Genomic DNA, 56,896 nt, shown 5'->3' with positions numbered 1-56,896 from the left:
GCCGCGCTGGCCACCACGGCCTTTGCCGTCCAGGCTGAGTCCAAGCCCGCCAAGCAGACCAAGCCGGCAGCAGTCTCCGCACCGACGGCCGAGGACATCGTCGCCGCGCGCCAGGCCGCCATGGTCATGTCGGTCGGCGCGACCAGCGCGATGCGGTCGGCCGCGGCCAATGGCACGCCGGTCAAGAACCTGGCCTTTGTCGCCAGCGGCGTCGCCAAGTGGGGCGCTACCCTGCCCGCGATGTTCGCCCCCAGCACGGCCAAGGTGCCGAGCCGCGCCAAGGCCGAGATCTGGACCGACCAGGCCGGCTTCGCCGCCAAGGCCAAGGATTTCGCTGATGCAACTGCGGCCTTGGCCGCTGCCGCCAAGGCCGATGACAAAGAGGCCTTCACCGCCGCCCTTGCCAGCACCCAAGCAGCGTGCAAGGGCTGCCACGACACTTTCCAGGCACCTCCGCCCGCCGCCAAAGCCGGCTGAGCGGGGCGCCAGACCGAACCGACAGGAGCCGACATGACCAATTTCAACGACCGCGAGCGCGCCGAAGAGGCCAAGTTTGCGATGGACGAGGACACCCAGTTCCGCGTGACCGCGCGGCGCAACCGCCTGCTTGGCCAGTGGGCGGCTGAGCAGATGGGCCTCTCTGCCGTTGAAGCCGAAGCCTATGCCAAGGCCGTGGTCCAGGCCGACTTCGAGGAAGCCGGCGACGAAGACGTGATCCGCAAGCTGCTGGGCGATCTGACCAGCGCTGGCGTCGACGTGTCGGAAGGCGATATCCGCGCCGCGCTCGACGCCAAGATGGTCGAAGCCCGCCGCGCGCTGATGGGTTGAGGCGCGGCCCATGCCGATGCCTGCTGCAGAGATCGAGGCGATCATCCGCGCCGCCCTGCCCGATGCGCAGATCACGCTGACGGACCTGGCCGGTGACAACGATCACTGGGCGGCCCACGTCGTCTCGGCCGCGTTCATTGGCAAGCCGCGCGTCGCCCAGCACAAGCTGGTCTATGCCGCTTTCGGTGGCCGCATGGGCGGCGAACTTCACGCCTTGCAACTGACCACTGCCGTTCCCAACTGAGGGAACGAGGAGCTTACACCATGTCCGATACCAATGCCCGCCTCGCTGAAATCGTCAATTCCAACGATGTCGTGCTGTTCATGAAGGGCACGCCGCTGTTCCCGCAGTGCGGCTTTTCGAGCCGCGCCGTGGCGATCCTGGAACGCCTCGGCGTCCCGTTCGAGGGCGTCGACGTGCTGCAGGACATGGAAATCCGCCAGGGCATCAAGGCCTTTTCGGACTGGCCGACGATCCCGCAGCTTTACGTGAAGGGCGAATTCGTTGGCGGCAGCGACATCATGATGGAAATGTACGAAGCTGGCGAACTGCAGCAGCTGGTGGCCGACGCCGGGATCGCCCCGGCGGCCTGACCAATCAGGCGGCGCTGGCCCGGCGCTGGTCTGGCAGGGCGCGGTTGATCGTGCTGACCGGTTGCGGCCGGCCCAGCAAGTGCCCCTGGAATTGGCGGCAGCCCGCCTTGACCAGGTGATCCCACTGCGCCTCGGTTTCCACCCCTTCCGCCACCACAACCATATCAAGCCCGCGCGCCAGATTGACGATCGCCTCGATCAGCGCCTCCGAACCGCGCCCGGCCCCAAGCGCGGCGACGAACGAGCAATCGATCTTGATCTTGTCGACCGAGAAGCGCTGCAGCACGTTGAGGCTGGAAAAGCCGGTGCCGAAATCGTCGAGCGCGATGGCAAATCCCATCCGCTTGAGCGCATCGATGTTGTTGACGGTTTCCTGGTCATCGCCGAGCAGCGCGGTCTCGGTCACTTCGATCTCGTAGCCGCGCGGATTGGCCCCGGCAGCAGCCATGATCCGCATGACCTGGGCGGCAAACCCGCGGGCGCGCAGCTGGACCGCCGAAACGTTGACCGCCACGGTCACCCCGCGCCAATCCCGGGTCTCCTCGAAGACCTGCCGCAGCACCTGTTCACCCAGCGCCAGGATCAGCCCGCTGTCTTCAGCGAGCGGCACAAAGACGCTGGGCGAAATGGCACCGCGCGTCGGGTGGTTCCAGCGCAGCAGCGCCTCATAGCCCTTGAGGTTGCGGCGGCGGTCAAAGTGCGGCTGATAGACCATGCCGAACTGATCCGTGCCAATCGCCTCGCGCAGTTCGACTTCCAACTGAAGACGATGACGCAGCGCTTGGTCCATGTCGGGGCTGAAGCGGCTCACCCGGCGACCGCCGCTTTCCTTTGAGCGATAGAGCGCCACATCGGCCCAGCGCAGGGCCTCGCTCGGCTCGACCCCTGGCTCTTCGATAAAGGCCAGGCCGATCGAACAGGCGACCTCGATCTTGCCATATTCGCTGACCACCCGTTCGGACACCGCCCGGATGATCCGGCGTCCCAGCACCAGTGCGGCGGCCTCGTCGCTGGTTTCGAGCAGGACAACGAATTCATCGCCGCCCAATCGGGCCACGCAGGTCGCCTCGCTGCAAGCCTGGCGAAGCCGTTCGGCCATGGCTTCCAGCAGTGCATCGCCAGCATTGTGGCCCAGCGTATCGTTGACTTCCTTGAACCGGTCGAGGTCAACGCAGAGGACCGCCAGGGCGGTCTCGGGGCCCTCGACCCGGCGGAGCGACTGGCCAAGCCGCTCGAACAGGTAGGCACGGTTGGGCAGCCGGGTCAGGCTGTCATGGAACGCGGCATGCTTGGCGCGGGCTTCGCTGGCGATCAGGTCCGTGGCAATCGCCGAGCCACGCTGGATCACGCGCCACGCCAGCGCCGCCAGCAGCGCCAGCAGCAGGAACAGCGGCGCGGCAAGCTGCACCAGCAGCATGGTACCGGGCCGCCGCGGGGTCCAGGTCAGGGCAGCAATCGGTATGCCGGCGCGGTTCGCCAGCAGCAGCTGGCCATCGGCGGACGCCACGGCCTCGGGCGAGCGTACCACCAGATCTTCCAGCAGGTAGCGATCGGCAAACGCCTTTAGCATCGCGTGATCGATCGGCTTGGCCGCGATCACGATCGGCGCGCGCGCCTGCTTGGGCAGATGCTCGCCGAAATCGGGTTGGACCAGCGTTGCCGATACCATGTAGGGCTGCCCTCCGATCAGCGCGATCCGGTTGGCCTGGATCGAAGGGATGACGATATTGTTCTTGCCCGGTCGCTTGCCAGGTTTGGGGCGGGCGCGTTCCTGGGCCCGCACTTCGGGCAGCAGGCTCTCAGCCGCAGCGCGGAACGGGATGTAATCCGTCAACGCGGCCCGCTCGCCGTGGGTTGAAGCATAGACAACGCGATCATCCGGACCCAGCACATAAGCGTGACTGAAGCCATGGAAGACGTGAAGGTAGTTCCCGATGTTGAAATCGGCCCAGTTGGGATCGAACCGGTTGTCGAGGTTGGCAACCGCGCCATCCCATTCGACCTGGGTGGCAACCACCCGGTTGAGCTCGGCAATGACCACGGCAAGACCGTTCTCGACCATGTGTTCTTCACGTTCGGTCGCGGCGCGATCGAAGCGTTGGATCAGGAACACCGAGAGCAGCACCAGCAGACCGAGCGCACCCGCCGCCAGCCCGGCCATCGGGCCGAACAGCCAGGATCGTGGCTTCGCCTCGTAATCGGCGTTCATTTGCGACAAGGGCCGGCTCCAGACGCGCCGCGGCCCGGGTTCGGACCACGCACCGGCGCAGGCGTAGCCGCAAAAGGTCAAACAAGTTTTACGATAGGGTTATGGGCTTGTTTACCATGCCCAAAACCACAAGGTGCGATCGCGTAGCCGCTGCTTGGGAGTGCTTGTTCTCAGGGAGGCGGGGCCGCGGAGACCGGTGCGGCCCCGCCTCATTTGAGACTGCTTTGGGGGTATTCGATACTATGCAGCCAGCGTGCCAGTTTTGCCCATTGGCGGATTTCCTGGCCAGACGATGGTCAGTGAAAGGTTAACGACCCAAAGCTGTGTAAAGTTTGCCGACAAAACCCGGCCTGATACAAAAGCGGCTTGGCAAAGCGGCAAGGGGCAGGCACCTTTGCCAGCGATGAGCCTGGACCTTGAATATGACGAGAGCGGGGAAGACCCGCCCGCCACCCCCGCTGCCACTCTGGTGATCTTCCGCCGCGATGTTGCCGGCGGGGCGCCGCAGATCCTGATGGTCGAACGTTCGGCAACGATGAAATTTGCCGGCGGGGCGGCGGTGTTTCCCGGCGGCCGCGTCGATGATGCCGACCGCGAACTGGCCGCGGCGCTGGGCGCCGGCGACGAGGAAGCGGTGCACGAAATCGCCGCCCGGATCGCCGCCGTGCGCGAGACACTGGAAGAGACCGGCCTGGTCGTCGGCATCCGTCAGCGTCCCTCGCTGGAAGAAGCGCGGCGCGCGCGCGCGATCCTGCTGGCCGAAGGCACCCTGGCCCCAACTCTGGCGGCCATGGGCTGGGAACTGGATCTTGATGGGCTGGTGCCCTTTGCCCGCTGGCGGCCCAAGCACCGCCACATGCGGGTCTATGACACCCGCTTTTACCTGGCGGACCTGGGTACCGGCGCGGTCGACCTGCTGGTCGATGCCACCGAGAACACCCGCCTGTTCTGGACCGGCGCGGCCGAGGCGCTGGAGCATGCCGATGCCGGACGGATCAGCGTGATCTTCCCGACCCGCCGCAATCTGGAACGGCTGGCCCAGTTCGGCAGCTTTGACGAGGCCGTTGCCCATGTCGAACAGTTCCCCAGCCAGATGATTACGCCCTTCGTGACCGAAGAGGATGGGCAGAAGTGGCTGCGGATCCCGGCCGATGCCGGCTATCCCGTGACCGGCGAAGTGCTCGATAGCGCTGCGCGCGGTTAAGCGAACGCCGCAATAAAAAGCCCCCGCGCCGAGGGTGGCACGGGGGCAAAGTTGCCGGCGGAAAGGCTCGCGCCGGTGGGTCGCAGGCCTCTTCTAAGGGTTTCGTCACAGCACGGGCGTGATGCAGATCACGCCGCGGCAGATTTTACTCGCCGCTTGGGTTTGGCGCTGGTGTGGGCGAAGCGGCCTGCCGATCAATCGCAGCCGCTTTCTGCTCCAAGGTCTTCTGCGTCTTGGCATAGCGCTCGTCAAAGCTGGGCTCGCGCTGGCAGGCAACAAGCGACATGCAGGCGAGGAGCAGGATGGCACGCATCAGTAGCGCTTCTTGTACCGCAAATTGAGATTGGTGGAACCACTGCCGCCCGCCTGGCTCAGCACGGACAGGGTCTTGCTCAGCCCCACTTCGATCTGCGTCGCGGTATAGCCGCGCGCATCGGTGATGACCTCAAGATAGATGTTGTTCGAGATATAGCGTCCGGCCGCGATCGCGGTGCCGCGCCCCGCCGCCTCGTCGGGTGCTAGGATCCTTAGTCGGGATACGCCAGTCGCCGCGCGTAGCTTGCCCAGCGGATTGAACCCGCCGCTGCCGGTCGCCCGCAAGCTGTTGAGCGAGGCGGCCAGCTGTACGGCCTGGAGCGGCGAGAGCTGACCAACCGAATTGCCGAACAGGATCCGGCTGAGGATTTCATCGGCCGGCAAGGCGGGGCTGGAGCTGAAGCTGATCTGCGGATTGAGCGCCTTGCCGCTGACGTTGATGGCAACGGCAATATCGTCGATGTCCTCGCTGGCAGACAGCACGACCTGCGGGTTGCTAAGCGGCCCGCCAGTGAACAGCAGCCGCCCTTCCTCAAGGTCAAACTGCCGGCCGGCAAAGCCGATATTGCCGCGCACCAGGTCAATGTCGCCAGTCACCAGCGGCGCCGCACTGGTCCCGCCCACACGCAGGTCGGCGCTCCATTCGCTGTCGAGGCCCATGCCGGTGACGAACAGCTTGTTCGGCGCGGTGAGCTGGATGTCGAACCGCAGGCTGCGCAGCAGGCTTCCGGTAGGCGGGGCGGGTTCGTTGCCGGTCACGCGCGGAATGCCGCGCGGCGGCTTGAAGCGGACGCCGGTCAGCTCGGGCACTTCGGCGGCGCCCTGCCGGACCAGTTCGTAGCGTGTCTCGGGCAGGTAGAGCTTGCCCGACAGCAGAGCTGTCTCCCCTGCGCTCTTGCGTAGCCGCAATTGCCCGGTCGCCGCCGTCGACAGCGCGTCGCTGCGCGCCAACCGCGCGTTATCGAGATCGAAGGACAGGTCCATCGGATAGCCGCTCTCCGCAGCGAGGCTGAGATAGCCCTGCCCGCTGATGCGGCCATTTCCGGCCTTGGCATCAAGTCTGGTAAACTCGATCCGGTCCCCGTTCAGGCGCCCGGCGATCGCAAGGTTGGTCAGCCGGGTGCCATAGGTCTGATTGTCATAGGTCAGGCTATCGCCGCGCACGACCCCCGCCAGCTGTGGATTGCGCAGGCGGCCGGAAAAGTCCGCCCCGACCGCGATCGGGCCGGACAGGCTTTGGTCGGGCTGGCCGACGAAGGACCACAGCGTATCGGCCGGGCCATTGTAACGGATCCCCCCGCTAAGGCTGCCGCCGCCCAGCCGTTCGGACCAGGTGCCCGCGCCAGCCGGGGTCAGCGCGGCGTTCATCCGGCCGATGATCGTGCCCCGCTCGCGCATCACTGCGCGCAGATCGGCGCGGGTTGCGTTGAGCTCGCCGGCCAGGTTCATGTCGACTGGTTGGCTGACCGAAGCGGCGGTGCTGCGGGAAAAGCCCGTGATGGTCAGCCGTGCCTCGGCCTGCGGGAAAGCGCCCGGCGAAGCCTGTTCGAAATCGAGGCTGCCGGTCGCCTTGCCGCCAATGCCATAGCCAGGGAAGAAAGCGTTGATGATGCCGACATCGAGCCGGTCCATCCGGCTCTCGACGCGCAGGCCCGTGCCGTATCTGCCGGCGAGGCGGACCGAACCCTGGCCAAATTCGAACCGCGTTGGCAGCAGTTCATAGCCGTTTGCCCCCGGCACGATCCGGGCCGGGCTGGCCGTGCTGAAGGCGATCCCGCGCACCCGCCCTTGCAGCGAGGCGCGCCACAGCTCCGGCTCGAGCAGGGCATTGCCGGCGACGCGGAACGGCACGCCGCTGACCCCTTCGGCCAGGAACTTCGCCTGACCGCGGCCGCCGCGATAGGTGATCTGGCCGCGAGCAGCCGCGAGGTCGAGGTTGCGCAGCCGCATCTGTGCGACTTGCACATCGGCCGTCACCTCTGGCCGGTCATAAAGCACCACCCGCGCATCGACGATCCCGCGCCCGATCGAAAGCCGCGCCGGACCCGGCAGGACGGTATCCTGGGCCCGCGCCTTGATCACCGCTTCCTGGAAGCGGCCGACCGCGCCAAGCTGGACCGTGCCGGTAAGACCCTGGCCTTCCGCTGTCAGGAGGCCGGCATAGGGCCCGGTGGCGGTCTGCTCGATCCGTCCGGCAAAGCCGATCCCGGCCAGGTCACCGCGGTTGATCTGGAAAGCCGTCCGCCCGCCGCGGATCAGGCTGACATCGGCACTGAGCGGGCCAAGGTCGGTGTCCCCCTTCGCGTTGAAACGGAAGGCACCGTCATTGCCGACAATCTCTGCGCGGACATTGGCCAGGCCGATGCCCATGCCGGGACTTCCGGCCAGCAATACGGCTCGCGGCCGGAGCAGCGTTCCGGTCAGCTCCAGCGCCAACGGCCCGTAACGGGTCGAGCGGCCCTGCGCCCGCAACGTCAGCGCTCCGCCGGGGACGTAGCTGCCCTGTCCCTCGGAGACCTGGAGCAGCGGCGCAGCGACCCGCAGCCGGCTGAACCGCACCACCCCGTCCGGGCCATAGGTAATCTGGCTTGATCCCGCTGCCTGACCGCCCAGGAATTCCTGCACCGCCGGGTTGACCAGGCTGATCGAGCGCGCCCGGACCGTGCCGGTCAGCGCAAAGCCGCCGCCCACCCGCTTGAGATCGGCCGTGGTGGTGACCGCAAAGGTGCCGACGCTATCGACCCTGTAATTGTTGATCCGCCCCTCAAAGGCGCCGGTGTAGAAGCCCCGCCCGATGTCGGCGAGGACGATTGCCTTGGCATCGATCCGGTCAGAGCGGAGCTTCAGATTGTCCGACAGCAGGCGGGTGCCATCCAGCGCCAGGTCGCCTTCGATCCGGACGTTGGCCAGTGTGCCGCCGGCCACACCGTCCATCCCGACAATCCGCGCGATCCTTGCCGAAACAGGGATCATCACCTGATCGGACCGGACTTGTGCTTTACCGCTCGCGTCGAGCCCCTCAAAGACCACGTCATTCATTGCCAATGCTGCAGCAGTCAGCCGGTACTGCACCTCGGGCCGCGCAAATGCGCCATCGAGGGTCAGGTCGGCCCGCAGTGCGCGGCCAGACAGGTTCGGCGCCAGTGCAGCCGGGCGCAGCAGCAGCACTTCCAGCTTGAGCGCATCGAATTGGTTATCCCCCAGATCAACCACCCCGCTCGGCACGATCGAGAGCTGGTCAGAGCGCAGCGTCCCGCTGAGTGCCGCGCGGCGCCGATCGAGCTTGGCGGTCAGGTCCAGTTGCGTCGTGGCATCAAGCAGCACCCCCGGCACTCCGCCAAGCAGCCGCCCCAGCTCCGCCGGTCCATTGGCCGAAAGCGTCCCTTGCCTCGCCGCCAGTTGCAGGCGCGCAGTTTCCTTGCCGGCATAGGCTGCTGCCAGACTGCCATCCCACCTGGCCCAGTCACCCTTGCCATCCAGCCTGAGCGACAACGGTCCCTCGATCCGGGCCAGTGCCGCGATTGCCCCGCCCTTCGGTGCATCCACCGCCAGCTTCAGTGCGAGCCGGTTCTTTTCTGGCACGGCATCGAGCACCAGATCGATTCGATCCCCCGCCTGCCCGCCGGGCGCCGCCAGGGTCAGCGCCTGGGCGGTGATTTGCGCCCGCCGATCGGCGATCCTGGCCGCGCCGGACAGCCGCAGATCGCGCCGCTCGCCCGAAACGGCGGGTTCGGATATCAGCCGGTCGATCTGCAAGCGGCCAATGTCGATATCGAGGTCGGGCAAGAGCGGCGCATCCGGGTTGATCACCTTGAATGCCGGAACGCGCTGCAACAGCACTGTCGGTGCCGTCGCCGAACGGATATCGACATGGTTCAACAGGTAAGCAAAGGGCTGCCAGTCCAGTTCCACCCGCGGTGCGCGCAGGAAGGGGCCCTTGCTGTCATAGGCGACGAGATCGATCAGCCGGGTCTCGCCATAGAGCGAACCCTCGATTCGCCCGACCTCGATCCGCAAGCCATTGGCGAAGGTCATGCCCGAAAGCTGCCGCGCCACAAGGCCGCGCCCCGGACCGGTGTTGAGCCCCGCCACTAGCAGGCCGATCAGCACGACCAGCCCCAGCAGCGCCCAGGCGATCCAGCGGCCGATGGGCCGGCGGTGCGGCGGCGCGGCTTCCTCATCCGGGGGCACGGCTTCGTCCATCAGAACGCCTGCCCGATCGAGACATAGACGTTGATCTTGCTTTCACCGGGCCGCCGCCGCAGCGGGGTCGCCACATCCAGCCGCATCGGCCCGAAGTTGGTATAGATCCGCGCCCCGATGCCTACTCCGACCCGGAGATCCGAGAAATCGGGCAGGGCCTTGGTATAGGCCTGCCCGATATCGACAAACCCGGCGACGCCATAGTCGCCGAAGCGATAGCGCACTTCCAGGGCGGCCTCGTTCAGGCTGCGCCCACCGGTCGGGTCATTGTTGATATCGCGCGGGCCCAGCTGCTGGTAGCCAAAGCCCCGGACCGAGCCGCCGCCCCCGGCATAGAGCCGCCGCGATGGCGCGATCTGGTCCAGCTCCGCCCCCTGGATCGAGGCGACGCGAACCCGGCCTGCCACCACGATGTTATCCGCCACCTGGTAATAGCCCGACCCGTCCAGCCGGATCCGCGCATAGGGCGTGAACCCGCTCCGCAGCGCGCCCTCGGGCTCGACCAGCGCGGTCAGGCGGAAGCCTTTGGTGGGATCGAGCAGGCTATCGGTCATGTCCCAGCCGACCTGGCCAGTCAGCCCGGCGATGCCATAGGTGCGCCGTTCCCGCACCGCGCGCCGGGGATCGAAGGCGCTTTCGTTGGTGCCGATCAGCTGCACACCATAGGCATAGGTCAGCCGCTTCTGCCAGATTGGCGTCGAGTCATAGCTGACCCGTGCCGCCAGCCGGCCGGTATAAGCTGAATAGGCCTCGGTCGCGGCATGGTGCAGTTCGCTGGCCAGCTCAAACGTCCGGTCGCGGCGTCCGGCGTTGGAACGGCGGAAGGTTACCCCTGCCCCCTGTTCCTGCGTGCCGGCTAGCCCGCTGACGATCAGCGCCCCTTCGGGCTTGAACAGGTTGCGGTGAGTCCAGCTTCCTTCGACCCGGAAGCCCTCGCCCGTACCAAAGCCGGCGGTCGCGGCGATCACGCGGGGTGGGCCGGCTTCCTGTTTGACGACCAGGTCAACCTGCTCGGTGCCGTCAGGGCCCGGCTGGCCGGTGCGGGTCGGCTCGACCGCGATGGCACGGAACAGGCCTGTGGCGATCAGCGCCTGGCGCAGGTCATCGACCATCCGGCTATCGTAAAGCTGGCCTTGCTTGAACCGGGCGAGCGTGCGGACATGATCGGCGCCAAAGGCTTCCTTCCCCTCGCTGCGGATCGCGCCATAAGTCCCGCGCGGACCGACCGTTACGGGCAAGGTATAGGCGGCCGCACCGGTGTCCTGATCGAGCAAGACATCGCGCTGGCCCAGTTCGGCGAAGGGATAGCCGTTCTCGGGCAGCGCCAGCGCCACTTTGGCTTCGGCCGCCAGCACCTTTTCCGTGATCACCGGTTCTGCCACCGCGAGATCGAGATTGCTGCGGATCAGGTCCGGCGGCAGGGTTGGTTCCGCTTCTACCGTGATGCTCGAGAAGGCAAAACGCTTACCCGGCGTCACGTCCAAAGCGACCACCAGCGGGCCCTTGTCATCCGGCCGGTCGATCCGCGGCCGGACCTGCGCATCGAACCAGCCACCGGCAGCCAGGAGCTTCTTCAGCAGCAACACGTCCTCGCCGGCGCGGCTGGAAATCTGTGTGGTGTTCCGCGCATTGCCCTTGCGGCGCAGCTGCGAAAGCCGTTGGAAATCGCCGAGCAGGTCGGTGTCGCTGGCAAGGTCTGCTTCGGCCAGGCCGTTCACTTCAACCCTGTAGGCAACTTCCGCATCGTCGGGTGCTGTCGCCTCGCCGGCAAAGACCACTGGTTCGGCCCGAAAAGTTTCGAGCGGCGGCAAGGGCGCGGCCAGTTCCACATCCTCGATCGCCGTGGCGGGAGCGGGTGCAAGCGGCGCTTCGGTTACCGGCTTGCTGACCTTACGCTCGAACTCTTCGATCGATTCAAGCTTGCGGCCAAGTTCGGGATCATCTTCGGCGCTGACCGGCGGAACCGCCTTTTCGAACTCCTGATCAGTAATGATCGGCTCATCATCCGGCGGCTGTTGATCTTGCGCCAGGGCGGGTGCCGTGGCGAGACCGGCCAGAGCAAGCGCAACGACTGCGCGGACCACCCTGCCTTGCCTGCCCGTCACCCTGCGCATCCGTCACCCTTAACGTGGCCGGGCGCCGCATAACACCCCCTCACCACCGGCAAAAGCCAGGCGGGATAACAACGCTGGAGGCTGTTCCGTTCCTGTCACCCGCAATTGGGCTGGCGAGGCGACCATCGGGTGAGAATGGCCGCCCTGTGCCGGCGCCGCGTCAGGCCGGCTTTCTGGCGTACCAGCCGAAACTGGCGATCACGGCATAGCAAGCGGCCGGCAGGATGAAGGCCAGCGCCAGACTGCCGGTGGCATCGGCGATCATGCCGGTCAGCAGCGGGATCACTGCCCCGCCGAAGATCGCGACGTTGATGATGCCCGAGCCGTCTGCCGCGCGCGGGCCCAGCTTTTCGCAGGCCAGCGTGAAGATCGTCGGGAACATGATCGCATTCATCAGACCGATCGCCAGCAGGCTGTAGCCCGAGGTCGTACCGGTGGTGTGGGTCGAGAAGGCAAGCAGGACGATTGCGCCGACCGCAACGGCAGCCAGTACCTTGCCCGGGCTGATGACGCGCAGCACGGCTGAGCCGACGAACCGGCCAACCATCGCCCCGCCCCAATAGAGGCCGATCAGCTTGCCCGCAGCCTGTTCCTGCAGCCCCATCACATGGCTCTGCATCAGGTAATTGACGATCAGCGAGCCAATCGACACTTCGGCCCCGACATAGAGGAAGATGCACAGCGCCCCGAAGCCGAAGCGCTTGCGCTTCAGCAGGTCGAGCCCGGCAAGGCCTGAGCTTTCCTCGTGCTTCTCACCCTTCAGCGCATTGCGGAACAGCCAGACCGCGCCGGCCACCACCGCAAGAGCAGCGGCAATACCGAGGTAGCCGTGGACGATCGCCTGGCTCTCAGCGGTCCGATAGGCATCAAGCTCCACGCCCGAGAGCTGGTCGGCCGTGACCGTCGCCAGGCTGCCGAGGATCAGGATCGAGCCAAAATAGGGAAAGACAGTCGTGCCGACCGAATTGAACGCCTGGGCAAAGGTCAGCCGGCTGTGGACCGTCTCGGGCTTGCCGAGCAGCGAAATCAGCGGATTGGCAACGACCTGGACGATCACCACGCCGCTTGCCAGCACGAACAGCGCCAGGAGAAACAGCGCATATGTCGCGGTCTGGCTGGCCGGGATGAACAGCAGGCACCCCGCCATCATCGTGACAAGGCCGGCCACGGCGCCGCGCATGTAGCCGATCCTCTTGATCAGCCGCGCGCCGGGGATGCCGATCACGGCATAGGCGGTGAAGAAGCAGAACTGCACCAGCATCGCCTGGGTGTAGTTGAGCGTGAACAGCTCCTTCAGCTTCGGGATGATCACGTCGTTGAGCGAGGTGATCCCGCCGAAGATGAAGAACAGGCCCATCACGAACAGCTGCAGCTGCGGTGCATCGATATAGTCGGCCTGGCCCTGCGTACCCGCAGCGTCGGTGGCAATCGCCATCGCAATCCTCCCCAAGAATGTTTGGCCCCATGCTAGCAGTCCGGACGGACTTTGCGAGGGCGCGTATTCGTATTCATGATAACGTTCACAAATGGCAAGTCCAGAGTTTGCTTTCCTGACAGTGCGGGATTTGCCGGAACACCCCGCAGCAGCTCGCAGTTTGGCCTGGCCCGCAGCCAGAAAGTGCGCACCGGGCAGGCCCTCCGCGTGAACGGGGTGAAATCATCGGCGGGCAGACATTGCAGGTTCTGCCCGAAGCGCGCAGCCTGTTGCCCCGGTCAGGCAGAGTCGCCGCAATCAGCCGAGGTACAATGATGGATGATCCAATCGAAGGCATGCGGACCGAGCGCGACGCACTTGGCCAAGTGGCGGTTCCGGCCATGGCGCACTGGGGTGCGCAGACCCAGCGCAGCCTGCTGCACTTTCCCTTTGCCGAACGCGAGCGGATGCCGGCCGACATCGTCCGCGCGCTGGCCATGGTCAAGCTGGCCGCCGTCCGCATCAACCGGGCCGCGCTGCCCGCTGGGATTGCCGGAGCAATCGAACAGGCGGCGGCGGAAATTGTCGCCGGCGACCATGCGGATCAGTTCCCCTTGGCAATCTGGCAGACCGGCAGCGGCACCCAGACCAACATGAACGTCAACGAAGTGATTGCCAGCCGGGCCAACGAACTGCTGACTGGTCAGCGCGGCGGCAAGAGCCCGGTCCATCCCAACGATCACGTCAATCTGCACCAGTCATCGAACGACAGTTTCCCGACTGCGCTGCATATTGCCGTCGCGCTGGCTGCCACCGGGCGGCTGCTCCCGGCGGTGGACGCGATGATCGCGCAGATCGAAAGCCTGGCAGATGACTGGCGGGCGATCGTCAAGATCGGGCGAACTCACCTGCAGGACGCCACGCCGCTGACGCTGGGGCAGGAATTCTCGGCCTTTGCGGCGCAGCTGGGGCAATGTCACGAGGAGCTGTCGACCGCGCTTGAACGGGGCATATTGCAACTGGCCCAGGGCGGCACCGCCGTTGGTACCGGGCTGAATGCGCCGCCTGGGTTCGCGCAAGCAATGGCTGCGGAACTGAGCGCCATCACTGGACTGACGCTTCGCCCCGCCGACAATGCCTTTGCCGCGCTGGCCGGGCAGGAGCCGCTGGTCCGCTTTGCCGGCGCGACGGTGACGCTGGCCTGCGCGCTGACCAAGCTGGCCAACGACATCCGGCTGCTGGCCAGTGGCCCGCGTTGCGGACTGGGTGAATTGCGGCTACCCGCCAATGAACCCGGCAGTTCGATCATGCCGGGCAAGGTCAACCCGACCCAGTGCGAGATGTTGACGATGGTCGCGGCCCAGGCGATCGGCAACCATCAGGCGGTCGTATCGGGCGGCATGCAGGGACATCTGCAACTGGGGGTATTCAAGCCGCTGATCGGCGCGGCGGTGCTCCGCTCAATCGACTTGCTGGCGACCGGGATCGACAGTTTCACGCGCTATGCCCTGCACGGACTAGAGCCGGATCGGGCGCGGATCGCCGCACTGCTGGACCAGTCGCTGATGCTGGTAACCGCGCTGGTCCCGGAACTGGGATACGATCAGGCCGCAGCCATCGCCCGGCTGGCTGACGATGAAGGCCTGACCCTGCGCGAGGCGGCGCTGCGCCAGGGGGTGGACCAGGCAACCTTTGATCGCCTGGTCCGGCCCGATACGATGGTTTGAGTTAGTTCGCGGTTGGCGGGGGCACGTCCGGTGCGGTCGGGCCGTCATACGCGGCGCTGTCCAGATCGACGTCGGCAGCGTCCGAGCGGAACAGCTGCGGATTGTCCTGAAGATAGCGCCACACGGCCAGACCCGCTGCCCCGACCGCAGCGGCCATTGTGATGGTGGAGACCGCAGTCCTCACCCAGTGCGGCTCTTCCCGCCCCCATTCGCGGGGGTCAAGCCGATCGATGATGCGATCCGAAGAATTGAACATGGGGCACTCCTTTGGTGGATTATGTCCACCCTAAAGCGACGGCTTTGGAGTCGGGTTCCCCGGCTGATCCGGCATAACCGGCCAGGCCGTGGGATCGATCGGAGGAAGCGTGCGAAGCTGCGCTTCGGTCCAGGTGCAGTGGAGCCCGTCGCTCTGCAGCTTCAACCGATCGGCTGCGACCACCCGGAGCTGTTCACCCAGACCGCCGATCCCATCAAAGCTGAGCACGACATAGGCCAGGTCCTGCCGTTCGCAGTGGAGCATAAAGTCAACGACTGTCCCAAACTGTCCGCCGCCCGGGACCTGAACCGGGGCTTCAATCAGCTGGGCGGCCGAGACCAAGGTGGGAACGGGGGCAAGGGCGCTTTCCTGCGCGGCGGTGGTCGAGCCCTGCTCGATCCGGCGGCGACGCCCCAGCCAGCGCCAGACGCCAAAGCCATTGATCACGGCCATTGTCACATTGGCGATCAGCAGGCTGGTCGCACCGTTCTGCCAGGCGTTGAGCGACCAGCAGGCCGAGCCGAAGGCAAGCACGGCAAAGCCCCAGCCCGTTACCTTGCTGCCCAGGTTCAGCGCCACGGTCAGGCCGCCAACGATTGTCGCAATGCTGGCCAGCCAGCCGGTGATTCCATCCATCGGCGGAACAAGCATTTTCGCGCTGGCACGGTTCCGCCCGACACGATTTGCAAGCCGGTCAAGGAACCGGCGCCGCGACCGGAAGGTTTGCTGGATCCCATAAGGAGATAAACGACATGAACATCATTCTGGTCATTGTCATCGGCGGGATCATTGGCTGGATTGCCAGCATGATCATGCGCACCGACGCCCAGCAGGGCATATTCATGAACATCGTTGTTGGGGTGGTCGGATCGCTCCTGGCGGGCTTTATCCTTACGCCGTTCCTGGGCGGTGTGCCGATCACTTCCGGCAATCTTAGCGTCAGCTCGCTGCTGATCTCGCTGCTGGGTGCTGTCGTACTGCTGGCGATCGTCAACATGGTTCGTCGCGGCACGCCGCGCTAGTCCTCTCGATAGAAGGAACGCTTATGCGAAAGAGCACTCTGCTGTTGCTGGCCGTCCCAGGCCTGGCCCTGGCCGCCTGCAACGACACCAAGAGCGAAAAGACCGCTGATGCGCTGGAAGACCAGGCCGATAAGGTCCGGGCCAGCGCCGATGCCACGGCCGACGCGATGGAAGATCGCGCCGACACGATGGACAACAAGCTTGATGGAGTTGACTCGACCGCAGAACAGCGGACCGAGGACAAGGCCCAGGCCGTTCGTGACAAGGCCGAAAACAAGGCCGATGCTCTGGAAAACAAGGCTGACGTGGTGCGCGACAAGGGAACGGGCGCCAGCCCGACTCCGACCCGTACCTGACAAGTTTGCGACCCTCGCCGGTTTCTTGCGCACGGCGGGGGTCGCATCCCTGACAATCAATCAACCTGGGGCAAATTCCAGCCAGGTTGTAGTTCCGGTAGCGGTCTGTTCGCTGCCGAAGTGGCCGCCCATCTGTTCGGCCAGCGCCCCTAGCAGCTCGCAATCGCCGTGCGGCGTGCCGGCTCCGGGCAGATCATCGGCCACTTCCAGCCGGCAAACATGATCTTGCGAATGGAGGGCGACATTGACCCGGTGGGTCCCCTGCGCAGCGGCCGTGATCGCCTCCAGTGCAAACAGCACCAGCGGCACGGCATGGTCGAACGTGACCCGGCAATGCGCATCGGCATCGATCTGCAGCTCCAGTTCGGTGCTGCGCCGGCCGGACGTGCGGATTTGCCCGCACAGATCGAACATCAGCTGCGCCGCCGCAACCGCGCCCAGCCCATCTTCTTCCTGATCGTACATGTAGCGGTGCACCAGGCCGATTGCGGAAACGCGGGCGCGCGCCTGGTCCAGGATTTCCCGCACCGGTTCCGCCTTTGCCTTTTCGCTTTGCATGGTGAGCAGGCTGACGATGATCTGAATGTTGTTGCGGACCCGGTGGTTGAGTTCGCGGGTCAGGGATTTCTGGGTTTCAAGAGCCCGCTGCAGGGCGGCGCGGCTGAGGCTAAGCTTGCGAGCCGTTTCCTGCAGATCGTCGGCAATGTCGGCGATTTCGGTCGGGGCAGCAGCGAGATCGTCCTGGTCCGTGATCGGGCGCTCTTCGGCGATGTGCTCGGCCAGGGTGTGCAGCCGCGGAAACCAGTTCAGCAGATAGCGCTGGGTGGCAAACCAGATGCCGGCCAGGCTCAGCACGCCAGCAAGCAGCGGCAACGCCAGGATCAGCCAGATCCGCGACAGGGCCGCGTTGGCAAAGTTCGAACGGGGTTCGGCATAGACGACCAACAGATCGCGATCGAACATCGGCGCGGCCACAAAGGTCCAGTGCCGGCCATCGCGCGACCGCAGCGTCTGGGGCTCCTGCAGACCGGCAGCAGCCGTTGGGATCGCAGCGAACTGCGATGGTCCTTCGGTCAGGACAACCCGGCCCTGGCGGTCGACCAGCGCAATCGTTCCGCCTAGGGCGCGTTGCCGGGATTTGAGGGTTCGCGCCAGCCGATCAAGATTGATGCCGGCACTCACCGTCCCATCAAAGGCACCTTGCTGATCGAATAGCGGCAGAAACACCAACACGACGGGCAGCCGCGAGATCTCGCCGATCTGCCGCCCGCCAAGCACGAAGGAACTAGCCCGCGCGGCCCGCTGCCAGACGGGGTTCTGCGCCAGGGTCGCACCCGGCCGGTAGGGAATGCCCGAGCAGCGCACTGCACCCGTCCGATCTGTCCGGACGAAATTGGTGATCCCGGTGGCCCCATTGCGGGCATCGGTCATGAGCTGGTCACAGTCCGGGCCCATCCGCTTCACGACGTCGAGCTTGGCCACCATCTGGAGCGAGTGACGGGCAATGATAAAGGGATCGCGCTCGCGTTCGGCGATGCCCCAGGCGCTGGCCCGCAGCCGTTCGGACACCAGCTTGCGCGAATCCTGATAGGTCAGCATGCCCTGCCAGGCGCCTAGAAACGCCATCGGCACCAGTGCGCCAATCAGGATCTTGGTCAGGTTGGACCGGATTGTCCCGGCCGACCGCAATGCCCTCATCGCTCTCCCGCGCGCTGCCGTCCGGCCGTGGCCGCGACTTCATCCTCGCTGTCGTCGCCTTCGCCCAGCAAGCGTTTGAGCGCCACACGGCCGCGCGCGATGCGGCTCTTGACGGTGCCAATGGCGCAGCCGGTGATCTCGGCGGCCTCCTCGTAACTCATGTCTGCGGCAACCAGCATCAGCATCTCGCGCTGCTCGGTCGGCAGCTTCTCGAGCGCGCGCTGGACGTCCATCAAATCGATCCCGACATGCTGGGTCGCCGGGGCGACCAGGATCCGCTCAGCCGCCTCCGGATCCCAGGTCACCATCCGGGAATTCTTCTTGGCCATCGAATAACAGCGGTTGCGCAAGATGATGAACATCCAGGCCTTGAAGTTGGTCCCGACCTTGAAGGTGTGGCGCGATGCCCAGGCGCGCATCATGGCTTCCTGGGCCAGATCGTCAGCCAGATCCCGGTTGCCACAGATCCCGCGCGCGAAGGAGCGCAGCTGGGGCAGGATCGCAATCACTTCACGCTTGAATTGCTCCTTGCTCAGGGTCGATTCGGCACCATCACGGTGCTGCAATTCTTCGCGTTCCTCGATCATCATTCGGCCGAAGGCTGATCGGCATCGGAAAGGTCATCGAGTTGATCGAGCAGATCAAGGAAATCGTCGGGGATCTCCTCTGCCGCAACGCTTTCGTGCAACTGGCGCAGCGCCGCCGCGATCGGGTCAAAGGCCAAATCCGGTCCTTCTGCTGGGCTGGCAGGCTGCCGGGGCGCTCTGGCGCGCAATTTGGACTGGTCACGATCGGGCATATAGGGGCTGTCGCCTTCTTGGGCGGAGTAAATGGAATTGCGACTCAACATATCTTGCCTTGCTTTGCTCCGAAAGCCGACCCTAGGGAGGGCGTCCGCGCCGACGCGCCGTCGCAAGGTATAACCAGACTGACGAGAGTCGGTTCCCAGTGCGGAACATTTTCCGGCATGAAGGACTTTGGGGCTTCGAGACGAGAAGGGAGTTCCGATGCCAGACCAAAGAACCTCGCTGCGGGAGCGAGTCGCTAGTGAGTTACCCTACCTGCGCCGTTATGCGCGGGCAATTTCCGGGTCCCAGACCCTGGGCGATGCGGCCGTGCGCGAGATGCTGGAGGCGATCATCGCCGACCCGGAGATGCTGGGTCCTGACGGAGCTTCGCGGCTAAACCTGTTTCGGGTGTTCCACCGGATCTGGAATCCGATGCATGCCGTCAACATTGCCGACGGACTGATTTCGCATCTGCCGGTCAAGACGCGCGAAGCGATGCTTCTGACGATGGTCGAGGGCTTTTCCTGCGCCCAGTCGGCCGAGATTCTCAGCGCATCCGAAGATCAGGTGCGCGATATGATCGACAGCGCGCGCGAGCAGCTGCAAGCTCAGCTCCGCGCCTCGGTCATGATCATCGAGGACGAAGCGATCATCGCCATGCATCTGCGCAAAATCGTCGTCAGCCTGGGCAATACCGTGGCCGGTGTCGCGCGGACCCGGGATGAGGCTGTGGCCATGGCCAAAGACGTGCTTCCTGACCTGATCCTGGCTGACATCAGTCTGGCTGACGGATCGAGCGGGATTGATGCGGTCAAGGACATCCTGGGAGAATTCTCGGTGCCGGTGATCTTCATCACGGCCTTCCCGCAGCGCCTGCTGACCGGCGAGCGGCCGGAGCCGACCTATCTGATCACCAAACCGTTCGAGCCCGAAACTGTCACGGCCACCATCTGGCAAGCCTTGCTGGTCCATCGCGAACGCCAGCCGGGCCTTGCCGCCGCCTGACGCAAAAGGTCCAGATTGGCACCACTTCCAGCAGCCCACTCGGTGGTTGGCGAAGCGCCGGGCTGCTGGAAGTGATCTAACCGCTGGTTTCGGGCGCTTTTTGCGGCGCGTCCTGTGATGCTGGCGCCTGGTCATTCTTCATCGACAATGCCAGCACCAGCCCGAAAGCCAGCAGGAGCAGGATCAGCGAGACAAGCAAAACCCACCGGACAATTCCGGGTGTCGAGCCGGCACGGGCCTCGTCGGTTGTGCGCTCGATCTGGGGCTCATCCATGCTGCCATACTCCAGTTCGCCGCGCATAACTGCCTCCAAGCCCGGGTTGTTCCGACAGCGAACAGCGCGGACGCCAGATCAGGCGAGTCAGAGAAGCTCCAGAATGGCTGGAATGTCGAAAAATCCGAAGCAGATCGAGCTATCGGCAACCCCGTAGGGCATGAACAGCTGGTCTTTACCAACCCGGATGGCCCCGCAGGTATAGACCACGTTGGGGACATAGCCCTCGCGGTCCTGATCGGCGGCAGAAATGAGCGGCCGGGCCGTGCGGCCCAGGACTTTGGAGGGATCATCCTTGTCCAACAGCACGGCGCCGATCGAATACTTGCGCATCGCCCCCACCCCATGCAGCAGCACTAGCCAGCCCTCATCGAGTTCGATCGGTGAGCCGCAATTGCCGATTTGCACCAGTTCCCATGGAAAGGCCGGTTCAAGCAGCAGATCGCCCTCGTCCCAGCGGTTGAAGGAGAGCGAGCGGATCAGGAACAGGTTCTTCCCATCGTGCCGCCCCAGCATGGTAAAGCCTCCGCCGATCTTGCGCGGAAACAGCGCCATGCCCTTGTTGTGCGCAGCGCGGCCGACGATCGGTTCCAGGGCGAAGTGATCGAAGTCCGAAGTCCGCAGCAGTTCAGAACCGATCGAATGCCCGCTGTAGGCCGTATAAGTGCCGATCCATTCGCGACTGCCATCGTCATGCGCGAATTCGACCAGCCGCAAGTCTTCCAGGCCATTGCTCTGGGCTTCGGTAACCGGGAAGATCACCGTGCCGGAGATCGGGCTGTCGCGGTGGCGGCGCAGGAAGTTGATCCCGCTGCGCGGCTCGGCCGCAGCCAGCAGCGCAGCTGTGGCGAACGGCGGCTGGGGGTGCAGCGTCAGTTCGCGGTCAGCCGTTACAATGCCTTCGCGGAAGGCAATTGAAGAGATATGCCCTTCCCCCACGGTGCGTTGGGCCATGATGAAGCGGACAGAGCCTTCCTGCAGGCCGGTCTGGTCGGGATGGCGGACCACGCTTGGGTTCATCACGGCGGCCGCGGCATAACTGTATTCGTGGCAGAAATAGCCGCCGATCAGCCGCCGTGTCGCCCGAGGAATAGCTGAAGCATCGAGGCCGAGCTGCCAGGCAACCTGGTTGAAGCGCTGATCGAACACGTCCTCAATCTGCCAGTGCCGCGATCCGAAATCACCCAGAACGCGGGCCAGTTCCTCGCGGACGGTTGCCTCGTCCAGCGCCAGGATCGCGTCGACCAGCGCTTCCAGCCGGCTCTTGCGATTGCCATGGCCCTGGAGCGAGAGGTGGAACGGACGCACCACAACGCGCGACGGCTCGGCGTGCAGCCGCAGGGGATGGACCCAGCCAAGGCTCATGGGTCAGACCGGCAGTACCGCCGCCCCGGGCGGCACCGCCATGGGCTTGGGCCAATCGCGGCCCGTGGCCTGCAGTTCCGACAGAGCATGGGCGGCCAGATGCAGGGCCAGCACCGATTCTGCGCCGCGGTTGCCATTGACCCCGCGCGGCGTCAGCCCGTCCTGGCAGGCCCCGCCGGTCGCGCTGGCCAGCGCCAGCCCGCGGTCGTTGACGCCGAAAAACCACGCATAGGCCTGTTCGGCAATCCGCCGCCATTTGGGCAAGCCCGTGTGCTGAAACGCCAGCGCCGCCGCCTCGACTGTGGCCCAAGCATCGACGGGTTGCTGATCGAAGGGCAGCCTGGTGCGATCACTGCGACCGAAGGATTCAGTTCCGATCGGGCGATGATGGCCCGCCGGTGCCGTCTGACAGCGGCATAGCCAGTCCAGCGCGGCCAAGGCATCTTCCGCCAATGTGTAGGCCTGGAGCCGCCGCGTTGCCACCAGCATGGCCTGCGGCAAACGCGCGTTGTCATAGGCCAGATAGGGTTCGAACCAGAACCAGCCGGGCTCGGCATAAGTACGCAAGGCGGCGGCCAGCCGGTCGGCGCCCCGCTCAACGATGGCGTTGGCGAGGCGATCATCGGGATAGCTGTCGAGCAGACTGTCGGCACCCAGCACGGCGAAGGCCAGGGCGCGGGGAGACGAGAACTCCAGCGCCATGTCGGCACTTTCCCGCCACAAGCCTTGCGCCCAGGCCCGCAGGTCGGCGCTGGGGCCGCGCGACGCCGTAACGCCGATCGCCCACAGGGTACGTCCGCAGCTGTCATCCGATCCGGCGGCTTCCCGCCACACCCGGTCAAATCCCATGAAATTGCGGAACCGCCGTTCCGCCGGGTTCCAGCCATGCTGGATGAAGGCCGCAAAGGTCATCGCGCGTGCCGCGAACATCCCCGGGCTCAGGTTCGCCAGGATCAAGGCGCGGGCATTGTCATCGATGCAGTAGCCGTGGTTGCGATCGGGCACGCCCAGCACCGAATGCTGGGCCATGCCCGTATCATCGCACAGCCGCTCAAGATCATCCTGCTCAAGCCGGGCGGGCGGATGGTGAACCGGCGAAGCGGCCGGTGCCAGGGCTGCGATTACAGCCAGCGTCTGGCGCGCGAAGTTGGGCCAGGCCATGGTCCGGCCACGCGCATAGGCGCGCTGCTGCAGTCCGCTCAGCCGCTCCGGCTCGGCCAGAAGTTCGGCAATCGCCTGCCCCATTGCAGCTTCATCGCCGAACGGGGTCAGCAGGCCCGTCCCGCCGCCAAGCAGCTCAGCCGCATGGGAATAGGGCGTGGAGACCACCGCCTTGCCCAGCGCCACGGCATAGCTCAGCGTGCCCGAAGTTGCCTGGGCCGGGCCGGTATAGGGGGTCAGATAGATATCGGCAGCCTCGATCCTGTCGATCAGATCCGGGGTGCTCAGGTAATCGTTGTGCCAGACGATATGGCTGGCAACCCCCAGTTCCTCTGCCAGCCGCATCAGGCCTTCGCGATAGGCCTCTCCATCGCGGGCCAGCAGGTTCGGATGGGTTGCCCCGGCGATCAGGTAATAGACTTCCGGATGCTGCGGCACGACCCGGGCCAGCGCCCGGATCGCCGTTTCGATGCCCTTGCCGGGAGAGATCAGTCCAAAGGTCAGCAGCATAGGGCCAGCAGGCAATCCCAACCGCGCCTTCATCGCTGCCGCATTGCCGAACGGCCGATCGGGTGCGCCATGTTCGATCACCACGACCTGCTCTGGATCGACATCGCCGCGCGCGAGCAGAATCCGCTCGGCATTGCGCGACATCACGACCAGCCGCGAGGCATGGGCAGCGAGCCAGGCCAGCACCCGGTTCTGCGCTTCATCAGGTTCAGCCAGGACCGTGTGCAGCGTGACCACCAGCGGGGCCGCGATCGGCGCCAGCAGATCGATCAGCCACTCACCAGCTGGGCCGCCGAAGATTCCAAATTCATGCTGGACCCAGACCAAATCGGGGGCGCTCGCCTCGATGGCCAGCCCCGCATTCACGTGACTTTGGCGATCATGCTCGTCGATCGTGCGGGCCGAACTCAAGACTGCTTGATCGTGCGGCCGGGCCATGGCCCAGACATCAATCGCCAGGTCTGGCGCAGCGGTCTGCAGCGACTGGACCATATCAGCCGTGAACGTGGCGATGCCGCAGCGGCGGGGGGGATAGTTACCGATCACAGCAACCCGCCGTGAACCACGGGGACCGGATTGGACCGGCAGGATTTCAGCAAAATGAACGCTCATGCCAGGGCCTCAGACGGAGTAATGGAAGGGGCAGAAAGGGGCTGTCGGGTCATGGCAACTCACTTTGCTGATTTGCCCCGCTCAACTGCGCCCGGCCGTGCGTGGTTCCGGTTACAGAGGGGAACTGGCGCAAATGCTTGGGGTTTCGTCGAACCCAAGCAAAAGGAGTACCCCTATGTCCAAGTTGCTGATTGCGTTGCCGCTGGCGCTGATGAGCGTCGCCGGGCAATCACAGGAGCAGCCGCGACCCGCCGAACCGCCGGTCGAAGTACCGCCCTCGCCTCCACCTGCGCCGGACGGGCCGCCCCCGCCGGTCGAAGCTCCGCCGATCGCACCGCCAGCCCCAGGTCAGACCCCGCCGGTGGCTACTCCGCCGGTCAACCTACCGCCGGAAACCGCTCCGCCGGTCACAGCACCGCCGATGGAGACGCCGCCGGCCTCCACACCGCCGGTTGGCGCGCCGCCCAGCGGAAGTCCGGGCGAGCGGGTCGTCACATATGTCAACAACACCTTGCCGCCACCACCGGCCGGGCAACAGGTCTATCCGCCCTGTTCTGCCACTGTGCGCGATCAATGCCAGCAGCGCGAAGCGGGGCAGACGCGCCGCCGCAGGCCCGGCTGAACCAGCCCCAAATCGCTATCCAGTGAAAATATGTGCCCCCCACCGTGGGAGGATACGGCGGGGGGCACAGGCAATACCGGTCCATGGCGGGAAGGGGGTCGATCGGACCGGCACTTGGAAAAACACCGTTCGGCCCACGAGGGTTCCGGATCATCGCAATTTTTTTCGGGCAATCAGTACTCATGCGCCAATGCGATCAAGCGCTCGCGGTCTTTCAGTTCGATCCGGGCCCGGTGCGAACGGATCGCCTTGGCCCCTTCCAGCTCCTGTAGAGCAAGCGTCACGGTGGCCCGGCGCAGATTGAGCCGCTGGGCCAGCACATTGTGCGTGATCGTAATCGTGGTTTCACCAAAGGCATTGTAATAGCCGCTCAGACGATCGGCGAGCAGGCTCCGCGCCGTGCGACGCCGGGCCAGGGCAAACTGTTCGGCAAGTTCCAGCACCTCGGAATGGATGACCGCCCGGCACCGGGCGTGGAAGACCGGTGCCATCTGTGCCATTTGTTCAATCGCCAGCCCCCGCAGCGCGCGCGCCATCCCGGTCCGGCGCACCTGGACCCGCCACGGCGACAGCTGATCGCCGCTGATCGCCCAGCCGCAGGCCAGGCTGCCAGGACCATCGACGGCGATTTCGACCAGATGGGCCTGATCATCGCGGGCGATCCGGGCGGTCACCGCATCGTCCAGCAGCCACAGCGTTTCGCTTGAGCAATCGGTATCGCACAGGATCCGCTCAGCGGTCAGCCGTTCGGGCTGCCAATGGCGCTTCAACCAGGTCCACTCCTCGGCCGGCAGGCTTGCCTCGGTGAAATCGGTTGGCGCGAAAACCTTCGCATGATTGCGACGCACATCCACTGCTTGAGCTCCTTGGTACGCTGCCAAACGCAAGCAGCGAAGGGCAGGATCGTGCCGAAACATTCGCGGCCGCACTTGGTTTCGGATCGACCAATCAAATTGCGAGAGGTCGACCATGGCGAGCGACGAACAATCCAAACAGAACCCGCAGGAAACTGCGAAAACCGGCCCAGTCGGCGCGAAGGCCGAAGCCGGTCAAACCAAACAGGCCGCAGCGCAGTCGGTGGTTCAGCAGGATGACGACGATCGGCGCTATCGCTCGCGTTCGCGCGACGACGAGGACGATCGTGGCCGTGGTCGCGGCGGCTGGTTCGGGGACTCGCGCGGTCACTCCGAAGCAGCACGCCGGGGCTGGGAAGATCGCCGCTAAGGCAAACTGAACAGCCGGCGAAGAGGCGCGCGGGACCCCGGTTCCGCGCGCCGTTTTGTGTACGCGGAATGCCGAAACCGGCGGAACATTAACCCCGCACTCCGGTTCGCTTGCCCCGCACTGGAGTCCCGCCATGGCCAGCCGAATGCATTCCTATCCGCAGCTTCTTGCCGACGCACACACCGAGTGCCCGACGATTACCGGCAAGCGTGTGGTCATTACGGGCGGGACCACCGGGATCGGCCGCGCGACCGCGATCCTGCTTGCTTCGGAAGGTGCCAACGTGTTCGTCTGCGGGCGTTCGCAAGAGCATCTTGAGGATGCGCTGCAGCGGATCAACCTGCTTGGCAACGGCCGCGGCATGTCATGTGATCTGGCCCAGCCCGGCACCCCCGAAGCGATGCTTGACCGGGCCGCTGATGAACTTTCGGGCTTTGATACGGTGATTATAAACGCCGCCATTGCCGCAGAAGATCTGGCGGGCACCGATCAGGACCAGATCGACTATCAGCTGGCGGTCGATTTCACCTCGTGGATCGCCACGGCGAAGGCAGCAATCTCAAGAATGGAGGGCGGCGGTGACCTGGTCTTCATCGGCTCGACCTCGGCGGTGTCGCGCAGTCCCGGGTCATCGGTCTATGTCGCGACCAAGGCCGGCATCCAGGGCTTCGCGCAGTCGCTGCGGCAGGAACTGGGCGATCGCGACATCAAGGTGAGCCTGGTCGAACCGGGTCTAACCGGCAGTGACATGCAGTACGAGGACTATAGCTCCGAGCAGCAGCGCGACCTGATTGCCAAGGACCAGATGCTGCGGGCCGAAGATATTGCTGTTGCCGTGTACTTCGTGCTGACCCAGCCCCGCCGGACCAACGTCTCGCTGGTCCGGGTCGAGAGCCGCCTGAAACCCGAATGAGCAGTTTCCCGATCGACCGGCTGGTGTTTGGCCCGGCCGACGTAGACCTGACGCGTTCGCCGCTGGCGGGCAAACTGGGGGTGGCTACCCATGTGCTCGGCGCCTTCAACCCGGCCCTCACCCGGCTCGACAATGGCAACCTGCTGATGGTCGTGCGCATCGCGGAGGCGCTGGACGAGCCGGTGCGGGACGGCGCGATCCACGCGATCCGTTGGACCGAGCAGGGCTACACGCTTGATGCCTGGCCGCTTGATCAGGTCGATCCGGCCGATCCGCGCAAGTTCACCCTCAACGGCGGGCCATGGCGAATCATGGCGCTGACTTCGCTGTCGTGGCTGCTGCCGGTTGAACTTTCACCCGATGGCCTGACGGTGGTGGCCATTCACTATGACCGCGCGATCGCGCCGCAGGGTTCGTGGCAGTGCTATGGCGTCGAGGATGCACGGATCAGCAAGGTCGACGGTCGCTGGCTGATGACCACCTGCTCGGTCAGTCCGGAACGGCACTGCACCACGCTCTACGCATCGGAGGACGGGCTCGACTGGCGGTTTGTCGACGTGATCCTCGATCACCAGAACAAGGACATGGTGATCTTCGAGGGGCGGATCGGCGATACCCTTTGGGCGCAGACCCGGCCGCTCGGTGATCTTTACTTCGCCTATCCCCCGGGTAGCGAGTGGCGGGCCGGGCCATCGATCAACCTGGCCACTTCGCCCGACGCGCTGCACTGGAAGCCCTGCATTCACCCGGGGCTACGGCCGGAAAGCGGAACGGTCGCGACGGCGCGGATAGGAGGCGGCACCCCTCCCATCCGTACCGACCGCGGCTGGCTGGCACTGTGGCACGGGGTGGAGCCAAAGGAGATTGTCGGGATCTATCGCACCTACTGGTCGCTGCTTGATCTTGAGGAGCCCTGGCGCATTATCTCGCATGGTGAGGGACCGCTGCTCGAAGCGCGGCCCGAGCTACTCGCCGGGCTGGAGGACAGAATCTACCTCCGTGACGTAGTCTTCTCGACCGGGATCGCCGAGCGCGACGAAAGCTTCATCGTTGCTTCCGGCGAGTGCGATCTCGCCTGCCGCATCACGCACATTCCGAAATCTGCCTTTGGGGTTTGAGCGGGTCCGGCGCACCGGACCCGCTCGCTGGCTTCAGTTGGTGTAGCCGCCCGTCGCCGGACCTGGCTGGCTGGCCGGCCGGACATGAGCCGAACCCATGCCGACATCGCCATGGCGATCGAATTCCTCGTCAAACCGCATCGACAGCATATCCGCCTCGCTCTCGCTGATGCTGCGGTGAAGCTTGGGAAACCAGTCGGATTCTTCTTCATAGACATGGTGGGCCACAGCCTTGCGGATGGCTTCAAGCTTCTGCGCCCACTCATCGCTTTCCGGATCAAGCTGTTCCAGCCCGGCCATCTCAACCTTCGCCATCGATTGTTCTTCATAGGCCATGGTCGCGTCGCCCTTTTCACCGATCCGGGCGATCGCAGGATAGAGCACCACTTCTTCAGCCATCGAATGCGCAGTCAGCAGCTGACCGAGCTTCTTCATCGCCGCAACGCGATCATCGCCGGGTTGAGCCAAGGCGGCTTCTGCGAACAGTGTTTCGATCTGCTCATGCTGATCGAGCACGCTGCCAAGCCAGTCATCGTCCTGCGCCAGGGCCTGCGCTTCGTTACGGGCGTTAATGCGATCTTCGTCGGTCGCCTCGGGCGTGATGGCGGCGGCTAAACGGTCAAAGAAGTTCATGGGTGGCCTCCTGGAAGTGCCGTGGGCTTGGTACAACTGGACCCGGTCCCGCCTGTTCCAGTCACAGGCCGCACGCGCGCCACGCATGGTCGGGAACCGCTGCGGCGAGCCCCCGGTTCTGGCCTGGTAACTCCAGCCCGAGGACCACAGCTTGCCTGCACGCCCCTATTGGAAAGGTCATATCCGGCTCGCCCTGGTCTCGATCCCGGTTGAGGTTTACGCGGCCGCGCGCAGCAGCAATGCCACCACCTTTCGCCAGATCCACGAGCCCAGCGGCAAACCGGTCCATTACCTGAAGGCGGTGACCGGAATCGGCCCGATTGATCCTGACGACATCATCCGCGGCTTCGAATACGAGAAGGACCGCTTCGTCCTGCTGGAGGACGAGGAGCTTGAGGCGGTCCGGCTGGAATCACGCAAGACGCTGGACCTGGCCCTGTTCGTTGACCGCGACGCGATCGACCACACCTATTTCGAAAAGCCCTATTACGTCGTCCCGGCGGATGACCTGGCGGTTGAGGCTTTCGTCGTGCTGCGCGAAGCGCTGCGCGCCAGTCGGCGCACCGGAATCGGCCAGCTCGCCATGCGCGGACGCGAATACATCGTCGCCCTATCGCCTTGCGGCCGCGGAATGGTGATGGAAACGCTGCGCTATGCCGAGGAACTGCAGAAGGCGCAAAACTACTTTCGGGACATTCCCGATCAGGAACCGGACCAGGAACTGCTCGAACTGGCGGAGTCGCTGATCGAGCGGAAGACCGGGAAGTTTGAACCCGGCATGTTCCACGATCGCTACCGCGAGGCGCTGCGCGATCTGGTTGAGCGCAAGCTGAAGGCCAAGGGCCGCAAGATCGTGGCCGAGGATGAGACCCCGGCCGAGACCGGCGGTTCGAACGTCATCGATCTGATGGCGGCATTGAAGCGTTCGTTGGAGAAGCCGGAGCGGGCGGCTTCGGCCAGCAAGACCAAGGCCCCGCCCACGCGCAAAGCCGGCCGCAAGCGCTAGTCCATGGGACGCGAAGCCCCCCTTGCCGAGTACAAGGCCAAGCGCGATTTCAAACGCACCCCCGAACCGCGCGACAAGGTGGTGTCAGCCCGCAACGGTCAAGCGCGGCGGTTCGTCGTACAGAAGCACGATGCCACCCGGCTGCACTGGGATTTTCGGCTGGAAGTGGACGGCGTGCTGAAAAGCTGGGCCGTCACCCGCGGCCCGAGCCCCAATCCGGAAGACAAGCGGCTCGCCGTGCGCACCGAAGATCACCCGATGGACTACGCCAGCTTCGAAGGCACGATCCCCGAAGGCGAATATGGCGGCGGGACAGTCATGCTGTGGGATGAAGGGACCTGGGAGCCGATTGCCGGGAAAAAGGCGCAGGATCTCGAGAAAGGCCACCTTCACTTCGTGCTGCACGGCCAGCGGATGAAGGGTGAATGGCTGCTGATCCGGCTGAAGCCGCGCGGCATGGAGAAGCGCGAAAACTGGCTGCTGCGCAAGATCGAGGATGCCTGCTGCGGCCCGTCGGACAGCCTGACCGAACGCGAGCTGACGTCCGTTGCCACTGGCCGGACCATGCACGATATCGCTGAAGGCAAGCCATCGCCCAAAACCAGGCGGCGCAAGCGCGGCAAAGGGAGGGCCACCCCGCCCCCTTTTGAACCGGTCCAACTCGCCACGCTGGTGGACGAGGCACCCGACGGTCCCGATTGGCTGCACGAGACGAAGTACGATGGCTATCGCGCCTTGATCGCCTGCGGCGGCGGCAGCGCGGTGGTCTATACCCGCTCTGGCCATGACTGGAGCGACAAATTTCCGGATGTTTGCGCCGCCGCTGCAACGCTGCCTGTCGATGCGGCGCTGATCGACGGAGAAATCATGGCGCTGGATGCGGCGGGCAACCCGGACTTCTCCGCCTTGCAGGAAGCGATCTCGGCCGGCGGCCGGGGTCTCAGCCTGTTTGCCTTTGACCTGCTCCACCTTGACGGCGAGGATCTGCGTCCGCTCCCCAACCTGGACCGCAAGGCGCGGTTGCAGGCCCTGCTGGCCGGCGTTCCGTCGCCGCTGCACTATGCCGAACACGTCCTCGGTTCGGGCGGCGAAATGCTGAAGCTGCTGTGCGGCGCGGGACTGGAAGGGATCGTTTCGAAACGCGCCGATGCCCCCTATCGCGGCAAACGCACCCAGGCCTGGCTGAAGAGCAAATGCGTCGCACGGCAGGAGTTCGTAATCCTGGGCTGGACCGGCTCGGCGGCGCGCGGAAGAGCCTTCGCCGCCTTGCTGCTCGGGCGCTATGATGGCGACCATCTCCGCTATGCCGGCAAGGTTGGCACCGGCTTCAACGAGCGGACGATGCAGAACCTGGCCGAGGCCATGGCTCCCCTCGCAGCCACCGACCCAGCCACGGCCGTCCCCGCCTCGGCCCAGCGCGGTGCGCACTGGCTGCGGCCGGAACTGGTCGCGGAAGTGGCCTTTGCCGAGTTTACCGGTGAAGGTATCCTGCGGCATGCGCGGTTTGTCGGCCTCAGGGGTGATAAGCCGGCCCGCGAGGTAAGACTGGAGCGGCCCATGCCCAAACCTGCCGATCCCGAAGTGCGGATCACCCACCCCGAGCGCGTGGTCTTCCCGGATGACGGCATTACCAAGGGTGAACTTGCAGACTACTACCGCGCGATGGCTCCGCTGCTGCTGGCGACCATGGCCGGGCGGCCGCTAAGCCTGGTACGTTGCCCGGACGGGATCGGCGGCAAGTGCTTTTTCCAGAAGCATGGCGCGGGCAATCTGGGCAAGGACATCGGCTCGGTCCGGATCCGCGAAAAGGATGGCGGAGAAGAGGACTATCTCTGCGTGTCGGATGCGCAAGGCGTGCTCGAATGCGTGCAGATGGGCGCGATCGAGTTCCACGCCTGGGCCAGCCATTCACGGCATCTGGAACAGCCCGACCGCCTGGTCTTCGACCTTGATCCCGACGAGGCGCTGAGCTTTGCCGACGTACGCAAGGCAGCGCAGGATCTGAAGCGCCACCTGGCCGACATCGGGCTGACCAGCTTCGCCATGCTATCAGGAGGCAAAGGCGTTCACGTGATTGTACCGCTCAAGCCCCAGGCCGAGTGGGACGAGGTAACGGACTTCGCTCGCCGCTTCTCGATCGCCCTGGCAACCGCCGAGCCGGAGCGGTTTGTTGCGACCATGTCCAAGGCCAAGCGCAAGGGCCGGATCTTCATCGACTGGCTGCGCAACCAGCGGGGCTCGACTGCGATCATGCCCTATTCGGTGCGGGCCCGGGCCGGCGCGCCGGTGGCGGCGCCGGTCAGTTGGGCAGAGCTCGACGAATTCGAGACGGCGGCTGCCTTCCGCTTGGCCGACCGCGCCCAGCTGCTCGAACGGGCTGCCGATCGCGGGCTGGCTGGCTGGGGTAGCTCCAGCCAGCTCCTGCCCAGCGTTTAGCTGCGTACGGTTCCGGACCAAAGTCGTTGCATTGAATGACCTTATCTCGAATCGTGCACCGTTGGTCTCGTCGGCAGTCGATCACGGAACGGTTCCGCGCAATGCCCCGCAGGCCAGTCTTTTGATGCTCGCTGGGGTGGTGGGCGAGACCGGTTGACCACAGGTGTTCGATTGCAGTCAGATGATCGCGTCGACGGACTGCGAAGGATCGCGCTTGGCATCGCGGCGGCGCTGCTGCTGGCGCTGCTGGCTTGGCTTACACTAAGTTCGCGGCAATCCGAGCATGCTGAGCATGCTGCCCAGGCACAAGAGGTGCTGACACTGAACGTGCTGCGTGCGACCGAGCAGGTTCTGAGTACCGCGCAGGATGCCGAGACCGGCGAGCGCGGCTTTCTGCTGACTGGCGATCCTGCCTTCCTGCAGCCCCTCAATGCGGCGCGCAGTCAGCAGCCGGCGGCGATCGCCCGGCTGCGTGAGCTGACCGAAAACGATGCTGATGCCGCCGCGAAAGTCACGCGGATTGAGGAACTTGCCTCGGCCAGCATGGCGCAGCTCGAGCGCAGTGTAGCCATGCAGCGGCAAGGACGGCTCGATCAGGCTAACCGGTTGGATCAGCTTCGCGACGGCAAGCAGGCGATGGATCAGCTGCGCGCGGAACTGGCCGCACTTGAACGGCTCAAGCAATTGGAACTGCTTGAGAGCCGTAACCAGGCTCAGCACGCCACCACGTTGGCCGGGCGGTGGCGCGCGCTGCTGACCGCCTTTACCCTGGTGCTTGGCCTGCTGTGCGGCATGGCGGTGCGGGGCCAGCTCCGGGCCCGTCAGCAGGCCCGCGAACAAGCGATCCGCGCCCGCAGCGAAACCATTCTCGAAGCTGGCCGCCACCTGCTGCAATCGATCATCGATTCGAGCGGCAACCTGATCTTCGTGAAAACCAGGCAGGGCGAGGTACTGTTTGCCAATGCGGCATTCTCCAAGGCGGTGCCCACCCCCTTGCCGATGCTGCGCGGGGTGCCGCTGCCGCCCACCGATGAACCCAATGAAGCCGAAGCGCTTGCCGCGGCCGATCGGGCGGCGCTGGAGCGCGGGGAACTGAGCGCGGTAGACCTCCGGCTAACCGTCGATGGCGAGCGGCGCTGGTACCGCGTCGAGAAGAACCCGTGGGTGCGCGATGGCAAGATCATTGGCGTGATCGGCATTGTGCGGGATATCTCGGTAACCAAAAGCCGCGAAGCCAGTCTTGAGCAGCGCGTAGCCGCTCGCACGGCTGAGCTTGAGAACGCACTGGCATCGGTCCAGCAGGAGATGGCGGAGCGCGAGGCGGTGCAGGAATCGCTGCGCCAGTTCCAGAAGATCGAGAGTCTTGGGCAACTTACCGGTGGTATAGCCCATGATTTCAACAATATGCTGGCAGTGGTGATCGCATCGCTCGACACCCTGCGACAGCAATTGCCGGCAATGGATGCCCGCAACATTGCCCCGCTGATCGAGACGGCGCTGGCGGGCGCGACCAGTGCCGCCGACCTGACTGGACGGCTGCTGGCCTTTGCCCGCCAGCAACGGCTCAAGCCGCGCAGGGTTGAACTCAACACACTGATCAGCCGGACCCAGCGCCTGCTGGCACGCTCGCTGGGCAAGAATATCGAAGTAATGCTCGATCTCGATCCAGCGGCTGGCTGGGTTGAGGTCGACAACTCGCAGCTCGAAAGCGCGCTGGTCAACCTGGCAGTCAATGCCCGCGATGCCATGCCGACAGGCGGGCGGCTGACGATCGCCACGCGTCGGCGGGACACGGAAATCGAGATCAAAGTCGATGACAACGGCGAGGGCATGAGCTCTGAGCAGCTGCAGCGTGTGTTCGATCCCTTCTTTACCACCAAGGATATTGGCATGGGGACGGGGCTGGGGCTGTCCCAGGTCCACGGGTTTGTTGCCCAGTCTGGCGGCCGGATCACAATCCAGTCGACCCCGAACGTCGGCACGAGCGTCTGCATCGCCCTGCCAGCCTGCGACGCTCCGGAGAGCGCGGAGGCAGGAGACGCCAAGCAAGCGGACCGCGAGGTTAAGGGGGAGCTGGTCCTGCTGGTCGAGGACGAAGCACTGGTCCGGCTTTCGGCCCAGGCATCGCTGACCGCGCTAGGCTATAGGGTGATCGCAGCCGCCGAGGGGTATGAAGCGCTCAGGCTTCTGTCCGAAAACCCGCAGATTGCCGCCCTGCTGACCGACATCTCGATGCCGGGCATGAATGGACGCGATCTGGCCGAAGCGGCGCTGCTGCTGCGCCCTGACCTCGCTGTCGTACTGACGACCGGCCATGGATCCGACACGGGCAGTAATACGGGGATCCTGGTCCTGCCCAAGCCCTACCTGCTCGAAGACCTCGCCGCCGTGCTGGCCGAAGCGCTGGCTAATGCCGGTGCACGGGAACAAGCGGTCGCTCTTGCCAATTCCCGCAAGCATGGCGGCAAAAAATCGCAACCCAGCCCCGAACCCGAAGCGCCTTCCCCGGTCTGAAGCCGATCTGGTTTTTGTGGAAGTTACCGCGCTAACGGTTGGCCGGCGGCGGGTCGGGCAGCGCTGGCGCTATCTCGATGAGACAGGCGCACGGATTACGGACCCGGCCGAAATCGAGCGCCTGAACCGCATCGCCCTGCCCCCGGCCTATACCGAGGCCCGCTTTTGCCCCGATCCGCAGGGCCACCTTCAGGCGGTCGGCATCGATGCACGGGGCCGCCGGCAATATCGTTATCACCCGGCATTTCGGGAAGCGCGCGATACCCGCAAGTTTGCCAACTGCGCCGCTTTTGGTGCAGCCCTGCCAAAGCTGCGCCAGCGGCTCGACAAGGACCTACAGGCCCCGCCGCGCAGCCGCGCGGCTGTGCTGGCGGCGGTGGTGCGGATCCTCGATTGCGAATACCTGCGGATCGGCAACCCCGCCTACGCGCGCGAAAATAAGTCGTTTGGTCTCACTACCCTGCGCAACCGCCATGCCAAGCTGACCCGTGGCGGCCTGGCGCTGGACTATCGCGGCAAGAGCGGAATCATGCGCCGGGTGCGGCTGACCGATCAGCGGGTGATCCGCGTGGTCCGGCGCTGCCAGGACCTGCCCGGGCAACAGCTGTTCCAGTACCAGGGCGATGACGGCCAGGTCCACGCAATAAGCTCGGCCGACGTGAACGTCTATCTGCGCACGATCACCGGCAGTGACTTTACCGCGAAGGATTTCCGCACCTGGCACGGCAGTGTCATCGCCTTTGCCGCGCTCAATCGGGGTGTACGGCTGAAAGAGATGCTGCAGGAAGTATCCCAGGCGCTGGCCAATACGCCGGCGGTCGCGCGCAAGGCCTATATCCATCCAGCGCTGGTCGAGGCGGCCCGGTCGGGCCGCTTCACGCCGCAGCGCTTGCCCCGCGCGGGTCGCTTGAGCCGGGCCGAGCGGGGTTTCCTGGAATGGCTGGCGACGGAACCGGCCAAGTTCCTTGCCGGTTAGCCTGGCACGATGGCCGAAACCTTCTCCCCCATTCTCCACCCGCAAACCGAGGCCCGGATCGACGCAATCATGGCGCGGCTGACACAGGACAATATCCGGCTGGCCACTGCGGAAAGCTGCACTGGCGGAATTCTCGCCTCGCTCTTCACCGACATACCCGGCAAGAGTCATGTCTTCGAAGCCGGGTTCGTGACCTACAGCGATGGCGCCAAGACGCGGATGCTGGGTGTATCGCCCGAACTGCTCCAGCGCTTCGGCGCGGTATCGCCAGAAGCCGCAACAGCGATGGTCGAAGGAGCCCTGCGCAACTCGACCGCCGATCTTGCGCTGTCTGTCACCGGGTTTGCAGGACCAGGCGGCGCTGATGAGGAAGCCGGGCTGGTACACTTCGCCTGCGCCTGGCGCGAAGGTGTTACGCTTCATGCCGAGCGCCACTTTGGCACGAGCAATCGGGGCGCAACCCGGCTGTGCTGCATCGATACGGCGCTCGATCTGCTGTCCGCCGCCCTGGGGCGGAGCGAAGCGGAGCAGGGAACTGCGGCACCGGCGTCTGATTCCTGAAGCTTCTCTGGCCGGTGGTCGGTCTCATCCATTTCCGCTACTTCGGCTCGCCGTCGGCGTAGGAAGACGATGACCCGAGCGAACCAAGGATTGACGAAGTGCTGATCAAGCCCACTTCCGCCACCGCGGAAGCCGCAGCAGAGTTGTTGCGCGGATTCCCGCCGGTCTATCGCCCGGATGCGCGGGTCCTGATCCTCGGTTCTTTACCCGGCGCACAGTCCCTGGCCCGGCAAAGCTACTATGCCAATCCCCGCAACCAGTTCTGGCAGTTGGTTGGCAGTGTGATTGGCGTCGACCTGGTCGGGTGCGACTATGCGGACCGGCTAGCCACCTTGATCGCGCACCGGGTCGCGCTGTGGGACGTTGTCTCGACCGGGCATCGCCAGGGCAGCCTGGATGCCGACCTTAAGATTGCCGAGCGATCCGATCTGGCGGGACTGGTTGCGCGATTGCCGGACCTGCGGGCGATTGCCTTCAATGGTCAGCTGGCAGCGCGGCAGGCGGCGGATGCCGGTGCGGCGGTGGAGCTGATTACCTTGCCTTCAAGCAGCCCGGCCCACACGCTGCCGCTGGCGCAGAAACAAACAGCCTGGAACGCGATTGGACGCCACCTGAGCTGACGCCCTGCGCGTCAAAACGGAAAAGGCCCGCCGTTTCCGGCGGGCCTTGGTCCATCAACACTGTCAGGCGTTGGATTACTTGGCGGCTTCCGAGGCCGGAGCTTCGGCAGCCGGAGCAGCAGCGGCGTCGCTGGCAGCGGCAGTCGCGGCATCGGTGGCAGCAGCGGTTTCAGTGGCAGCAGCTTCGGTGGCAGCAGCTTCAGTAGCAGCGGCTTCCGGAGCGGCTTCTTCCTTCTTGGCGCCGCAAGCGGCGAGGCCGAGGGCCAGCATAGCAGTCAGGGCAACGGTAGTCTTGCGCATTTGGGAAACTCCCCCTTGTTGAGACCCCCATCATTGAATCGAATCTTGCGGCGCGCAATAGCTTATTCACCATGATCTTCAGTCGCGCGCCGCGATCCAGTCGCGGACCAGCCCGGCCGCCTGTTGAGCCAGAGCCGGTTGACCAAAATAGTAATGATTTGCGCCATTTATGACATAATGGTCGATCTCGCAGCGCTTAGCCGCCGCCATCAGCCGGGCGGCATGGCTGGGGGTGCAGGCATCGTCGGCGCCGTTTTCGATCACCAGCATCGGACAGTGAATCCGAGCGGCGCACTTCAAACCATCAGCCTGCGAATCGTCATAGGACCACTGTGACAGCCATGATCGCAGCGTCGTGAACCGCGCCAGTCCGACCGGACCATCGTTGACCACGAAGGGATCGCCCAGCATGCAATGGTTCGGCTCGCGCTCGTTCGGATCGACCAAGGGATCGACCCAGCGTGGATCGCCCATGGTGCCCTGGACGGTGAAGCAGCGCTCGTGATGCTCCAGCCCCCTGGCCTTCAAATCGGCCAGCTGCTCCTTCACCCAGGCCGTGATCCGCCGATTGCGGGCAATCTGGCGGGCGCGGTATTCGGCCACGAAATCGGCCGAGAACGGCGGCTTCGGGCCATCGGGCGCGAAGATGTTCCAGGCCGGGTTGCGATCAAAGGGGCGGCTCTCGTCCTCGATTGACGCATCGAGCCATTCGGTCAGCGTCAGGTTGCGTGACAGGTGCGCGGCCAGCAGCAGTACGCCATCTGCGGGGATAAAATTCGCGGCGGTCAGGTCATAGGGATCGCCGGCCGGGGTATGCGTAACGCGCGGATCCTGCGCTTCGGCCTGGTAGAACAGGCTTTGCGCTCCGCCGCCCGACCACCCGCCAAGATAGACCTTCTGGTAGCCCAACCGCTCCTTGGCATCGCGGATACAGGCGGCAAAATCCATCACCGCGCGCTCCATGATCAGCGCCGTGTCATTGCCCCGATAGCGCGTGTTGCAATAGATCGTGTGGACGCCCATTCGCGCCAGCATCCCCACCAGCGGCAGATAGGCCCCGCCGCCGATCGGGTGCGAGAAGATCACCACGCTGTCCGACGGGGTGTGCGGCTTCAGGTGGTGGGCCTCGACCACTACCTTGCCGAGCGCCCCGCCATAGGTGTCCTTGAAGGCGCTGACCTCGTCGAAGGCGATCAGGTAGGGGATGCGGTCATAGGCGGTCGACGGGCGGTCGGTGGTGATCTGGGTCATGGCCGCAGTCTCACGCCGCCGCCGCGGCTTGTCCAGTCACCCCGCGCCAGCCGGTGAACTCTGCGCTTCGCCCCAGCACGATCCGGTTGAAGCCCAGCGCGAACAGCACCGAAGTGGCCAGCGTCACCACCATGAAGTCGATATAGTGGACCCCGATAAGCCCGGCCGGCTGCCAGGCAAAGGTGTAGAGCCCATAGAGCGCGACGCCCCAGACCACCCCGGCAATCGCCGCGCGCGCCGCCACGCCCCGGAACAGCAGCGCGACGATGAAGGCCGAGAGGATCGGCATTGAGGACAAACCGTTCAATTGCTGCAGCAGGTTGATGATCGACTTGGCGTTCTGGAACACCGGCACCATCAGGATCGAGGTGATGGTGAGGATCACCGAGACGGTGCTGGCCAGCCGCCAGTGGTTCGACACCGGCCGCACGAACTTGGCGTGGAAATCCACCGCATAGAGCGCGACCGAGCTGTTGAGGATCGCCGCGGTGTGGGCAATCACCGCCGCCGCCATCATCGCTGCAAAAGCTCCAGAGAGCCACTGCGGCAGGACCGCCGCGACAACCTGGCCATAGGCGGCATCATCGACATCGCCGAACAGCTTGTAGCCGACCACGCCCGGGATCACGACAATCGCCGGGATGACCAGGATCCGCACCGCAGCGGCCGCCAGCACGCCCTTCTGCGCCTCACGCACGGTCGGCGCGGTCATCGCTTTCTGGGTGATGTTCTGGTTGGTCGACCAGTAGAAGATCTGGATGAACAGCATGCCGGTGAACAGCGTGTGGAACGGGATCGGTGAATCCGCGTCCCCCACCATGGTCAGCCGTTCCTGCGGAATGCCGGAGAAATCCCAGCCGATCGCATTGCAGGCCAGCACCACCACCAGCAGCGCAATCGCCAGCACGCCGATGCCCGAATAGGTGTCCATCACCGCCACGGCGCGTAGACCGCCCATGATCGTATAGACCGCCGCGATCACGGCCATCGGCGCGGCGAAATACCACAGCGGCCAATCGACCCCGAACATCGACTTGAGGAACAGCGTGCCTGAATAGAGCGCCGCCGGCAGGTAAATTAGGATATTGCCGATCAGGAACAGCGCCGAAATCAGCGTCCGGATCGAACCGCCGTCGTAACGCTGCTCGAGCAGCTCGGTCACCGTGGTGCAGCCGGTGCGGTAGTAGACCGGCACAAACACGAAGGCCAGGATCATCAGCCCGACAAAGCCGGCCAGCTCCCACCAGGCCAGCAGCAGCATCTGGTTGCCGTTCATGCCGACCAATTGCTCGGTCGAAAGGTTGGTCAGCGTGATCGCCCCGGCGACATAAAGCCATTTCAGGCCCCCGCTGGCCAGGTAGACGTCCTTGGCTGAACCATCGTGCGCGGGGTGGGCGGCCCTGGTGGTGGTGCGCCAGGTGAAGAAGCCGATCACCGCCAGCAGGACCAGCGCCATCGTCACCTGCCCCGCAAAGCTCGCCCAGAACTGCCCCATTTGCGCTCCCCACCGTTGTTTTGCCGGGAGGCTACAAGCGATTAGCGACCATGGCTAGAGCAGCGGGTTCGGTCCCATCCCGATCGCATCGCCGTTCGCCCAGGTGGCGTGGGTGCCCGAGCAGAACCGTTCGGGCAGCACGATCCGGCAGACGGGACCTTCGCTGAACCGCTTGGCGTCGATCAGCACGCATTCGCTGGTATCGGTGTTGAGATCGGCGATGAACGAAACGAGGTACCCATCGTCCTCATCCTGGGCGCCGATCCTGGGCGCAAAGGGTGCCTCGCTGCCAAAGCGGTCGGGTCCGAATTCGAGTGTCTCGCTGGTGCCGGCCGTTAGGTCATGCTTGACGAGGCCGCGGAACAGGAACCAGCCCGGCTCGGGCACGGCGGAATAGGCATAGCGGTTTTTCCGCCCGGCATAGGCCTGGTTGATCATGCCGAATTCCAGGATGCGGTCATCCAGCCGTTGCTCGGTGGTCTTGCCCGTCTTCAGGTTGAAGCGCCAGCGGTGCAGCTTGGGCTTCATGAGCATCTGGTCGAGATAGGCCATCATCCGCTCGTACCCCTCGGGCGCATCGGGGTAGGACTTGGGCATCGGCTCTTCCTGATAATACCCATCTAGCACCACATCGTCGCCTTCTTCCCAGGCGTTGAGCCAATGGAGAACATAGGTCGGCTCAGCCTCGAACCAGCGGATTTCCTCTGGCTGGCCATAGCGCGGGATCAGACCGAAGCGGGTCGGTTGATCCGGGTGGAAGTTCACGACGTGAAGGTTCCGTTCCAGCAGCTGCTCGTTCCAGTAGAGCGGCATATCGTTGAGGATCGACCAGTTGGGTGTGAAGGCCATGTCATGGGGCAAGCGCGGGCCGGCCAGCGGGATCGGGACATAGTGCTTCAACTGGTTGTCCGGCCCGACCACCCCGTAATGCATGAAGGGGGCGTGCTTGGCATAGTTGAAGAACATCAGTTCGCCGGTCGCTTCATCAACCTTGGCGTGGGCGGAAATGCCGTCGTCCGGCACCCAGCCCTCAGTCCCGCCCTGGTCCAGCGTGTAGGGATCAAGCCGATAGCCCTCGCCGCATTGGTAGAAGGTGGAAAGGATCTTGCCGGCGTGGATCACCACGTCGGTGGAGGAGCTGTCCTTGAGCCATTCCTGCGCGCCCCAGCCCGGCCGGGTAGACTTGTGGGGCGGCTCCATCAGGCCGGCCCATAATGCCTGGCCGGCTTCCTGTTCGGCAAGGAAGCCCTTGGTCCGCACGAAGCGGCTGCGATAGGCGGCGCGGCCGCCCTTGAAGCTGATCGAGTGGATCATCCCGTCGCCGTCAAAGGGGTGATAGCGCCCGATCGGTTCGTGCACTGGCACTTCGCCAGTGCGCACGTATACGCCATCGATATCCGCTGGAATCGTGCCGATGACCTCGGCCTCACCATTTGCAAACAGCGCGTTCCATTCGTTGAAGCTCGGCCGCCAGGCGCCCTGCATATAGGGCCGGTCGGTGGACTTCAGGGTCGACCGGATGGTCTCGACCAATTGCGCCGTCATGCTTCCGCTCCATTTTCTTTGGCGCGAAGACTAACGCGTCCCCGGCCAGCCTGCCAGCCGGTAATGCAGGGGTTTAGCGCTGCTCCAGTGCCAGCAGGGCGAAGGTCGCCAGCCAATGCTCGCCCATGTAATCATCGCCCAGATGCGGTAGCGCCGCATCGAGGTGCTGCTGCGCGGTGGCCAGCGCCGGCTCCCGAGCCGCATGCCCCTTTGGCAAGGCCGCAGCTATCCCGCGCCAGCACCAGGCGCGGCTGAGGTTTAGCCCATCGAGGTGAGCGATCTTGCCGTCGCTGCGATCAGAGACCGTGGCCGGGGTAAACAGGGTTGCGGGCTCCCCATGCGCGGCCCGCGGGAGGAACAGATCGAACCAATCGGCAAAGTCCGAACCCAGCACCCGGCTCATCAGCAGCGCCTCGGTCAGCGCGGAAGAAAGGAATTCATCACCGCCTGGCTCCCAGGCCTGGCAATCGCGATCCTGTCCAAACCAGTCGCGGCTACGGGCGTCCAACAAGGCGACAAGGCGCGGATCCTGCTCCAGCGCCCAATCGCGCGCCAGGGTCAGCGCGAAGGCTGAGGAGTAGTGCGTGCCAACCCGGATCGGATAGGTTTGAAGCGGCAGGAACTGACGGAACCGTTCGGCGAAGGCAGCGGCAAAGGCATCCCCATGGCGCGCCCAAGGCCGGTCATGCCGAACCATCTCGGCGTGGAGCGCCAGCGCCCAGGCCCAGCCATAGGGCCGCTCGAACCCGCGCGACGAGGGCCGGGCAAGATAGGCGGTCTCGACTGCGAAATTCTCCGCGGTCAGCATTTCTTCGGCCAGGGCATGGACTCGCGCAGCCTCGGGCTGGTTCGGATAGAGCCGCGCCAGCCGCAACACTTGCCACCAGCCATGCAGGCAGGAATGCCAGTCAAAGCTGCCGAAGAAGATTGGGTGGAGCTGACGCGGCGTACGTGCATCCTCCGGCCCGTCCATCACGTGGTCAAGCTTGTGCGGAAATTCGCGGGTCAGGTGGCCCAGGGTTAGCGCCATGAAGCGCGCGGCGTAATCGGCGGTCAGGGTCGTCATCAGAAAGCAAACCACCATATGAAAAGCGTGTTGACCGCCAGCAGCGGAAGCGCCGTGCCGACCTGGGTCCAGACCACGGCGTTGCGGTCCTTCAGTTCGAGCAGCGCGGCAGGGACAATGTTGAAGTTCGCCGCCATCGGCGTCATCAGTGTGCCGCAGAATCCTGCCAGCATACCGATCGCGCAGACCACCGCCGGATCGCCGCCATACTGATGAATAAGGAGCGGCACTGCGATTGCCGCCGCCATCACCGGAAAGGCGGCAAAGGCATTGCCCATCACCATGGTGAACAGCGCCATGCCGACGGTAAAGGCGATGATCGCGCCGATCTTGCTACCGGCTGGGATCACACCCGACATCAGCTGGCCGACCACGTCACCCACACCCGCGAGCGCGAAGACCGCGCCAAGGCTGGCCAGCATCTGCGGCAGGATCGCCGCCCAGCCGACCGAATCCATCAGCCGCCGCCCTTCCTGCAAGGGTGCCGCCGGATGCGGGCGCAGCCAGGCAAGGCCAGTCACCAATGCCAGCAGCGCACCCAGCGCCAGGCTGACCAGCGTCACCTGCTTGGGATTGACCAGGCCCGGCAGATGTTCGAACCCGAAGGTCCCGGCGAGTGCCGTCGCCGGGATCACCAGCGCCAGCAGGAACAACTTGTTGCCATAACGGGCAGCGCGCTCGGCCCGGACCACTGCTGTTGTCCCCCCAGCGCCCCGGCCCAGTTGCCCGGTACCGGCAATCGCCACCAAGGCCAGGACCAGCAGGCCATTGCCGAAATCGCCCAGCCGGTCTCCCGCCAGCATCGACAGCGCGAGCAGGCCCCAGAACGCGCCATTGCCCCAGCGCTTCCGATTGCTGGCATCGCGCAAAGAGAGCACGGCAAAAGCGAGGAAGGTCAGGCCCGCGAGCGTATAGACGAATGGCAGGCCGATCATTGTCCGGCCTCCTTCTGCCCGAGCTGCCGATCCAGCCGCCACAGCCGGAAGCCGTGGATCACGAAAGCGGCGATTGCGGTCGGGATGGCCCAGACCGAAAGCTGGAACGGTGAGAGGATGATGCCTTGTTGTTCAAGGAAGCCGACCATCAACAAGATCGATCCGATCGCGATGAAGATGTCCTCGCCGAAAAACAGCCCGATGTTGTCGGTCGCAGCGGACATGGCCTTGACATGCTCGCGCTCGTCCTCGGTCAGGTCCTTCTGCCCTTCAGCCGCCGCCTCGGCCATCGGTGCCACGAGCGGACGGACGGTCTGGGCGTGGCCTGCGACCGAAGTCAGCCCGAGCGCCGAAGAGACCTGGCGGATCAGCAGGTAGCCGGTCAGCAACCGGCCGGTCGTGGCGCCCTTGAGGCCGGCAATCAGGCCGCGGGCGCGCTCTTGCAGCCCATGCGCTTCGAGCAGACCGATCACCGGCAAAACAATCCATACTACAGAGACGTAGCGAGTGTTGTTGAATGCCTTTCCGAAGGCTGAAACAATTGCCTGAAGATCAAGCCCAGCTGCAACGCCGGTCACTGCCGCAGCGGCGACCACAACCAACAGCGGATTGAAGCGCAGCACGAAGCCCAGCACCATGACCGCGATGCCGGACAGGACCCACATCTCGCTCACCCGTAGCCTCCCCCGCCCGGCGTTTCGACGACCATCACGTCACCCGGATTCATCAGCACCGAAGCGGTGGAATCGAGAACCTCAACTTCACCTGAGGTTCGTTCTACGCGCGTTGCACCAGGCGCTCCGGGCGCGCCGCCGGCCAGTCCGAATGGCGGCACGCGGCGGCGATTGGCGAGCATGCCGGCCTCCATCGTTTCCAGGAAGCGTAGCCGCCGCAGCGCCCCGTCACCGCCGCGATGCCGCCCTGCTCCACCTGATCCGCGCCTTATGGCGAACGCCTCAAGCAGAATTGGAAACCGCGTTTCGAGCACTTCGGGATCGGTCAGGCGGCTGTTGGTCATGTGGGTCTGAACCACACTGGTCCCGTCGAAGTCCGGTCCCGCGCCAGAACCGCCGGCGATCGTCTCGTAGTACTGGTAACGGTCATTGCCGAAGGTCAGATTGTTCATTGTCCCCTGTGCCGCAGCCATCGCGCCGAAGGCGCCGAACAGCGCATCGGTGACGACCTGGCTGGTCTCGACATTCCCGGCCACGACCGCTGCGGGATAACGCGGACGCAGCATGCACCCTTCGGGCACCAGGATCTTGACTGGGGCGAGGCAGCCCTCGTTCATTGGAATCGGATCGTCGATCATGGTCCGCAGGACATACATCACAGCCGCGCGGACCACGCTGAAGGGCGCGTTGAAATTGCCGGGCAGCTGGTCGCTCGTTCCGGCAAAGTCGATCGTCACCTGGCGGCCCACACGATCCACCCGCACTGCAACGCAGACCACCGCGCCGTTATCCAGCTCATAGCGAAAGCTGCCATCCTCAAGCCGTCCGATCAGTCGGCGCACGGCTTCCTCGGCATTGTCATGGACATGGCCCATATAGGCGCGGACGACATCTGCGCCGTGTTCGGTGCAGGCCCGCTCCAGCCCGGCGGCACCGCGGGCGCAGGCCGCAACCTGCGCCGCGAGATCGGCGAGGTTTGCTTCGACATTGCGCGCCGGATGCAGCCCGGACGAAAGGATCGCGGCTAGCTCGTCCCGACAGAAGCGGCCTTCGTCGACCAGCAGGACATTTTCAAGCAGCACCCCTTCATCACCAATCGTGCGGCTGCTGGGCGGCATCGATCCGGGCGCGATCCCGCCGACATCGGCGTGATGCCCGCGCGCGGCGACATAGAAGTCGGGCTCCTGCCCTTCCCCGACGAAGACTGGCATGACCACGGTTATGTCCGGTAGATGGGTGCCGCCGGCATAGGGCGCATTGAGGACATAGGCATCGCCGCGGCGGATGCCCCTTCCGTCCTTGCCTCCGGCCCGCTCCCGCAAGACGGCCTGGACGCTCTCCCCCATCGAGCCGAGATGCACCGGCATATGCGGCGCGTTGGCCACCAGCCGTCCGGCCCCATCAAAAATCGCGCAGGAGAAATCGAGCCGCTCGCGGATGTTGACCGACATGGCCGTGCGCGCGAGCGCCGAGCCCATCTCCTCTGCGATCGCCATGAACAGACCGTTGAATATCTCGAGGCGGACGGGGTCCACCTCGGTTCCGCTGGCGAGCGCTGCGGCGCGCGGCGCGGTGCGGGTCAGCCGCAGGGTGCCATCGCCATCGACCGTCAGCGACCAGCCCGGCTCCACCACCGTGGTGGCGAGCGGATCGATCACGATCAGCGGCCCGGGTGCAGCAAAGCCTGCGGGCAAGGCAGCGCGGTCGTAGACCGCAACACGGTGATCTGCGCCGTCCAGATAGCAGTCAATTGTTTCCAGCGCCGGTCCAGCCTGTTCCGGCAGCGGCCAGTCGAGCCCGCCCGTGATCTCACCGGCAGCGATCGCTTCCACGCGCACCCGATCGATCGCCAGCGCGCCATCGCCATCATAGCCGAATTGCGCGCGGTGCGCGGCGGCGAAGGCAGCGGCGAGCTGTTGGGGCTCGCCGCGCGGCAGCTCGATAGTGTTTTCAGAGCCTTCGCGGCGCAGGAACAAGCGGGTACGGACTTCCGAGGCTTCCCCGCTCAGTTCGCCGCGGACTTGCTGGCCAAGCTCCTGGGCCAGATTGTCCGCTGCGGCGAGGCCATCGGCTAGCGGCTGCCCCAAGGTCTGTTCACGCACCGCCGCTTCGCTGGCAAGGCCCATGCCATAGGCAGAAAGCACCCCGGCGAGCGGGTGGACCAGCACGGTATCGATCGCCAGCGCATCGGCCACCAGGCAGGCGTGTTGCCCGCCCGCGCCCCCAAAGCATGACAAGGCATAGCCGGTCACGTCATGCCCGCGCGCGACCGAGATCTGCTTGATCGCATGGGCCATGTTGGCAACGGCAATTGTGACGAAGCCTTCGGCCAGCGCCGCGGGCGGAAACAGCTGTCCTGTCTCAGCCTGGATCGCCGCGGCCATTTCCGCAAACTTATCGGCCACCACTGCGGGATCAATCGGCTGGTCGCCGTTCGGCCCGAACAGGTGCGGGAAGTGTTCGGGGCGCAGCTTGCCGAGCATGACGTTGCAGTCGGTCACGGTCAGCGGCCCGCCATTGCGGTAGCAGGCCGGCCCCGGCACGGCCCCTGCACTTTCAGGCCCGACCACCAGCCGCCCGGCATCAAACCGGCAGATCGAGCCGCCACCTGCCGCTACGGTGTGGATCCGCAACATCGGCGTGCGGATCCGGACATTGGCGACGCGCACTTCGCTGTCGCGCTCGAATTGGCCGGCATAGTGGCTGACATCGGTCGAAGTGCCGCCCATGTCGAAGCCGATTACCTTGCGGGCACCGCTCGCCTCGGCCGTGCGCGCCATGCCGACGATGCCGCCAGCGGGGCCCGAAAGGATCGCGTCCTTGCCGCGGAACCTGGCACCATCGGCCAGCCCGCCGCTCGATTGCATGAACAGGGCGCGGTTGGCCCCGCCCAGCGCCGTGGTGAACTGATCGACGTAGCGGCGCAGCACTGGCGAGAGATAGGCATCAACCAGCGTCGTATCTCCGCGCCCGACCAGCTTGATCAGCGGAGCAACCTCGTGGCTGACCGAGACCTGGGTAAACCCGGCGGACCGCGCCAGTTCGGCCAGCCGCGCCTCGTGCGCCGGATAGCGATAGCCGTGCATCAGCACGATCGCGATCGAGCAGAAGCCGGCGGCCACAGCTTCGGCAAAGGCGGCGCTGGCCTGGGCTTCATCCAGCGGTTCCAGCACAGTGCCATCGGCCTTCACCCGCTCGGCAATCTCGATCACGCGGGCGTGGGGCGGCTCGGGCAGGACGATCTGCCGCACGAACAGTTCGGGCCGTTCCTGTGTGCCAATCCGCAGCGCATCGCCAAAGCCGCGGGTAATGGCGAGTACGGTCGGTTCCCCCTTGCGCTCGAGCAAGGCATTGGTGGCAACGGTTGTACCCATCCGCACGGCGGCGTGCGGCAGCGCCCCCGCTCCTGTGCCGCTCAACTGCCGGATTGCGGCAATAGCCGCATCCTCGTCCCGGGCCGGATCTTCGGACAGGAGCTTGGCGGTCAGTACCCGGCCATCCGGCGCGCGGGCCACCACATCCGTGAATGTGCCGCCGCGGTCGATCCAGAATTGCCACTCACCCATCATGCCGCCGTCATAGGGCGGCTGACGAGAGAGGCAATCACTTGCCGACGGGCACCGCGTCGAGCGGGGTCACCACCACCACGACCCGGCGGTTTTGGGCACGGCCATCCTCGGTATCGTTGCTGTCAATCGGGTCGGTCTCGCCAAAGCCCTGGGCGCGCATGCCGCTGGGTGAAAGACCGCCCTTGACCAGCGCTTCCTTGACCGTATTGGCGCGCCGTTCGGACAGAGCCTGGTTGTAGGTGTCCGACCCGGTCGAATCGGTGTGCCCTTCCACCAGCGCACCGCTGATGCCAACGCCAACCAGCGCCTTGGCCAGCCGGTCGACAATCGCTGCGGCTTCAGGCGGCAAGTCGCTCTGATCGACTTCGAACAGCACCTTGTCGGCAATGCCAAGTTCGTAGTTTTCGCCCACTGGCTTGAACCCTTCGGCCACCAGCAGAGCGACCTGCTGCTTGGAAAAGGTCGGCTTCGTCGGCGTAGTCTGGCAGGCCGCGAGCAGCGCCAGCATTGCGAGCAGAATCAGTCTGGGCATCAATGGTCCTCCCTAATGTTTTGACTGCGCACGCGCTTGTCGTGGTACATCGCATGGTCGGCGCGCCGCAGAAGCTCTTCCGGTGCCAGTCCATCATCGGGATAGGTCGCGATCCCGACGCTCAGCCCGGTGCAAACCGTCTGGCCACCTGGCAGGTCGATCGGCGGCGCCATGGCCTGGCCAAGCCGCGCTGCGACCCGGCAGGCGGTTTCGTCGGCGTCGACCGGCGCGAGCAGGACGGCAAATTCGTCTCCGCCCAGCCGGAACGCCCGATCCTGCTGGCGCAGCACCGCCAGCATCCGCCGGGCCACTGCCACCAGCACGGCATCTCCAGCCGCGTGGCCATGCGTATCGTTGATCGCCTTGAACTGGTCCAGGTCGCAATAGAGTACGGCAAAGGACTGGCTGGCGGTCACCGCAGCGGTCACGGCGCGGGGCAAAGCAGCCTCGAACGCCGCCCGGTTGCCCAGACCCGTGAGCGGATCAAGCATAACCCGTTCGGCCAGTTCGGCATTTTCGCGCGTCATGGTGGCGTGCCAGCCTTGCAGTTCCGCCAGCAGGGCGTTGAAGTCCTGTCCGAAGCGGTCAATCTCGGCGATCCCGGCCACGGGCACGCGGCGATCAAACGAACGCTCGGTCCGCACGGCGTGGGCCACTTCGGCCACGTGCTCAAGCGGGCCGATCACGTCGCGCTGCAACCGGCGCGCCAGGATGCGGGTAGCGATGACCGTCAGCGCCAGAGTGGTCAGGGCGATGATCGTCCCGGCCAGGGCAAAGCGCAGCAGGGCTTCGGGATTGCCGGTGATGCGAACCTCGCCGATCCGGGTCCCGCTGTGGACCAGCGGCGCTGTAGCCGGGCGGCGCCAGAGCAGCCGGTTGCCGGCCGCCAACAACCAGTCAGGCAAACCAGCGCGCGGATTGGTCCAAGTCGCCAGCACGCGTCCGGTCGGATCGCGCACTTCGACCTGGCGCACCCCGCCGCTGTCGGCAACCGAAGCGATCCCGTCGAGGATTGCCTGTCGGTCATCGAAAACCACGGCCGGCTCTACGGTGTAGGCCACGGTTCGCGCCACCAGATCGAGGTTGCGCTGGGCATAGCTGCGGATCACCAGCCCCCCGCTGAGCGTCAGGCTGGCCGCCGCCAGCAGCACCGCGAACAGGATCAGCCGCAGGTGGACCCGGCCAAGCATCTCGCGAATGGTCAGGAGCCGCGCCGTGCTCATGGCTGGCCTCCTGTCGATAGACGCAGCACGCGCGGATCGACCCTCAGGCCCGAGCGCGCGACCGCATCGACATTGAGGCGGAACGAGACCGCCTGGGCCGAAAAGCTAAGGCAGAACATCGCCTGACTGCGGCAGGCGGGGTCAGCTTCGGCCACGGTCATCACCCCGCGCCCACGCAGGACGGTGGTCAGCTGCCGCTGCGCCGGTGGGGCGAGTTGGCCGATGTAGACGGCATCGCAGGCGCCCGCTGTAACAGCACCAGGCGGCAGAGTGCGGCGCTCGATCAGGCGGCCGTCGGCCAGCCGCAGGCCATCGAGGCGGCCGGCATAGAGTGCCGGCCCGGCCACGCAGAGCCGCAGCGGATTTCTGGGACTGGGCCAGCGGGTATATTCGACCAGCGATTGCACCACCCGGGCGACCGCCGGGTCATAGTTGCCGGCCTCGGCCGCGCCGGCCAAAGCGAATGGCGTCAGCAGGGGATCGCCTGTTACCACAGGCGGCATATCGCCAAGCGCCAGGAGCGCGGCAGACAGGAGAGCTGTTGTAACCACCCGTTTATCGACCCGGCTCAAGCCTTTGCGCAGAACAACAGCAATTGCAAGGCAATGCGGGAATTGGTTTCCGACGCAACCAGTGCTAGGCGCGATTCATGCCTGCACCGATCGACCGCACCGCCCTGCGTGAAGCCTATCGCATGGAGGAGGAAGCCTGCATTGCCGAGCGCCTCCGTCAGGCCGCTCCGGCCAGTGCGGTACACTCCGAGGCCAGGCGGATTGCGGCGCGGCTGGTTGAGGGCGCACGGGCGCACAAGGCCAGCGGGCTTGACGCTTTCCTCCAGACCTACGGCCTGGGAACCGATGAGGGCATTGCCCTGATGTGCCTTGCCGAGGCGCTGCTGCGGGTGCCCGATGCGGCCACCGCCGATGCCCTCATTCACGACAAGCTCGGCGGGATCGACTGGTCGGAACACCTTGGTGAAAGCGGCTCTACCTTCGTCAATGCGGCCACCTTCTCGCTGATGCTGACGGGCCAGGTGCTCGACCAGCGCCGGGCCAAGGCCGATGGCCTGGGCGCAGTCTTGAAGCGCGCCGTCGGCCGACTTGGCGAGCCGGTGATCCGCCAGGCAACCTTGCAGGCGATGAAGATCCTGGGCGGTCAGTTCGTGTTCGGCCGGACCATCGACGAGGCGCTGGAACGCGCCGCGCCGGAGCGGAAGCAGAACCTGACGCACAGCTTCGACATGCTGGGCGAAGCGGCGATGACCTTCGCCGATGCCGAGCGCTATCGGCTGAGCTACGAAGCCGCATTGGACCGGATCGCGCAGGAAGCTGGAGCCGGCGTGGTCCGCTCGCCGGGGATTTCGGTCAAGCTTTCGGCGCTCCACCCACGTTACGATTTCCTCCATGCCGATGCCGCCAAGGCCGCACTGGTGCCGATGCTCAAGGCGCTGGCGCTGAAGGCGCGCGCTGCCGATATCCACTTCACCATCGACGCCGAAGAGGCCGAACGGCTGGAGCTGTCGATGGACATCATCGAAGCCCTGGCCAGCGACGACGAGCTGTTTGCAGGCGGCTGGCAAGGCTTTGGTCTGGCACTGCAAGCCTATTCGAAGCGCGCTGTGCCGCTGGTCGACTGGGTGGTCCAGCTGGCTCGCCGCCATGGCCGCCGGATCATGGTCCGGCTGGTCAAGGGCGCATACTGGGACAGCGAGATCAAGCTGAGCCAGGTTGGCGGGCAGGTCGACTATCCGGTCTTCACCCGCAAGGTCGCGACCGACGTGTCTTACCTCGCCTGCGCAGCCAAGCTGCTGGCCACGCCCGATGCGATCTATCCGGCCTTTGCGACGCACAACGCCTATACCGTCGGCGCGATCAAGGCGCTGGCTGGTGAGACCGAATTTGAGTTCCAGCGGCTCCACGGCATGGGCGAGGATGTCTATGCCGAACTGGCCAGGTTCGAGGCCGAGACCGGCAATCGCCGCACCCCCGTGCGGATCTATGCGCCGGTTGGCGGGCACAAAGAACTGCTGGCCTACCTCGTCCGCCGGCTGCTGGAGAACGGCGCCAACAGCTCGTTCGTCAACCGCATGGCTGATGCCGAGGTGCCGGTCGATGACCTGGTCCGCGATCCGGTTGAGGAACTGGCTGCGCTGACCCCGCGCCGCAACCCGGCGATCCCGCTACCGCACCAGATCTTCCCGGGCCGCCTGAACAGTGCCGGGGTGGACCTGGCCGATCCGCTGCTGCGTAGGCCGCTGCTGGCACATCTGGATGAACTCGCCACGCTATGCTGGGAGGCTGAGCCGACAGCGCTGGCGGGTGAGCCGGGTCAGGCCGCCGAGATTCGCTCGCCCTATGACAACAGCAAGGTGGTCGGGACGATCCGCAACGCCTCCGCCGCCGAAGTCGCCTTTGCCGCCGAACGCGCCGCCAAGGCCCAGCCGGGCTGGAATGCACTGGGCGGGGCTGAACGTGCGGCGCTGCTGGAGAAGGCCGCCGATGCCTTTGAAGCGCACACGCCCGAATTCCTCTCGCTCTGCCAGCGCGAGGCCGGCAAGTCGCTGGTCGATGCCGTGCTTGAGCTGCGCGAGGCGGTCGATTTCCTGCGCTACTACGCCGCCGAAGCGCGCGCGCACTTTGGCGAGGGCCGCCCTCTCCCTGGCCCGACCGGTGAAAGCAACCGGCTGACGCTGCATGGCCGCGGCGTCTTCGTGACGATCAGCCCGTGGAACTTCCCGCTGGCGATCTTCATCGGCATGGCTTCGGCCGCGCTCGCTGCTGGCAACGCGGTCCTTGCCAAGCCGGCCGAGCAAACCCCGCTGATCGCAGCGCTGGCCGTGCGGCTGTGCCACGAGGCCGGTATTCCCGACGATGTACTGCAACTGGTGCCCGGAGACGGTGCAGTCGGCGCGCTCTTGACCGCGCGGCCCGAAGTGGCGGGCGTGGCTTTCACCGGCTCCACCGAGACCGCCCGGGCGATCAACCGCGCGCTCGCCCAACGCGACGGGCCGATCGCCGCCCTGATCGCCGAAACCGGCGGGCAGAACGCGATGATCGTCGACAGTTCGGCCCTGCCCGAGCAGGTTACCCGCGATGTCGTCGCCAGCGCGTTCCAGAGCGCGGGGCAGCGCTGCTCGGCGCTGCGCGTGCTGTACCTGCAGGACGATGTTTACGACGGCATGCTGGAGATGATCCGCGGCGCCTTCGAAGCCCTGGTGATCGGTGATCCGCAGGCGCTCACCACCGATGTCGGCCCAGTGATCGATGCCGAGGCCAAGGCCGCGCTTGACCAGCATATTGCCGCGATGAAGGCAGCCGGCCGCCCGGTCTGGCAGCGCGAGCTTCCGGCAGATTGCGCCAAGGGTACCTTCGTCGCCCCCACGATCATCGAGATCGAAGCGATCGGCGACCTCTCCCGCGAAAACTTCGGCCCGGTCCTGCACGTTGCCCGGTTCAAAGGCGATGAGCTGGAGGCCGTGATCGAGGCGATCAACGCCACCGGCTTTGGCCTGACCCTGGGCCTGCACAGCCGGATCGACGCGACCCGGCGGCTGGTCGAGGCCAAGGCGCGGGTCGGCAATTTCTACGTGAACCGCAATCAGATCGGCGCCGTGGTGGAAAGCCAGCCTTTTGGCGGCGAAGGGCTTTCCGGCACCGGTCCGAAGGCCGGCGGGCCGCACTATCTGCCGCGCTTCGCGACCGAGCGGGTGACCTGCATCGACACCACTGCGGCGGGCGGCAATGCCAGCCTGATGGCCGGAGGATAAGATTCCCGTCGCTTGGCTCTTGCCGATCTTAATCGCGCGCTTAACATAGCTCCCAACCGGGAGAGAAAAATGGATCAGGCCAAGTACGATCGGCTGCTAGAGCGCGCCAAGCGCACGATCGATCTGTTCACGTTTGATGAGTTCATCCGCTTCTGGGCGAAGGACCGTCCGGAAATCATCGCGCTCGACGGCGATGACCTGTCGCTGACCTATGGTGAGCTCGAGGATGCGACCGCGCGCGTTGCCTCCGCGCTGCTCGCGCTCGGCCTCAAGAAAGGCGATCGGGTTTCCTGGTTCGGCAAGAACGCGACAACTTACTTTACCCTGTTCTTCGGCGCGGCGCGTGCCGGGATCGTGATGACGCCGGTCGGCTGGCGGCTGGCCGAACCTGAGGCTGCCTTCATCATCGACAATGCCGAAGCAAAGGTTCTGTTCCTGGGCGACGGGTTCGAAGCCTGCGCCAATACCTTGGGCAAGCGCCCCGGCTTGATCGCCTGCTACACAGCGGAAGAAACCCGCAAGGTGATGAAGGAGACACCGCGCGCGGAGTTCGAGCCATCGGGCCCGAACGATGCTGTGCTGCAGCTCTACACTTCGGGCACCACTGGCAATCCCAAGGGCGCAGTGCTTTCGAACGCCAACCTGTTTGCCTTGCGCAAGGCAGGAGTGGACAACCCGCACCCCTATACCCTGATGGACGAGGACGAGGCCATCCTCGTCGCCATGCCCTGCGCCCATATCGGCGGCACCGGGCTGGGCGTCATGTCGCTGGCAGCTGGCCTGCCCGGCGTGGTCCTCTCTGAATTCGAGCCGACCCGGGTGTTCGATGCCGTGGTCAACCGCGGCGTAACGCGGTTCTTCATCGTACCGGCCGCGCTGGCGCTGCTGCTGCAGCATCCGGACTGCGCCAAGACCGATTTCAGCCGCCTGCGCTATATCCTCTACGGCGCCTCGCCGATCCCGCTCGAGCTGCTGCGCCAATGCATTGCCATGTTTGGGGCCGATTTCATCCAGGCCTACGGGATGACCGAAACCACCGGCACGATCTGCACCCTGCCGCCCGAGGACCACTCGGTCGAAGGCAATCAGCGGATGCGATCAGCCGGCAAGCCGCTGCCCGGCGTCGAAGTGATGATCCGCGGCCAGGACGGCCAGGCCATGCCGGTGGGCGCGATCGGCGAGATCGTCACCCGTTCGTCCAACAACATGCTGGGCTACTGGAAGCTGCCCGAAGCGACCGCCAGCACGATGGACGCCGATGGCTGGATCGCCACTGGCGACGTCGGTTATATGGATGAAGACGGCTACGTCTACATGTATGATCGCGCCAAGGACATGATCATCACCGGCGGCGAGAACGTCTATCCGGCCGAGGTCGAGAGCGGGATTTATGGCCACCCCGACGTGCTGGAAGTCGCCGTGATCGGCGTGCCGGATGCGAAGTGGGGCGAAGCGGTCAAGGCCATCTGCGTACCCAAGCCTGGCCATACGATCGATCCGGACAGCATCATCGGCTGGGCCCGCGAACGGCTCGCCGGGTTCAAGGTGCCAAAGTCAGTCGATACGATCGAAGCCCTGCCGCGCAACCCCAGCGGCAAGATCCTGCGCCGCGAATTGCGCGCACCCTATTGGGCGGGCTACGACCGCCAGGTTAACTGAGAGGATTGCCGAAATGACCGACGCCCTGCCCGGTGCCAAGGACCACATCGCCGCCGCGCTCGCGCTCTGCGCCAAGATCGACGACTTGCCGGCGGACACCCCGCTGATCGCCATCAACAAGGTGGGCGTGATTGGTGCCGGCACCATGGGCGGCGGGATCGCGATGAACTTCCTCTCGGCCGGCATCCCGGTGACCATCGTCGAGCGCGAACAGGCCGCGCTCGATCGCGGCGTTGCGGTGATGGGCAAGAACTACGAAGCCAGCGTCAAGCGCGGCCGGATCGAAGCGGCAGTGGCGGAGGCGGCAATGGCACGTCTGACCCCCAGCCTGGAATTCGAAAGCCTCTCCGATTGCGACCTAGTGATCGAAGCGGTCTATGAATCGATGGAAGTGAAGAAGGACGTCTTCGGACGGCTGGACGCCATCGTGAAGCCGGGCGCGATCCTAGCCAGCAATACCAGCTACCTCGACGTGAACGAGATCGCCTCGGCCACCAAGCGGCCCGAAGCCGTGCTGGGCATGCACTTCTTCTCACCCGCCAACATCATGAAGCTGCTCGAAGTGGTGCGCGGGGCCAAGACGGGCGCAAGCGAGCTGGCGACGGTGATGCAGCTCGCAGGCAAGATCGGCAAGGTTCCGGTCGTCTCGGGCGTGTGTCACGGCTTCATCGGCAACCGCATGCTCTCCAAGCGCCAGGAGCAGGCCAATGCCCTGCTGATGGAAGGCGCGGCCTATTACGATATCGATCAGGTGCTGCTCGACTTCGGCTTCCCGATGGGACCATTTCAGATGGGCGACCTCGCCGGTCTCGACATCGGCTGGCACCGCGATCCCACCAAGGTCACCACGATCCGCGAAGCGCTCTGCGCCGCTGGTCGCTGGGGCCAGAAGACCGGCAAGGGCTTCTACGATTATGCCGAGGACCGCAGCCGCAGCCCCTCGGACGAGGTCAAGGCGATCATCGCCGAATTCGCCAGCAAGTCTGGCGTCGCCCAGCGCGAGGTCAGCAAGCAGGAGATCTTCGAACGCCTCCTCTATCCAATGGTTTCGGAAGGGGCGCTGATCCTGGAAGAAGGCATCGCCCAGCGCGCCGGCGACATCGATCTGGTCTGGCTTAACGGCTATGGCTGGCCGGCCTGGACCGGCGGGATCATGTACTGGGCCGATCACGAAGGCCTGGGCAAGATCGCCGAGGGCCTGAAGCGCCACGGCCTGCCGGTTGCGCCGCTGCTGGAAAAGCTGGCGGCGAGCGGCGGCAAGTTCAGCGACTGAGCCTGCTCAGCGCGCCCGCGGGATGCATTGCTCCCGCAGGACGCCCGCAAAGTGCCCGCAGCCATAGAGCACGATCTCGCTGCCCGAGGGATCGCGCGTATAGCTGAATTGCAGCGCAGCGCGGGCCGCCGGCGGGATCGGGAAGGACTGCGGAATTGCCGCCGGATCGGTCCAGCCTAGCACGCGGCAGGTCCCTGGCTGGTTGCAGACCGCGCGGGCAGCGGCCAACGCGTCCGCCGTGGCCGTACCCGCCAGCAGGATGAAGTTGGCCTTGCCGCCGGTGTTGCGCATCACGACCGTGCCGCTGTCGATCTTCGGTGCATCGGGTACGGGCGTGGGCATGGGCGCCGCTTCCGTCAGGATCGCTGCCGCATCGCCAAACAAGGTGGCTGGATCAGGTTCGCCGCCGCGATAGGCGGCCGAAAAGGCCGCCCGCGTGCCCCAGAACCCCGGCCAGCGGAAGAACAGGTGGGTTTCGATCTTCGCCAGCTTGTCGAGCTCCGGGCTCCAGTAGGGATAGACCCAGTCGGTGTGGTAGTGCGTGGCTAGACCAACCGGCTTGAAGACGTAGCCGCCCAGCGCCTCGCCGGCGCGGATCCGGGCCTGCAGCCAGGCGCTGTCCGAATAGCGCCGCGCCAGCGAGCCATCGCAAGTGAAGGTGAACTGGCAACCGGTCGCCCGCTCGCTGCCCTGGAACACCACGCCGCAGACCGTCTTCGCAAAGGCCGGATGGCGGACGCGGTTGAGCACGACCTGGATCACGGCGCGCTGGCCGATGTCGCTGGGGCCGGCCTCGGCCATGGCCGCGAGCGCGAGGCATTCGGCCGCGCGATGGCGGTCTTCGGCCGAACCCTTGAAGGCAAAGCGCGGTGCGGGGCTGATCGGCCCCTTCACAAAGGGCACGGCGGCATTGCGCGCGCGGGCAGCATCCATTTCGGACAGCGATGGCGGCGCGGTAAGGACTGGAGCTACACTGGGCAGGCCAGGCAACCGCGCCAATTCCGCAGCGCGATCGACCTTGCCACTGGAAAGGGCGAGCCCCAGCGCCACCGCAAGCGCGATCAGCACGGCAATTGTGATGGGAATCAGGGCCAGTCTCAGCCCGCGGTTCGCACTCATCGCCGGGTCCTATCGCGCGCCGGGTTAACCGAACAACAAAAAACCCCGCCAAAGCGGGGTTTCTGTGTTGGCCTGCGGGAGTAAGAGTTAAACCTACACCCGTCAGGCCATGCTGCGGGATTGCGTGACCGAAGCCGCTTCTTGCGGCAACGGCCAGCAACCTCGCCTTACGCGTAACTGACGTTCGTCGGCCGGGCTTGATTGCGGCGAC

The 56,896-nt window shown here is 65.3% G+C and carries 49 protein-coding genes and 1 pseudogene (2 of these 50 running past the window's edge); 22 read left to right on the top strand and 28 right to left on the bottom strand.

The features are described from left to right. The 4 genes in view from FRF71_RS09815 to grxD are tightly spaced (at most 33 nt apart) and all read left to right on the top strand, a layout consistent with a single transcriptional unit that may run on beyond the window. Positions 1-477, top strand: partial view of a cytochrome c gene (locus FRF71_RS09815; protein ID WP_147090485.1) — the 3' portion only. Its footprint begins 27 nt before the window's first position; only the last 477 of its 504 coding nucleotides appear in the window; its start codon lies beyond the left edge, outside the window; its stop codon occupies positions 475-477. Between the two features lie 33 nt (positions 478-510). Then, complete coding sequence (locus FRF71_RS09810; RefSeq protein WP_147090484.1) at positions 511-828, top strand: DUF1476 domain-containing protein; 318 nt, start codon at positions 511-513, stop codon at positions 826-828. A 10-nt stretch (positions 829-838) separates the two neighbouring features. After that, the gene (locus tag FRF71_RS09805; RefSeq protein WP_147090483.1) at positions 839-1,072 is read left to right on the top strand and encodes a BolA/IbaG family iron-sulfur metabolism protein; all 234 of its coding nucleotides are present in this window, start codon (positions 839-841) and stop codon (positions 1,070-1,072) included. A gap of 20 nt (positions 1,073-1,092) precedes the next feature. Further along, positions 1,093-1,422: a Grx4 family monothiol glutaredoxin gene (grxD, locus tag FRF71_RS09800; protein ID WP_147090482.1), complete on the top strand. Its 330-nt coding sequence runs from the start codon at positions 1,093-1,095 to the stop codon at positions 1,420-1,422. A 4-nt stretch (positions 1,423-1,426) separates the two neighbouring features. Here grxD and FRF71_RS09795 read toward each other — a convergent pair whose 3' ends face one another. Then, positions 1,427-3,631 carry a putative bifunctional diguanylate cyclase/phosphodiesterase gene (locus FRF71_RS09795; protein ID WP_147090481.1) on the bottom strand — a complete coding sequence of 735 codons (2,205 nt, stop codon included), beginning with the start codon at positions 3,629-3,631 and terminating at the stop codon, positions 1,427-1,429. A gap of 403 nt (positions 3,632-4,034) precedes the next feature. On the opposite strand from FRF71_RS09795, the gene FRF71_RS09790 reads away from it, so the two are divergent. After that, the gene (locus FRF71_RS09790; RefSeq protein ID WP_192900001.1) at positions 4,035-4,835 is read left to right on the top strand and encodes an NUDIX hydrolase; all 801 of its coding nucleotides are present in this window, start codon (positions 4,035-4,037) and stop codon (positions 4,833-4,835) included. Positions 4,836-4,980: 145 nt separating this feature from the next. Here FRF71_RS09790 and FRF71_RS15460 read toward each other — a convergent pair whose 3' ends face one another. The 4 genes from FRF71_RS15460 to FRF71_RS09775 form a co-directional block, all read right to left on the bottom strand. Continuing rightward, positions 4,981-5,148 carry a hypothetical protein gene (locus FRF71_RS15460; protein WP_161597936.1) on the bottom strand — a complete coding sequence of 56 codons (168 nt, stop codon included), beginning with the start codon at positions 5,146-5,148 and terminating at the stop codon, positions 4,981-4,983. After that, the gene (locus FRF71_RS09785) at positions 5,148-9,353 is read right to left on the bottom strand and encodes a translocation/assembly module TamB domain-containing protein (protein WP_147090480.1); all 4,206 of its coding nucleotides are present in this window, start codon (positions 9,351-9,353) and stop codon (positions 5,148-5,150) included. The genes FRF71_RS15460 and FRF71_RS09785 overlap by 1 nt, the downstream gene beginning before the upstream one ends. Then, positions 9,353-11,458 carry an autotransporter assembly complex protein TamA gene (locus FRF71_RS09780; protein ID WP_420359377.1) on the bottom strand — a complete coding sequence of 702 codons (2,106 nt, stop codon included), beginning with the start codon at positions 11,456-11,458 and terminating at the stop codon, positions 9,353-9,355. The genes FRF71_RS09785 and FRF71_RS09780 overlap by 1 nt, the downstream gene beginning before the upstream one ends. A 169-nt stretch (positions 11,459-11,627) precedes the next feature. Next, positions 11,628-12,902 carry a sugar MFS transporter gene (locus FRF71_RS09775; RefSeq protein ID WP_147090478.1) on the bottom strand — a complete coding sequence of 425 codons (1,275 nt, stop codon included), beginning with the start codon at positions 12,900-12,902 and terminating at the stop codon, positions 11,628-11,630. 326 nt (positions 12,903-13,228) lie between these two features. Between FRF71_RS09775 and FRF71_RS09770 the strand changes: the two genes are divergently transcribed. Then, positions 13,229-14,608 carry a class II fumarate hydratase gene (locus FRF71_RS09770; RefSeq protein WP_147091608.1) on the top strand — a complete coding sequence of 460 codons (1,380 nt, stop codon included), beginning with the start codon at positions 13,229-13,231 and terminating at the stop codon, positions 14,606-14,608. Between the two features lies 1 nt (position 14,609). Here the strand turns inward: FRF71_RS09770 and FRF71_RS09765 are convergent, their stop codons facing one another. Both FRF71_RS09765 and FRF71_RS09760 read right to left on the bottom strand, forming a co-directional pair. Beyond that, complete coding sequence (locus FRF71_RS09765) at positions 14,610-14,864, bottom strand: hypothetical protein (RefSeq protein ID WP_147090477.1); 255 nt, start codon at positions 14,862-14,864, stop codon at positions 14,610-14,612. A gap of 30 nt (positions 14,865-14,894) precedes the next feature. Further along, the gene (locus FRF71_RS09760) at positions 14,895-15,515 is read right to left on the bottom strand and encodes a nicotinamide mononucleotide transporter (RefSeq protein ID WP_147090476.1); all 621 of its coding nucleotides are present in this window, start codon (positions 15,513-15,515) and stop codon (positions 14,895-14,897) included. A 101-nt stretch (positions 15,516-15,616) separates the two neighbouring features. On the opposite strand from FRF71_RS09760, the gene FRF71_RS09755 reads away from it, so the two are divergent. Beyond that, positions 15,617-15,886 (top strand): GlsB/YeaQ/YmgE family stress response membrane protein, encoded by a 270-nt coding sequence (locus FRF71_RS09755; RefSeq protein WP_147090475.1) that lies wholly within the window; start codon positions 15,617-15,619, stop codon positions 15,884-15,886. A gap of 23 nt (positions 15,887-15,909) precedes the next feature. Then, positions 15,910-16,242 carry a hypothetical protein gene (locus tag FRF71_RS09750; protein ID WP_147090474.1) on the top strand — a complete coding sequence of 111 codons (333 nt, stop codon included), beginning with the start codon at positions 15,910-15,912 and terminating at the stop codon, positions 16,240-16,242. A 60-nt stretch (positions 16,243-16,302) separates the two neighbouring features. Here the strand turns inward: FRF71_RS09750 and FRF71_RS09745 are convergent, their stop codons facing one another. The 3 genes from FRF71_RS09745 to FRF71_RS15455 are packed head-to-tail and all read right to left on the bottom strand — an operon-like array spanning position 16,303 to position 18,664. Further along, positions 16,303-17,940, bottom strand: coding sequence for a sensor histidine kinase (locus FRF71_RS09745; RefSeq protein WP_147090473.1), 1,638 nt, complete (start codon positions 17,938-17,940; stop codon positions 16,303-16,305). Beyond that, positions 17,937-18,527, bottom strand: coding sequence for a sigma-70 family RNA polymerase sigma factor (locus tag FRF71_RS09740; RefSeq protein ID WP_161597935.1), 591 nt, complete (start codon positions 18,525-18,527; stop codon positions 17,937-17,939). Before FRF71_RS09740 ends, FRF71_RS09745 begins: the two co-directional genes overlap by 4 nt. Then, positions 18,527-18,664 (bottom strand): NepR family anti-sigma factor, encoded by a 138-nt coding sequence (locus FRF71_RS15455; protein WP_161597934.1) that lies wholly within the window; start codon positions 18,662-18,664, stop codon positions 18,527-18,529. Before FRF71_RS15455 ends, FRF71_RS09740 begins: the two co-directional genes overlap by 1 nt. 283 nt (positions 18,665-18,947) lie before the next feature. On the opposite strand from FRF71_RS15455, the gene FRF71_RS09735 reads away from it, so the two are divergent. After that, entirely contained in the window at positions 18,948-19,733 is a 786-nt protein-coding gene (locus FRF71_RS09735) for a response regulator (RefSeq protein WP_147090471.1), read from the top strand. A gap of 76 nt (positions 19,734-19,809) precedes the next feature. Here FRF71_RS09735 and FRF71_RS09730 read toward each other — a convergent pair whose 3' ends face one another. The 3 genes from FRF71_RS09730 to FRF71_RS09720 are packed head-to-tail and all read right to left on the bottom strand — an operon-like array spanning position 19,810 to position 23,655. Beyond that, positions 19,810-20,034, bottom strand: coding sequence for a hypothetical protein (locus FRF71_RS09730; protein ID WP_147090470.1), 225 nt, complete (start codon positions 20,032-20,034; stop codon positions 19,810-19,812). Between the two features lie 60 nt (positions 20,035-20,094). Then, complete coding sequence (locus FRF71_RS09725; RefSeq protein ID WP_147090469.1) at positions 20,095-21,372, bottom strand: glycoside hydrolase family 130 protein; 1,278 nt, start codon at positions 21,370-21,372, stop codon at positions 20,095-20,097. Between the two features lie 3 nt (positions 21,373-21,375). Next, complete coding sequence (locus FRF71_RS09720; protein ID WP_147090468.1) at positions 21,376-23,655, bottom strand: glycosyltransferase family 4 protein; 2,280 nt, start codon at positions 23,653-23,655, stop codon at positions 21,376-21,378. A 175-nt stretch (positions 23,656-23,830) separates the two neighbouring features. Here FRF71_RS09720 and FRF71_RS15710 point away from each other — a divergent pair, with 175 nt between their 5' ends. Further along, the gene (locus FRF71_RS15710) at positions 23,831-24,277 is read left to right on the top strand and encodes a hypothetical protein (protein WP_147090467.1); all 447 of its coding nucleotides are present in this window, start codon (positions 23,831-23,833) and stop codon (positions 24,275-24,277) included. A gap of 173 nt (positions 24,278-24,450) precedes the next feature. Here the strand turns inward: FRF71_RS15710 and FRF71_RS09710 are convergent, their stop codons facing one another. After that, positions 24,451-25,131, bottom strand: coding sequence for a Crp/Fnr family transcriptional regulator (locus FRF71_RS09710; RefSeq protein ID WP_161597933.1), 681 nt, complete (start codon positions 25,129-25,131; stop codon positions 24,451-24,453). Between the two features lie 115 nt (positions 25,132-25,246). Between FRF71_RS09710 and FRF71_RS09705 the strand changes: the two genes are divergently transcribed. From FRF71_RS09705 to FRF71_RS09695, 3 genes are all read left to right on the top strand, one after another. Then, complete coding sequence (locus FRF71_RS09705; RefSeq protein ID WP_147090465.1) at positions 25,247-25,501, top strand: hypothetical protein; 255 nt, start codon at positions 25,247-25,249, stop codon at positions 25,499-25,501. Between the two features lie 145 nt (positions 25,502-25,646). After that, positions 25,647-26,414 carry an SDR family oxidoreductase gene (locus tag FRF71_RS09700; protein ID WP_147090464.1) on the top strand — a complete coding sequence of 256 codons (768 nt, stop codon included), beginning with the start codon at positions 25,647-25,649 and terminating at the stop codon, positions 26,412-26,414. Continuing rightward, positions 26,411-27,532 (top strand): glycoside hydrolase family 130 protein, encoded by a 1,122-nt coding sequence (locus tag FRF71_RS09695; protein ID WP_147090463.1) that lies wholly within the window; start codon positions 26,411-26,413, stop codon positions 27,530-27,532. The genes FRF71_RS09700 and FRF71_RS09695 overlap by 4 nt, the downstream gene beginning before the upstream one ends. A 33-nt stretch (positions 27,533-27,565) precedes the next feature. On the opposite strand, the gene FRF71_RS09690 is transcribed toward FRF71_RS09695, so the two are convergent. Next, positions 27,566-28,165 (bottom strand): hemerythrin domain-containing protein, encoded by a 600-nt coding sequence (locus tag FRF71_RS09690; protein ID WP_161597932.1) that lies wholly within the window; start codon positions 28,163-28,165, stop codon positions 27,566-27,568. Between the two features lie 151 nt (positions 28,166-28,316). On the opposite strand from FRF71_RS09690, the gene ku reads away from it, so the two are divergent. The 6 genes from ku (at position 28,317) to FRF71_RS09660 (ending at position 36,278) form a co-directional block, all read left to right on the top strand. After that, positions 28,317-29,171, top strand: coding sequence for a non-homologous end joining protein Ku (gene ku, locus FRF71_RS09685; protein WP_147090461.1), 855 nt, complete (start codon positions 28,317-28,319; stop codon positions 29,169-29,171). 3 nt (positions 29,172-29,174) lie between these two features. Then, positions 29,175-31,607 carry a DNA ligase D gene (gene ligD, locus FRF71_RS09680; protein ID WP_147090460.1) on the top strand — a complete coding sequence of 811 codons (2,433 nt, stop codon included), beginning with the start codon at positions 29,175-29,177 and terminating at the stop codon, positions 31,605-31,607. 171 nt (positions 31,608-31,778) lie between these two features. Continuing rightward, on the top strand, positions 31,779-34,121 hold the full coding sequence (locus FRF71_RS09675) for a CHASE3 domain-containing protein (RefSeq protein ID WP_161597931.1): 2,343 nt from the start codon (positions 31,779-31,781) through the stop codon (positions 34,119-34,121). Then, positions 34,066-35,097, top strand: coding sequence for a DNA topoisomerase IB (locus tag FRF71_RS09670; RefSeq protein ID WP_147090458.1), 1,032 nt, complete (start codon positions 34,066-34,068; stop codon positions 35,095-35,097). The genes FRF71_RS09675 and FRF71_RS09670 overlap by 56 nt, the downstream gene beginning before the upstream one ends. A 9-nt stretch (positions 35,098-35,106) precedes the next feature. After that, positions 35,107-35,658, top strand: a complete 552-nt coding sequence (locus FRF71_RS09665) for a CinA family protein (RefSeq protein WP_147090457.1) — start codon at positions 35,107-35,109, stop codon at positions 35,656-35,658. Between the two features lie 98 nt (positions 35,659-35,756). Then, positions 35,757-36,278, top strand: coding sequence for a DNA-deoxyinosine glycosylase (locus tag FRF71_RS09660; protein ID WP_238339166.1), 522 nt, complete (start codon positions 35,757-35,759; stop codon positions 36,276-36,278). Between the two features lie 75 nt (positions 36,279-36,353). Here the strand turns inward: FRF71_RS09660 and FRF71_RS09655 are convergent, their stop codons facing one another. From FRF71_RS09655 to yfiR, 11 genes are all read right to left on the bottom strand, one after another. Beyond that, a complete protein-coding gene (locus FRF71_RS09655) occupies positions 36,354-36,578 on the bottom strand; it encodes a hypothetical protein (protein ID WP_147090456.1) in 225 nt (74 codons plus the stop codon). 78 nt (positions 36,579-36,656) lie between these two features. Further along, complete coding sequence (locus FRF71_RS09650; protein WP_147090455.1) at positions 36,657-37,829, bottom strand: alpha/beta hydrolase family protein; 1,173 nt, start codon at positions 37,827-37,829, stop codon at positions 36,657-36,659. 10 nt (positions 37,830-37,839) lie between these two features. Then, a complete protein-coding gene (locus FRF71_RS09645) occupies positions 37,840-39,324 on the bottom strand; it encodes a sodium:solute symporter family transporter (RefSeq protein ID WP_192900000.1) in 1,485 nt (494 codons plus the stop codon). 54 nt (positions 39,325-39,378) lie between these two features. After that, positions 39,379-40,869, bottom strand: coding sequence for a carotenoid oxygenase family protein (locus tag FRF71_RS09640; protein ID WP_147090454.1), 1,491 nt, complete (start codon positions 40,867-40,869; stop codon positions 39,379-39,381). 73 nt (positions 40,870-40,942) lie between these two features. Further along, positions 40,943-41,935 carry a DUF2891 domain-containing protein gene (locus FRF71_RS09635; RefSeq protein WP_147090453.1) on the bottom strand — a complete coding sequence of 331 codons (993 nt, stop codon included), beginning with the start codon at positions 41,933-41,935 and terminating at the stop codon, positions 40,943-40,945. Next, entirely contained in the window at positions 41,935-42,870 is a 936-nt protein-coding gene (locus FRF71_RS09630; RefSeq protein ID WP_147090452.1) for a DUF979 domain-containing protein, read from the bottom strand. Before FRF71_RS09630 ends, FRF71_RS09635 begins: the two co-directional genes overlap by 1 nt. After that, positions 42,867-43,535, bottom strand: a complete 669-nt coding sequence (locus FRF71_RS09625) for a DUF969 domain-containing protein (protein WP_147091605.1) — start codon at positions 43,533-43,535, stop codon at positions 42,867-42,869. The genes FRF71_RS09630 and FRF71_RS09625 overlap by 4 nt, the downstream gene beginning before the upstream one ends. 5 nt (positions 43,536-43,540) lie before the next feature. Then, entirely contained in the window at positions 43,541-47,113 is a 3,573-nt protein-coding gene (locus FRF71_RS09620; protein WP_147090451.1) for a hydantoinase B/oxoprolinase family protein, read from the bottom strand. Between the two features lie 34 nt (positions 47,114-47,147). Further along, positions 47,148-47,645 (bottom strand): outer membrane lipoprotein YfiB, encoded by a 498-nt coding sequence (yfiB, locus tag FRF71_RS09615; protein ID WP_147090450.1) that lies wholly within the window; start codon positions 47,643-47,645, stop codon positions 47,148-47,150. Beyond that, positions 47,645-48,868 carry a diguanylate cyclase DgcN/YfiN gene (gene dgcN, locus FRF71_RS09610; protein WP_147090449.1) on the bottom strand — a complete coding sequence of 408 codons (1,224 nt, stop codon included), beginning with the start codon at positions 48,866-48,868 and terminating at the stop codon, positions 47,645-47,647. The genes yfiB and dgcN overlap by 1 nt, the downstream gene beginning before the upstream one ends. Then, positions 48,865-49,440 carry a regulatory sequestration protein YfiR gene (yfiR, locus tag FRF71_RS09605; protein ID WP_147090448.1) on the bottom strand — a complete coding sequence of 192 codons (576 nt, stop codon included), beginning with the start codon at positions 49,438-49,440 and terminating at the stop codon, positions 48,865-48,867. Before yfiR ends, dgcN begins: the two co-directional genes overlap by 4 nt. 77 nt (positions 49,441-49,517) lie before the next feature. Between yfiR and putA the strand changes: the two genes are divergently transcribed. From putA to FRF71_RS09590, 3 genes and pseudogenes are all read left to right on the top strand, one after another. Then, the gene (gene putA / locus FRF71_RS09600; RefSeq protein WP_147090447.1) at positions 49,518-52,634 is read left to right on the top strand and encodes a bifunctional proline dehydrogenase/L-glutamate gamma-semialdehyde dehydrogenase PutA; all 3,117 of its coding nucleotides are present in this window, start codon (positions 49,518-49,520) and stop codon (positions 52,632-52,634) included. 69 nt (positions 52,635-52,703) lie between these two features. Further along, positions 52,704-54,293: a fatty acid--CoA ligase gene (locus FRF71_RS09595; RefSeq protein ID WP_147090446.1), complete on the top strand. Its 1,590-nt coding sequence runs from the start codon at positions 52,704-52,706 to the stop codon at positions 54,291-54,293. A 34-nt stretch (positions 54,294-54,327) separates the two neighbouring features. Continuing rightward, positions 54,328-55,566 (top strand): annotated as a pseudogene (locus FRF71_RS09590) (3-hydroxyacyl-CoA dehydrogenase); the annotation flags it as partial. Positions 55,567-55,572: 6 nt separating this feature from the next. On the opposite strand, the gene FRF71_RS09585 reads toward FRF71_RS09590, so the two are convergent. Next, a complete protein-coding gene (locus FRF71_RS09585) occupies positions 55,573-56,685 on the bottom strand; it encodes a cell wall hydrolase (RefSeq protein ID WP_147090444.1) in 1,113 nt (370 codons plus the stop codon). Positions 56,686-56,852: 167 nt separating this feature from the next. Next, positions 56,853-56,896, bottom strand: the end of a protein-coding gene (locus FRF71_RS09580; protein ID WP_147090443.1) for a PEPxxWA-CTERM sorting domain-containing protein. 634 nt of this gene lie beyond the right edge of the window; the window shows 44 of its 678 coding nt (coding positions 635-678); its start codon lies off the right edge, out of view; the stop codon is at positions 56,853-56,855.

The organism is Novosphingobium ginsenosidimutans (assembly GCF_007954425.1).
Lineage (GTDB): Bacteria > Pseudomonadota > Alphaproteobacteria > Sphingomonadales > Sphingomonadaceae > Novosphingobium > Novosphingobium ginsenosidimutans.
This window is presented reverse-complemented; position numbering and strand designations above follow the sequence as displayed.

Excerpts from the sequence above, each read along its gene's own strand:
- putA (WP_147090447.1), top strand. The coding sequence starts at position 49,518 with ATGCCTGCACCGATCGACCGCACCGCCCTGCGTGAAGCCTATCGCATG.
- FRF71_RS09700 (WP_147090464.1), top strand. The coding sequence starts at position 25,647 with ATGCATTCCTATCCGCAGCTTCTTGCCGACGCACACACCGAGTGCCCG.
- FRF71_RS09725 (WP_147090469.1), bottom strand. The coding sequence starts at position 21,372 with ATGAGCCTTGGCTGGGTCCATCCCCTGCGGCTGCACGCCGAGCCGTCG.
- FRF71_RS09645 (WP_192900000.1), bottom strand. The coding sequence starts at position 39,324 with ATGGGGCAGTTCTGGGCGAGCTTTGCGGGGCAGGTGACGATGGCGCTG.
- FRF71_RS15460 (WP_161597936.1), bottom strand. The coding sequence starts at position 5,148 with ATGCGTGCCATCCTGCTCCTCGCCTGCATGTCGCTTGTTGCCTGCCAG.
- FRF71_RS09790 (WP_192900001.1), top strand. The coding sequence starts at position 4,035 with ATGAGCCTGGACCTTGAATATGACGAGAGCGGGGAAGACCCGCCCGCC.
- FRF71_RS09595 (WP_147090446.1), top strand. The coding sequence starts at position 52,704 with ATGGATCAGGCCAAGTACGATCGGCTGCTAGAGCGCGCCAAGCGCACG.
- FRF71_RS09755 (WP_147090475.1), top strand. The coding sequence starts at position 15,617 with ATGAACATCATTCTGGTCATTGTCATCGGCGGGATCATTGGCTGGATT.
- FRF71_RS09795 (WP_147090481.1), bottom strand. The coding sequence starts at position 3,631 with ATGAACGCCGATTACGAGGCGAAGCCACGATCCTGGCTGTTCGGCCCG.
- FRF71_RS09625 (WP_147091605.1), bottom strand. The coding sequence starts at position 43,535 with ATGTGGGTCCTGTCCGGCATCGCGGTCATGGTGCTGGGCTTCGTGCTG.
- FRF71_RS09785 (WP_147090480.1), bottom strand. The coding sequence starts at position 9,353 with ATGGACGAAGCCGTGCCCCCGGATGAGGAAGCCGCGCCGCCGCACCGC.
- dgcN (WP_147090449.1), bottom strand. The coding sequence starts at position 48,868 with ATGAGCACGGCGCGGCTCCTGACCATTCGCGAGATGCTTGGCCGGGTC.
- ligD (WP_147090460.1), top strand. The coding sequence starts at position 29,175 with ATGGGACGCGAAGCCCCCCTTGCCGAGTACAAGGCCAAGCGCGATTTC.
- FRF71_RS09735 (WP_147090471.1), top strand. The coding sequence starts at position 18,948 with ATGCCAGACCAAAGAACCTCGCTGCGGGAGCGAGTCGCTAGTGAGTTA.
- FRF71_RS09670 (WP_147090458.1), top strand. The coding sequence starts at position 34,066 with ATGGCGGCAAAAAATCGCAACCCAGCCCCGAACCCGAAGCGCCTTCCC.
- yfiB (WP_147090450.1), bottom strand. The coding sequence starts at position 47,645 with ATGCCCAGACTGATTCTGCTCGCAATGCTGGCGCTGCTCGCGGCCTGC.
- FRF71_RS09650 (WP_147090455.1), bottom strand. The coding sequence starts at position 37,829 with ATGACCCAGATCACCACCGACCGCCCGTCGACCGCCTATGACCGCATC.
- FRF71_RS09810 (WP_147090484.1), top strand. The coding sequence starts at position 511 with ATGACCAATTTCAACGACCGCGAGCGCGCCGAAGAGGCCAAGTTTGCG.
- FRF71_RS09805 (WP_147090483.1), top strand. The coding sequence starts at position 839 with ATGCCGATGCCTGCTGCAGAGATCGAGGCGATCATCCGCGCCGCCCTG.
- FRF71_RS15710 (WP_147090467.1), top strand. The coding sequence starts at position 23,831 with ATGTCCAAGTTGCTGATTGCGTTGCCGCTGGCGCTGATGAGCGTCGCC.
- FRF71_RS09760 (WP_147090476.1), bottom strand. The coding sequence starts at position 15,515 with ATGCTTGTTCCGCCGATGGATGGAATCACCGGCTGGCTGGCCAGCATT.
- FRF71_RS09640 (WP_147090454.1), bottom strand. The coding sequence starts at position 40,869 with ATGACGGCGCAATTGGTCGAGACCATCCGGTCGACCCTGAAGTCCACC.
- FRF71_RS09765 (WP_147090477.1), bottom strand. The coding sequence starts at position 14,864 with ATGTTCAATTCTTCGGATCGCATCATCGATCGGCTTGACCCCCGCGAA.
- FRF71_RS09585 (WP_147090444.1), bottom strand. The coding sequence starts at position 56,685 with ATGAGTGCGAACCGCGGGCTGAGACTGGCCCTGATTCCCATCACAATT.
- FRF71_RS09695 (WP_147090463.1), top strand. The coding sequence starts at position 26,411 with ATGAGCAGTTTCCCGATCGACCGGCTGGTGTTTGGCCCGGCCGACGTA.
- FRF71_RS09655 (WP_147090456.1), bottom strand. The coding sequence starts at position 36,578 with ATGCGCAAGACTACCGTTGCCCTGACTGCTATGCTGGCCCTCGGCCTC.
- FRF71_RS09740 (WP_161597935.1), bottom strand. The coding sequence starts at position 18,527 with ATGATCGAGGAACGCGAAGAATTGCAGCACCGTGATGGTGCCGAATCG.
- FRF71_RS09750 (WP_147090474.1), top strand. The coding sequence starts at position 15,910 with ATGCGAAAGAGCACTCTGCTGTTGCTGGCCGTCCCAGGCCTGGCCCTG.
- FRF71_RS09635 (WP_147090453.1), bottom strand. The coding sequence starts at position 41,935 with ATGACGACCCTGACCGCCGATTACGCCGCGCGCTTCATGGCGCTAACC.
- FRF71_RS09720 (WP_147090468.1), bottom strand. The coding sequence starts at position 23,655 with ATGAGCGTTCATTTTGCTGAAATCCTGCCGGTCCAATCCGGTCCCCGT.
- FRF71_RS09630 (WP_147090452.1), bottom strand. The coding sequence starts at position 42,870 with ATGATCGGCCTGCCATTCGTCTATACGCTCGCGGGCCTGACCTTCCTC.
- FRF71_RS09775 (WP_147090478.1), bottom strand. The coding sequence starts at position 12,902 with ATGGCGATTGCCACCGACGCTGCGGGTACGCAGGGCCAGGCCGACTAT.
- FRF71_RS09665 (WP_147090457.1), top strand. The coding sequence starts at position 35,107 with ATGGCCGAAACCTTCTCCCCCATTCTCCACCCGCAAACCGAGGCCCGG.
- FRF71_RS09705 (WP_147090465.1), top strand. The coding sequence starts at position 25,247 with ATGGCGAGCGACGAACAATCCAAACAGAACCCGCAGGAAACTGCGAAA.
- FRF71_RS09745 (WP_147090473.1), bottom strand. The coding sequence starts at position 17,940 with ATGAGGGCATTGCGGTCGGCCGGGACAATCCGGTCCAACCTGACCAAG.
- FRF71_RS09620 (WP_147090451.1), bottom strand. The coding sequence starts at position 47,113 with ATGATGGGTGAGTGGCAATTCTGGATCGACCGCGGCGGCACATTCACG.
- grxD (WP_147090482.1), top strand. The coding sequence starts at position 1,093 with ATGTCCGATACCAATGCCCGCCTCGCTGAAATCGTCAATTCCAACGAT.
- FRF71_RS09730 (WP_147090470.1), bottom strand. The coding sequence starts at position 20,034 with ATGCGCGGCGAACTGGAGTATGGCAGCATGGATGAGCCCCAGATCGAG.
- FRF71_RS09690 (WP_161597932.1), bottom strand. The coding sequence starts at position 28,165 with ATGAACTTCTTTGACCGTTTAGCCGCCGCCATCACGCCCGAGGCGACC.